Annotated in this window: 51 protein-coding genes (1 of these 51 running past the window's edge); 21 read left to right on the forward strand and 30 right to left on the reverse strand. The window is 37.1% G+C overall.

The window, feature by feature from the left end:
• The coding region (locus tag JML65_RS21015) for a TAT-variant-translocated molybdopterin oxidoreductase (RefSeq protein ID WP_202272017.1) at positions 1–1,622 on the reverse strand (1,622 nt) is incomplete at its 3' end.
• A 23-nt stretch (positions 1,623–1,645) separates the two neighbouring features.
• Positions 1,646–3,004: a c-type cytochrome gene (locus JML65_RS21020; protein ID WP_202272019.1), complete on the reverse strand. Its 1,359-nt coding sequence runs from the start codon at positions 3,002–3,004 to the stop codon at positions 1,646–1,648.
• A gap of 182 nt (positions 3,005–3,186) precedes the next feature.
• Here JML65_RS21020 and JML65_RS21025 point away from each other — a divergent pair, with 182 nt between their 5' ends.
• A complete protein-coding gene (locus JML65_RS21025; RefSeq protein WP_115916765.1) occupies positions 3,187–3,744 on the forward strand; it encodes an SPOR domain-containing protein in 558 nt (185 codons plus the stop codon).
• 53 nt (positions 3,745–3,797) lie between these two features.
• Here the strand turns inward: JML65_RS21025 and JML65_RS21030 are convergent, their stop codons facing one another.
• The 6 genes from JML65_RS21030 to JML65_RS21055 all read right to left on the reverse strand — a co-directional run bounded on the left by JML65_RS21030 (position 3,798) and on the right by JML65_RS21055 (position 11,945).
• Positions 3,798–5,069: a DUF6080 domain-containing protein gene (locus tag JML65_RS21030; protein ID WP_237390959.1), complete on the reverse strand. Its 1,272-nt coding sequence runs from the start codon at positions 5,067–5,069 to the stop codon at positions 3,798–3,800.
• 86 nt (positions 5,070–5,155) lie between these two features.
• Entirely contained in the window at positions 5,156–6,010 is an 855-nt protein-coding gene (locus tag JML65_RS21035) for a T9SS type A sorting domain-containing protein (protein ID WP_115916763.1), read from the reverse strand.
• Positions 6,011–6,094: 84 nt separating this feature from the next.
• Positions 6,095–7,636: a protein adenylyltransferase SelO gene (locus JML65_RS21040; RefSeq protein ID WP_202272021.1), complete on the reverse strand. Its 1,542-nt coding sequence runs from the start codon at positions 7,634–7,636 to the stop codon at positions 6,095–6,097.
• Between the two features lie 75 nt (positions 7,637–7,711).
• A complete protein-coding gene (locus JML65_RS21045; RefSeq protein WP_047484651.1) occupies positions 7,712–10,090 on the reverse strand; it encodes a transglycosylase domain-containing protein in 2,379 nt (792 codons plus the stop codon).
• Positions 10,091–10,096: 6 nt separating this feature from the next.
• Complete coding sequence (locus tag JML65_RS21050) at positions 10,097–10,561, reverse strand: gliding motility lipoprotein GldH (protein WP_084086403.1); 465 nt, start codon at positions 10,559–10,561, stop codon at positions 10,097–10,099.
• Entirely contained in the window at positions 10,554–11,945 is a 1,392-nt protein-coding gene (locus JML65_RS21055; RefSeq protein WP_115916759.1) for a stage 0 sporulation family protein, read from the reverse strand. Before JML65_RS21055 ends, JML65_RS21050 begins: the two co-directional genes overlap by 8 nt.
• A 278-nt stretch (positions 11,946–12,223) precedes the next feature.
• On the opposite strand from JML65_RS21055, the gene JML65_RS21060 reads away from it, so the two are divergent.
• From JML65_RS21060 to JML65_RS21080, 5 genes are all read left to right on the forward strand, one after another.
• Positions 12,224–13,465 (forward strand): OmpP1/FadL family transporter, encoded by a 1,242-nt coding sequence (locus tag JML65_RS21060; protein ID WP_202272023.1) that lies wholly within the window; start codon positions 12,224–12,226, stop codon positions 13,463–13,465.
• Between the two features lie 10 nt (positions 13,466–13,475).
• Positions 13,476–15,038: a G-D-S-L family lipolytic protein gene (locus JML65_RS21065; RefSeq protein ID WP_084086405.1), complete on the forward strand. Its 1,563-nt coding sequence runs from the start codon at positions 13,476–13,478 to the stop codon at positions 15,036–15,038.
• Positions 15,039–15,123: 85 nt separating this feature from the next.
• Positions 15,124–16,062 (forward strand): ribose-phosphate pyrophosphokinase, encoded by a 939-nt coding sequence (locus JML65_RS21070; protein WP_047484660.1) that lies wholly within the window; start codon positions 15,124–15,126, stop codon positions 16,060–16,062.
• 56 nt (positions 16,063–16,118) lie between these two features.
• The gene (locus JML65_RS21075; protein WP_047484662.1) at positions 16,119–16,772 is read left to right on the forward strand and encodes a 50S ribosomal protein L25/general stress protein Ctc; all 654 of its coding nucleotides are present in this window, start codon (positions 16,119–16,121) and stop codon (positions 16,770–16,772) included.
• A gap of 244 nt (positions 16,773–17,016) precedes the next feature.
• Positions 17,017–18,237 carry a cysteine desulfurase gene (locus JML65_RS21080; protein WP_202272025.1) on the forward strand — a complete coding sequence of 407 codons (1,221 nt, stop codon included), beginning with the start codon at positions 17,017–17,019 and terminating at the stop codon, positions 18,235–18,237.
• Positions 18,238–18,319: 82 nt separating this feature from the next.
• Here the strand turns inward: JML65_RS21080 and hemE are convergent, their stop codons facing one another.
• From hemE to hemA, 5 genes are all read right to left on the reverse strand, one after another.
• Positions 18,320–19,351: a uroporphyrinogen decarboxylase gene (gene hemE / locus JML65_RS21085; protein WP_047484666.1), complete on the reverse strand. Its 1,032-nt coding sequence runs from the start codon at positions 19,349–19,351 to the stop codon at positions 18,320–18,322.
• Positions 19,348–19,794, reverse strand: a complete 447-nt coding sequence (locus JML65_RS21090; RefSeq protein ID WP_084086407.1) for a hypothetical protein — start codon at positions 19,792–19,794, stop codon at positions 19,348–19,350. Before JML65_RS21090 ends, hemE begins: the two co-directional genes overlap by 4 nt.
• Positions 19,791–20,477: a uroporphyrinogen-III synthase gene (locus tag JML65_RS21095; RefSeq protein ID WP_084086408.1), complete on the reverse strand. Its 687-nt coding sequence runs from the start codon at positions 20,475–20,477 to the stop codon at positions 19,791–19,793. The genes JML65_RS21090 and JML65_RS21095 overlap by 4 nt, the downstream gene beginning before the upstream one ends.
• Before the next feature lie 71 nt (positions 20,478–20,548).
• Complete coding sequence (gene hemC / locus JML65_RS21100) at positions 20,549–21,457, reverse strand: hydroxymethylbilane synthase (RefSeq protein ID WP_047484672.1); 909 nt, start codon at positions 21,455–21,457, stop codon at positions 20,549–20,551.
• The gene (gene hemA, locus JML65_RS21105) at positions 21,444–22,718 is read right to left on the reverse strand and encodes a glutamyl-tRNA reductase (protein ID WP_202272027.1); all 1,275 of its coding nucleotides are present in this window, start codon (positions 22,716–22,718) and stop codon (positions 21,444–21,446) included. Before hemA ends, hemC begins: the two co-directional genes overlap by 14 nt.
• A 319-nt stretch (positions 22,719–23,037) precedes the next feature.
• On the opposite strand from hemA, the gene JML65_RS21110 reads away from it, so the two are divergent.
• The 6 genes from JML65_RS21110 (at position 23,038) to JML65_RS21135 (ending at position 29,376) form a co-directional block, all read left to right on the forward strand.
• Positions 23,038–24,063, forward strand: a complete 1,026-nt coding sequence (locus JML65_RS21110; protein ID WP_045491741.1) for a rod shape-determining protein — start codon at positions 23,038–23,040, stop codon at positions 24,061–24,063.
• Positions 24,064–24,091: 28 nt separating this feature from the next.
• Entirely contained in the window at positions 24,092–24,946 is an 855-nt protein-coding gene (mreC, locus tag JML65_RS21115) for a rod shape-determining protein MreC (RefSeq protein ID WP_047484676.1), read from the forward strand.
• A complete protein-coding gene (locus JML65_RS21120) occupies positions 24,939–25,445 on the forward strand; it encodes a hypothetical protein (protein ID WP_047484678.1) in 507 nt (168 codons plus the stop codon). Before mreC ends, JML65_RS21120 begins: the two co-directional genes overlap by 8 nt.
• The gene (locus JML65_RS21125) at positions 25,442–27,475 is read left to right on the forward strand and encodes a peptidoglycan D,D-transpeptidase FtsI family protein (protein WP_202272029.1); all 2,034 of its coding nucleotides are present in this window, start codon (positions 25,442–25,444) and stop codon (positions 27,473–27,475) included. Before JML65_RS21120 ends, JML65_RS21125 begins: the two co-directional genes overlap by 4 nt.
• Positions 27,472–28,701, forward strand: coding sequence for a rod shape-determining protein RodA (gene rodA / locus JML65_RS21130; protein ID WP_047484682.1), 1,230 nt, complete (start codon positions 27,472–27,474; stop codon positions 28,699–28,701). The genes JML65_RS21125 and rodA overlap by 4 nt, the downstream gene beginning before the upstream one ends.
• Before the next feature lie 93 nt (positions 28,702–28,794).
• On the forward strand, positions 28,795–29,376 hold the full coding sequence (locus JML65_RS21135) for a pentapeptide repeat-containing protein (protein ID WP_202272031.1): 582 nt from the start codon (positions 28,795–28,797) through the stop codon (positions 29,374–29,376).
• Positions 29,377–29,588: 212 nt separating this feature from the next.
• Here the strand turns inward: JML65_RS21135 and JML65_RS21140 are convergent, their stop codons facing one another.
• A complete protein-coding gene (locus JML65_RS21140) occupies positions 29,589–30,299 on the reverse strand; it encodes a C40 family peptidase (protein ID WP_084086412.1) in 711 nt (236 codons plus the stop codon).
• Positions 30,300–30,636: 337 nt separating this feature from the next.
• Positions 30,637–32,832 carry a glutamine synthetase III gene (locus tag JML65_RS21145; RefSeq protein ID WP_084086413.1) on the reverse strand — a complete coding sequence of 732 codons (2,196 nt, stop codon included), beginning with the start codon at positions 32,830–32,832 and terminating at the stop codon, positions 30,637–30,639.
• A gap of 310 nt (positions 32,833–33,142) precedes the next feature.
• On the opposite strand from JML65_RS21145, the gene JML65_RS21150 reads away from it, so the two are divergent.
• The 5 genes from JML65_RS21150 to JML65_RS21170 all read left to right on the forward strand — a co-directional run bounded on the left by JML65_RS21150 (position 33,143) and on the right by JML65_RS21170 (position 38,920).
• A complete protein-coding gene (locus JML65_RS21150) occupies positions 33,143–34,834 on the forward strand; it encodes a DUF6909 family protein (protein WP_047484690.1) in 1,692 nt (563 codons plus the stop codon).
• 178 nt (positions 34,835–35,012) lie between these two features.
• Complete coding sequence (locus tag JML65_RS21155) at positions 35,013–35,483, forward strand: DinB family protein (protein WP_084086415.1); 471 nt, start codon at positions 35,013–35,015, stop codon at positions 35,481–35,483.
• Positions 35,484–35,623: 140 nt separating this feature from the next.
• Entirely contained in the window at positions 35,624–37,462 is a 1,839-nt protein-coding gene (locus JML65_RS21160) for a M1 family metallopeptidase (RefSeq protein ID WP_202272033.1), read from the forward strand.
• 106 nt (positions 37,463–37,568) lie between these two features.
• A complete protein-coding gene (locus JML65_RS21165; protein WP_047484697.1) occupies positions 37,569–38,327 on the forward strand; it encodes a type III pantothenate kinase in 759 nt (252 codons plus the stop codon).
• Positions 38,328–38,386: 59 nt separating this feature from the next.
• Complete coding sequence (locus tag JML65_RS21170) at positions 38,387–38,920, forward strand: GNAT family N-acetyltransferase (RefSeq protein ID WP_084086417.1); 534 nt, start codon at positions 38,387–38,389, stop codon at positions 38,918–38,920.
• A 74-nt stretch (positions 38,921–38,994) separates the two neighbouring features.
• Here the strand turns inward: JML65_RS21170 and JML65_RS21175 are convergent, their stop codons facing one another.
• The 9 genes from JML65_RS21175 to JML65_RS21215 form a co-directional block, all read right to left on the reverse strand.
• The gene (locus JML65_RS21175) at positions 38,995–39,426 is read right to left on the reverse strand and encodes a nucleoside deaminase (RefSeq protein ID WP_047484702.1); all 432 of its coding nucleotides are present in this window, start codon (positions 39,424–39,426) and stop codon (positions 38,995–38,997) included.
• Positions 39,427–39,429: 3 nt separating this feature from the next.
• Positions 39,430–40,053, reverse strand: coding sequence for a hypothetical protein (locus JML65_RS21180; protein ID WP_228450304.1), 624 nt, complete (start codon positions 40,051–40,053; stop codon positions 39,430–39,432).
• Positions 40,054–40,108: 55 nt separating this feature from the next.
• Positions 40,109–41,029, reverse strand: coding sequence for a helix-turn-helix transcriptional regulator (locus JML65_RS21185; RefSeq protein ID WP_047484704.1), 921 nt, complete (start codon positions 41,027–41,029; stop codon positions 40,109–40,111).
• Between the two features lie 446 nt (positions 41,030–41,475).
• The gene (locus JML65_RS21190) at positions 41,476–41,646 is read right to left on the reverse strand and encodes a hypothetical protein (RefSeq protein ID WP_156125996.1); all 171 of its coding nucleotides are present in this window, start codon (positions 41,644–41,646) and stop codon (positions 41,476–41,478) included.
• Positions 41,647–41,847: 201 nt separating this feature from the next.
• Positions 41,848–42,402 carry a hypothetical protein gene (locus JML65_RS21195; protein ID WP_202272035.1) on the reverse strand — a complete coding sequence of 185 codons (555 nt, stop codon included), beginning with the start codon at positions 42,400–42,402 and terminating at the stop codon, positions 41,848–41,850.
• A 4-nt stretch (positions 42,403–42,406) separates the two neighbouring features.
• Positions 42,407–43,090: a hypothetical protein gene (locus tag JML65_RS21200; protein WP_202272037.1), complete on the reverse strand. Its 684-nt coding sequence runs from the start codon at positions 43,088–43,090 to the stop codon at positions 42,407–42,409.
• A gap of 69 nt (positions 43,091–43,159) precedes the next feature.
• Positions 43,160–43,750 (reverse strand): DUF2589 domain-containing protein, encoded by a 591-nt coding sequence (locus JML65_RS21205; protein WP_047484710.1) that lies wholly within the window; start codon positions 43,748–43,750, stop codon positions 43,160–43,162.
• Between the two features lie 358 nt (positions 43,751–44,108).
• Positions 44,109–45,146, reverse strand: a complete 1,038-nt coding sequence (locus JML65_RS21210) for a patatin-like phospholipase family protein (RefSeq protein ID WP_084086421.1) — start codon at positions 45,144–45,146, stop codon at positions 44,109–44,111.
• Positions 45,147–45,336: 190 nt separating this feature from the next.
• On the reverse strand, positions 45,337–45,837 hold the full coding sequence (locus JML65_RS21215) for a M15 family metallopeptidase (RefSeq protein ID WP_202272039.1): 501 nt from the start codon (positions 45,835–45,837) through the stop codon (positions 45,337–45,339).
• Positions 45,838–46,094: 257 nt separating this feature from the next.
• Between JML65_RS21215 and JML65_RS21220 the strand changes: the two genes are divergently transcribed.
• Positions 46,095–47,678 carry a Na+/H+ antiporter gene (locus JML65_RS21220; protein WP_115916840.1) on the forward strand — a complete coding sequence of 528 codons (1,584 nt, stop codon included), beginning with the start codon at positions 46,095–46,097 and terminating at the stop codon, positions 47,676–47,678.
• Between the two features lie 160 nt (positions 47,679–47,838).
• Complete coding sequence (locus JML65_RS21225; RefSeq protein WP_237390960.1) at positions 47,839–49,134, forward strand: Y-family DNA polymerase; 1,296 nt, start codon at positions 47,839–47,841, stop codon at positions 49,132–49,134.
• Positions 49,135–49,156: 22 nt separating this feature from the next.
• Here JML65_RS21225 and JML65_RS21230 read toward each other — a convergent pair whose 3' ends face one another.
• The 4 genes from JML65_RS21230 to JML65_RS21245 all read right to left on the reverse strand — a co-directional run bounded on the left by JML65_RS21230 (position 49,157) and on the right by JML65_RS21245 (position 53,524).
• Positions 49,157–49,768: a YdeI/OmpD-associated family protein gene (locus tag JML65_RS21230; protein WP_202272041.1), complete on the reverse strand. Its 612-nt coding sequence runs from the start codon at positions 49,766–49,768 to the stop codon at positions 49,157–49,159.
• A 6-nt stretch (positions 49,769–49,774) separates the two neighbouring features.
• On the reverse strand, positions 49,775–50,908 hold the full coding sequence (locus JML65_RS21235; RefSeq protein ID WP_202272043.1) for a serine hydrolase domain-containing protein: 1,134 nt from the start codon (positions 50,906–50,908) through the stop codon (positions 49,775–49,777).
• 128 nt (positions 50,909–51,036) lie between these two features.
• Positions 51,037–51,873: a hypothetical protein gene (locus JML65_RS21240; protein WP_202272045.1), complete on the reverse strand. Its 837-nt coding sequence runs from the start codon at positions 51,871–51,873 to the stop codon at positions 51,037–51,039.
• A gap of 109 nt (positions 51,874–51,982) precedes the next feature.
• Positions 51,983–53,524, reverse strand: a complete 1,542-nt coding sequence (locus JML65_RS21245) for a glycine--tRNA ligase (RefSeq protein ID WP_047484722.1) — start codon at positions 53,522–53,524, stop codon at positions 51,983–51,985.
• Between the two features lie 205 nt (positions 53,525–53,729).
• On the opposite strand from JML65_RS21245, the gene JML65_RS21250 reads away from it, so the two are divergent.
• Positions 53,730–54,425 carry a pseudouridine synthase gene (locus tag JML65_RS21250; RefSeq protein ID WP_202272047.1) on the forward strand — a complete coding sequence of 232 codons (696 nt, stop codon included), beginning with the start codon at positions 53,730–53,732 and terminating at the stop codon, positions 54,423–54,425.
• 338 nt (positions 54,426–54,763) lie between these two features.
• Entirely contained in the window at positions 54,764–55,801 is a 1,038-nt protein-coding gene (locus JML65_RS21255; protein WP_202272049.1) for a quinone-dependent dihydroorotate dehydrogenase, read from the forward strand.
• A 47-nt stretch (positions 55,802–55,848) separates the two neighbouring features.
• On the opposite strand, the gene JML65_RS21260 is transcribed toward JML65_RS21255, so the two are convergent.
• Both JML65_RS21260 and JML65_RS21265 read right to left on the reverse strand, forming a co-directional pair.
• On the reverse strand, positions 55,849–56,685 hold the full coding sequence (locus JML65_RS21260) for a hypothetical protein (RefSeq protein ID WP_202272051.1): 837 nt from the start codon (positions 56,683–56,685) through the stop codon (positions 55,849–55,851).
• A 76-nt stretch (positions 56,686–56,761) separates the two neighbouring features.
• A protein-coding gene (locus JML65_RS21265; RefSeq protein ID WP_115916722.1) for a DUF445 domain-containing protein crosses the window boundary here: on the reverse strand, positions 56,762–57,671 show its 3' portion. 335 nt of this gene lie beyond the right edge of the window; the window shows 910 of its 1,245 coding nt (coding positions 336–1,245); its start codon lies off the right edge, out of view — the gene reads right to left on this strand; the stop codon is at positions 56,762–56,764.

A 57,671-nucleotide genomic window follows, 5' to 3' on the forward strand; every position in this document is an offset into this window, starting at 1 on the left:
TTTCCTAATTCAGCAACCGCCTGTGCAGCGTTTCCACCTGCATAAGATAGTGTTGTTGTATTGTTAGAAGTAACGATACCGTTATATAAAGCCTTATTGAAAGAAGTAGCACCTAAGATAGAAGCTGAGCTAGCTTTTAAATAATCGTAGTAGTTATTAGCAGCATTGTTTTTTCCATTCTTCCAAACCAATAAAGATTCTTCAATCTGTCTTGATTTATAGATTTTCTGGATCGTAGGCTGCATTAATGAATATACGCCTGTCTGAGGTTCAATATCACCCCAAGATTCTAGCCAGTTAGCTACAGGAATTACAGCTTTTGCTGCTTTGTACATTTCATTTTTCTTATCAGCAACAGCTACTACACAAGCAACTTTTGATAAAGATTTTTTGAAATCTTCTCCTTTTGGATGAGAGTAGATAGGGTCTACATTGTTTGCGATCAATACGCCAACCTGACCTGCATTTACCCATCCTAAGAATTCCTGATATCTTGCTTTATCAAATTCTTTCAGGAAGTTCGCTTTACCAGTGAAAGCTACTGAACCTAATTTTTGGTTGATTAAGTGTGCTAAAACCTGTGCTCCTTTGGAACTGTCAGCTAAAACAACAGCTTTGCTGCCTTTTGCTTTAAGTTCGTTAGCAATTTCAGTAGCCGTCTTATCAGAAGTACCACCACCTACGATTGCATTGTAAACTTCAACTAAAGTTTTGTTTACAGCACTTGGCTTTAATCTGTATCTTGAGTCAGCATTAGCACCTGTCAATGACATGTTGGATTCCACCTGAATGTGTCTCAACATGTTTGGACCTGGTTTTCTTGCTGCTGCGTAAGAAGTTTCTAAGCTTGAAGCATTATAGTCTCCTAAGAAATCAGCCTGGAAAGAAACTACCAATTCAGAACCTTTAAGGTCATATACTGGTAATGCTCTCTGTCCGAATACTTCCTGAGCTGCATCCAGAGACGCAGAGTAAGGGAAAGCATCATAGGTTACTAATTCTGCTGTAGGATATTTTGCTTTGAATTCAGCAAATAGCTTTTTGAAAGTTGGTGAAGCAAAAGAGTGTGACAAAAGCACAATCTTTTTACCTGCAGCTTTCGCATCTTCCAATCCTTTAAGAACAAAGCTGTCTACTTTATCGAAAGTTTCGTCCTTACCATCCAGTTTAGGCTGCTTTACTTTATCATTATCATAAAGAGAAAGTACACTTGCCTGAGCTCTTGCGTTAGTTTTACCTAAATCACCAGCTGCTGGGTTTGGATCAATTTTGATAGGTCTACCTTCACGAGTCTTTACTAAAACACTGGCAAAGTCGAAACCATCAAAATAAGTGGAAGCGTAATAATTGGGTACTCCCGGAATAATATCATGTGGCTTTACCACATAAGGAATTGTTTTGATTACCGGAGCTTCGCAGGCAGCTAATGTAACTGCTGCTGTAGAGAATCCTAAAAGCTTTAGGAAATCTCTTCTTGAAGTACTTGATCCGTTGTTCTCAGCATCTCCAAGGAAATCTTCTACCGGAATTTCTTCCTGAAACTCTTTCTGAGCCAGCTTATTATTTAAAGCTGGATCTTTAAGTTCATGAATACTTCTGAATTGTATTTTGTTTGAAGCCATTTATACTTCTAATTTTTTAGTTATTAATAATGACATTTACCACACTCAAGACCTCCAATAGCATCTACAGTGATTTTACCTCCATCCTTAGGATATTGTTTTTTCAACTTGTCATGTAGATTCTTGAAGTACTCTTTATTATAACCGTTGTTCATATCAACTTCAGTAGTTCTGTGGCACTCAATACACCATCCCATAGTAAAGTCGTTAGCCATTTGAACAACATTCATTGTATCAATTTTTCCGTGACAAGCTTTACATACAACATCAATTTTGTTGTCTGGATTCTTTTTGTTGAAAGAATTGATGATTGCTTGCTCACCAGCTACTACGTGTTGAGAGTGGTTGAAGTACACAAAGTCTGGCATGTTGTGGATTCTTGTCCATTCAACCGGCTGTGTTTTTCCTGTGTACTGTTGTTTTGCAGGATCCCAACCTGTTGCAGCATAGATCTTCTGGATCTCTCCGTCATAGAATGCCTTGTCTTTTCCTGGCTCCATGTAGTGATCTGCGTTGTATTCAGAAATTGTTCTGTGACAGTTCATACAAACGTTCATAGAAGGAATTTCAGATACTTTCCCGTATTTAGCACTAGAGTGACATAACTGACAGTCAATTTTCTGTTCTCCAGCGTGAATTTTGTGAGAGAAGTAGATAGGTTGTTCTGGTTTGTACCCTTTGTACACCCCGATCCACATTAACCAGTTCCATACTCCGTAAGCTGCAAGAATAGCCAGAATAGTTAAAGCTATCTTACCTACGTAGTGGAACTTCTCATACATTTCCTTGAACGAACGAACTCTTGTTTCATTAAGACCCGCTAATTCTTCAGACTGACCCAGTGTTACCAGTTGTCTTAGTTTTACCAAGATCCAAACTAATAAACCTGCAATCGCTAAAAGAGAAATGATGACAATGTTTGTAGTAGTTTTGTCTGCAGGTGCTGCCGCGGCTGCGCCAGTTGCAGAAGTTGCTTCCGGTTTTTTCTCTTCCGGAGCCGGAGGATTAGTAGTGAAAGCTAAAATGTCATCAATATCCTTCTCTGTAAGATTAGGAAACTGTAACATCTCAGTCTTATTATACTTTTCAAAAATCTCATTGGCGTATTTATCCCCAGAAGCTCTAAGAGCTTTGTTGTCTTTGATCCACTTGTGAAGCCAATCTTTGTCTACACCGCCCTCTGTCTTTACACGTTCTACAACCCCTTTTAATGGTGGTCCAATAACCTGTTTGTCCAGCGCGTGGCATGCAGTACAATTCGCTTTGAAAAGTTTCTCTCCGTTTTTAGGATCGCCGTCTTGCCCGTAAAATGAAGCACTGGTTGATAGCAATAAGCCTATTGCGATCAACGTTTTTTTATAATGCTTTCTCCAACTAATCATTTAAATTATCTTATGTTAGTAAAATTATTGAACATATCAATCCCGCAAAAATAATATTTTTAACACTAATTTAACGGCATATAAAAAGGGGAAAATGTCATTTAAGGTTAATTTGTATTGATTCTAAATAACCTGTTTGGTATAGTTTTTTAATTTGTATAAATTTGCGGAAACAAGTTTAAATGAGAAATCTGATCAAAATATTTTCAATATTATCATTATTAGGATTTTATAATATTGAAGCACAGCAAGTTGTTAAAAAGGACACGCTTTCGGGAACGGAGCTTGTCATGACAATGGATTCAAAAATTAATGCTGCCTTGGAAGGAATTGAAGGTAAATGTTCCAAAGTTGCGAACAATGTTCCAACTAAAGATTCTAATAATACCGATAATGGTATTTCTACCGGAGGAATTACGAAGCCACCTAAAATTTATGTTCCAAATCGAGAGCTTACCAATGCTGAAATTTGTAAAAAAAATCCTAGAATTTTAGGATTTAAAATTCAGATAACAACAGTGAAAAGCAATGAGGAAGCTAATGAGGTGAAGGCTTATTTCCGAAAAAGATTCCCCAATCTTAAGGTGGAAACGGATGCTTCTTTAAGACCAAATTATAAAATTTTAGCTGGAAGTTACTTTACAAAGCAAAGCGCTGCGGGTGACCTTTCAAGAATCAGAGAATATTTCAAATCTGCGGTTGCCGTACAGTACAGAATTTTCTGTGCAGAAGCAAAATAAGGGAGATTTGATTTCAAATACTAAAAAGGCTGAGAAACTATTCTCAGCCTTTTTTATTGGTAATAGGTTTCCAGAAACCAGAAAAACTCAGACATTCTATACCAGTTGTTGGTTAGTAGGTAAACAAAGAGCAGAGCAACGGTTAATGTTAAAAATGCTGATATTCTGGGTGATGATCTGTAAGCATAGAAAAGCCATCCTATCAGCAGTGGGTAGACAAAAACAAAGTGCCCTCCATAGATATAGGAGGTGTGAAGACCGAATCTCATAACACAGTGGATGATCATATCAACAAAAAATGAGATCATAATAATCTGGACCCATTTGTTTTTAAAATTCTTACAATAACTCCAACTTATCAGTGCCAGTAATATCCCTACGAAAATATATGAAAACATTGATGAATATGACTCCATATAAAGTGCTTTAAAGGAAAAGCCTTTCATATTGTGTTTATCAGAGATGATAAAACTTGGGAATAAAATATTACCGCCAAAAAAGAAAGAAAGGATCATATCCCAGGTCGGTATGGATTCTACATTAGAGAATTTTTCATACTGTTGGTTGGTTTTTGAAAAGATATTCTGATACTTAAAATCAATTCGGTTCAGGTAGAGTAGTGCGTAGCAAATAATGGCGATAGCTCCCCTTAGTACTGCATTACCTACTTTTCTCCAATCCCTGAAAAGACCTTTTTCAAAAAATACCGGAATAAAAACCTTGACAAGATTGGTTATAGTAAGGCCTCCAATGCCAATGACTGCCAGTGATAACGCTGCTGTGGGTGTTTTTTCCTGTTTTCTTAGTTTGATGGCCGCATAGTGGTTGTATAGGCTAAGTAAGAATAGAGTGTAAGTGAAGTTTTCAGGAGTGAACGACAGGATGATATTCGTTGAAAAAACACCAAAAAACAGGATGATGAGTACATTAAGTGATAAAGGAATTCTGATAATATTTTTTAAGTATTTAAAAACCTGAACAATATTCAATGTGATGATGATGTTGCTGAACCATGCCAGTGTAAGCCTGAAATTAGCATCCATTTTACCTCCTGAAATAAAAAGTGAAAATTCTCTGACCCAATTGAAAAAATAATAGGACAGGGGGTGTCTCTCGAAGCTTCCTCCGGTCATAAGGATGGATTTGTTATCAAAACTAAAGTACGCATCCCATGGAATTCTGCTGTCAAATATTATTCTGTAGTTGAGGGCTATGTAAGATCCGAGGATTCCATAGCAGGTGATAAAAAATAAAAAAACGGCCACTTCTGTATAAGTGGAAGGAAATACCAGCTTTAAAAAATGAATAAGTTTTGTTTTGATCAAAGACACGGGTCAGATTTTTTGCAAAAGTAGAAATAAAAAGCTCACCATATTAGGTGAGCTTCTAAGATTATATAAATTTAAATCGCTTAGTTTTTTACTACTTTTCTTGTAGAAGTACTTCCGTCCGTAAATACCACCTTTACTAAGTATGTCCCTTTTGGGAATGAAGATATATTTGGATTTTCGGAATTTGTCTGTAGTAATGATTTTCCTGTCATATCAAAAACCGAAGTAGCTTTTATTTTTTTATCAGTTTTGATATTGATTTCTCCTTTAGTAGGATTAGGATAGATGTCTAAAGATGCTTTTTTTGAAACGGCTTCATGAGTGGCTAATGTACCGCTGGTAAGAACCTGAACGTCATCTAAAGAAACTGCATCAGCATCTGTTGCTGTGTATTGGAATCTTATTTGAACATTTGCCTGTCCAGCATAAGCAGATAAATCTTTTTGAACTTGTACAGTGTTGTATAAATCTGTAGCTTCGTTTCCATCTCCATCATCTGTGAAACCTGCTTCTGTATCTTCATCCCAAAGAGTTGTCCATGTGGTTCCACCATTTGTTGATATCTGTGCAATGAGGTTTCCGTTGTCTAAATCGATCATATAAGACCATCCTACTACCACTTTAAATTTTAATGCAGGATTTGTTGTTCCTACCAAGCTGAAAGATGGGCTTATCAGGTTGGCAACATTGTTTGATGCTGAATAGTCTATTGCAGCAGAAGTTGTTCCATTAATGGAATAGGTTGTTACTGCTGCTGCTCCACTTGATGGGAAAGTACTAGCTACATTAGACGGTCCCCATGGTCTTGAGGCTAAAGTTGCTGATCTTGTCCATCCTGTAGGGGGGAAGGTTCCTTCAAAACTTTCAGACAGTACTGTCTGCGCGCTGCTATAAAAGCTTGCTAATAATGCAAAAGATAATAGAGTTCTTTTCATGAGAATATTTTTTTCTAAAATTAGGAAAAATATTTTAATAGCATAATGAATATTCAACAAATAAAGAAAAATATTAGCTTTTCACTAAGAACTACAGGAAAGTGTAGAACATCCGGTAATGTCATCATAGCTGTTTGGGCGTTTGGCTGAAAACTCCGGATGCCTTTCCTCATAAGGGTTTTCTAGTGCATCTGTTAGTTTTTCAAGCATGCTTGTTTTCCCAATACTGATCTCTTCAATACATTCATAGAGAAGATAGTTTCTTAATGTGAATTTAGGGTTTGTTTTTTTCATTATAGCTAAAGATTGTTCCCTTGAAACAGTGTTTAGGCTTAGCCTTGAGTTGTATGTACTAAGAAAATCCTCCAGTTTTTTCAGTTTTTCATCATTTACAAGACTGTAGGAAACGCGGTTAAAGAAGTCTTTTACATCAGCAGTTGAAGTTGATTTTTCTAGATAATTGAAAAATAAAGTGTAATCCATCTGTAATTCCTGCATCAAACCCTGCCAGTTGGTGAAAAAATCTTCATCATCTTTAAGCAATTCATCAAAACCGAATTTTGCACAAAGCATTGTATCGTGGCTTTCCCAGAAATGGGTGCCAAAATGATTTAAGGTATCTTCTAAAAATTTCTCATCTTTAATTAAAGGATGAAGAGCATTGGCAAGCTGCCAAAGATTCCATTGGGCAATCTGACCTTGTTTTCCAAAAGCATATCTTCTTCCCGGAAGATCCGTTGTATTGGGCGTAAAATTCAAATCGTATTCATCCATCATCGAATAAGGTCCGTAATCTATGGTTAGTCCTAAGATAGACATATTGTCTGTATTCATTACTCCGTGCACAAAGCCTACTCTGAACCATTCAACGGCTAAATTGGCAGTTCTTGTACAGACGTTTTCAAAAAAATCTTTATATCTCTGTGTGCCTGACGAAGTCACTTCAGGAAAATAATTCTCAATGGTAAAATCTACCAGTTCCTGTAAGGTTTTATATTCCCCTTGGGCAGACATGAGCTCAAAATGTCCAAAACGGAGAAAGCTTTCAGCGGTTCGTATGACCACGGCTCCTTTTTCCAGTTGAGGATTTCCGTTATACATCATATCACGAACCACGTCTTCTCCTGTAAAAGCAAGACTTAAGGCTCTTGTAGTAGGAACTCCCAGATGATACATTGCTTCACTCATCAGATATTCCCGTACAGAAGATCTTAATACGGCTCTTCCGTCTGCATGTCGCGAGTAAGGGGTTGCACCAGCTCCTTTCCATTGCAGTTCTGTTTTTTTGCCTAAGTTATTTTCAATTTCTCCGGCTAGAATCGCTCTTCCGTCTCCAAGCTGTCCTGCCCAGTTTCCAAACTGATGGCCGGCATAAGCTGTGGCATAGGTTTGAATGTTTTCGGGAAGTCTGTTTCCAACCAGAAAATCCAGATCTTTTTCTTCAAAAGCTCCTAGTCCTATTTCTTCTGAAAGCGTTTTGTTGAAGGCTATTAATTTAGGCTGATCAAATCCTGCAGGGCTAATGGTAGCAAATAAAACCTTGGGAGTATTTCTCTGTATAAGGTTACCGGAAAAATCTCCTGGAAATTTCTTGATGAAAGGCTGTCTGATACGTTCGATATTCATACCTCAAAGGTATTAATTATAAAAGAAAAGACCTTTCAAATTATTGAAAGGTCTTGTGTATTTCTAAAAGAGAATTTATTTATTAAAATCTACCTCATCGTTAGAGTGAAGATTCTCATTGATGTTTTCCTCTTTCTTTTCTGTAGTTTTCTTAGGGGTAGGGTCTGCTGCTCTAGGGTTTTTAATTTCGTCGATGGTTTGAAGACTTCCATCGTCTCCATAACCTCCGCTTAAGCCCTTAAGGTTTGAGCAACCGTCTTTCCAGTCTGAAGGTTTAATGAACTTATCATCCGGTGATACTCCCAGGGTTTTATCTGCCCATACCTTTTTCATATAGATAGCCCAAATTGGTAATGCCATTCTAGCACCCTGTCCTTCACCGGTTCCAAAGAAGTGAGTTGCTCTGTCCTCCCATCCAACCCATGCTCCGGTTGCTAGCTTAGGAGTAATCCCCATAAACCATCCATCAGAGTTGTTCTGTGTGGTACCTGTTTTGGCTGCAATCTCTACACCTTTTGAAATCCCTCTTCTTCCCAGTTCTCCTGAAGCTGTTCCGTACTGTGCAACACCTTTCATCAATTCAATCATGGTGTAAGCGTATAATGGGTTCATGACTTCTTTTGGCTCAACATTTACTTCTTTGATTACTCTTCCGTTGGCATCTTCAATTCTCCAGATCATTTCCGGTTTGTTGTGATTTCCATAATTGGCAAAAGTACTGTAAGCACCTAGCATTTCATAGATGGTAATATCTGATGAACCAAGGGCAATTGTATTGTTTCTTGGGATGTCTTCCGTTACTCCAAGATCTCTAGCGGTCTGGATTACTGCGTCTACGCCCGTCATCTCAATAAGTCTTGCTGCAATCGGGTTTTGAGAGTGTGCTAAACCGTCTTTTAAAGTAAGCATTCCTCCTCTTCCCGGTACATGCCATCCATTGTGATCATAAGTTCCGTTGGAAACTGTTGAACAAGGGGTCATTCCAAGTTTCATGATCGCTGTAGCATATACGAAAGGCTTGAAGGTAGATCCTACCTGTCTCTTACCTTGTTTGATGTGGTCATATTGGAAGTGCTGCCAATCGATACCTCCTACCCAGGCTTTGATTTCTCCGGTTCCGGGAACCATAGACATTAGTCCAGCCTGTGCAATCTGCTTGTGGTATCTGATAGAATCCCAAGGTGACATTTCCACTTCTTCCTCTCCACTCCATGTAAATCGGGATGTTTTGATAGGTTTTTTAAACTCCATCATAATAGAATCTTCAGGCATACCATCAGCTTTTAACAGCTTATATCGGCCGGTTCTTTTCATGGCCTGAAGCATTACCTGGCTGATCTGTTTATCTGTAAGATAGTAGAATGGTCTGTTTTTTCTGCCTCTTTGTTCAGCGTCAAATCTCTTTTGAAGATCTGTTAAGTGTTCTTTGATTGATTCTTCGGCATACTTCTGCATTTTAGAATCAAGAGTAACATATATTTTTAAACCGTCTTTATAGAGGTTTAGTTTTTTGCCGGTTTCTTTTTCATATCCTGCCAGGTATTTGTCAATTTCCTTTCTCAGGTAAAACTTATAATACGCGGAATATCCGTCAGTGATGCTTTTAATAGGGTGGAAGTCTACTTCCACAGGAGTATTGATTGCTTTTTCATACGTAGCAGCATCAATATATCCGGTTTTCTGCATTTGATCCAATACAACATTCCTTCTTTCCTTTGCCTTTTCAGGGTATCGGTAAGGATTGTTTTTTCTTGGGTTTTCAAGCATGGCTACAAAAGTTGCCGCTTCAGGCAGTGTAAGCTCCGAGGTTTTTTTATTAAAATAGACCCTGGAAGCCATTTCAACACCGTTTGCATTGAAAAGGAAATCGAATTTGTTGAAATAAAGGGTGATGATTTCTTCCTTTGTATATCTCTTTTCAAGACTTACTGCCACTACCCATTCTTTAAGCTTTTGGAAAGCTCTTTCTACTTTGTTTTGAGAAGCTGTTCCCGTGAAAAGGAGCTTTGCCAGCTGTTGGGTAATGGTAGAACCTCCTCCTCGTCCCCCTCCGTATGCAACGGCTCTGGCAATAGAGTATAGGTCAATTCCTGAATGTTCTTTAAAACGTTCATCTTCTTTAGCTTGTAATGCATAAATAAGATAGGGAGGAAGATCTTTGTAAACAATAGGCTGCGTTTTTTCTTTTTCAAACTTACCCAGAGTAACGCCATCTGAAGAGATGATTTCAGAAGCGACAAAGATATCCGGATTTTCAAGTTCTTTTACATCCGGCATTTCTCCAAGGAAACCTTGAGAAACAGCGAAGAAAAGGCCTGAAATTCCTAATACTACTGCAATGAGCCCAATCCAAATAAATGAAACCCATTTTTTCCAAGAGGTATTTTTCTTTTGCTTGGGAGGCAGAGGGAAAGTTTTCCCTTTATTTCCTGTATTTTTTCTGTTTTCTTCCATTTATGATTACGGTTTAGCCGTTTCTAATTTTACCCCAATATCTTCAATTCCCGGAAGGTTGTCGTTCCTCATAGCCTGAGTCAGCCCGATTTCATATTTTCCTTTTCCTGGAAATTTATAATTCAATTTATACTGAAACAACGTTTCCTTTGTATCACCAAAGCCTGTACCAAGCCATTCCCCATTGGGTTTTGCCAAAACATAATTCAAGGTGTCGGTTTCCTTTTTTTTGTTCTGGAGATTGGTGAAATTGACAATGAACCTTATATTGCTGTAAGGATAATCGTTATTATTCCTTACAACAAATATAATATTTTTAGGATTCTGCGGATCTGAAATTTCAAGATTAAATTTTTGCTCACTTTTCTTATTCCATTTGTTATCAACGGAATTCATCATGACATCTTCTCCTGAAGAAGAAGTACAGCTAAAGAAAAGGATAAGGGAAAATAATCCTAAAATGTTACGCATCTTTATCTTTTTTTGGAGGATATTTCTTTTTAAATTTCTTCTTATTAGGGTTGGTTTGTGGCTTATTCTCAGAGTCAGCGCTATTTTCTGTCTTTTCCACAGGACGTTTTTGTTGTGGATTAGGCTTTTGTTGTTTAGGCTGCTGATTTCCAGATTGAGCATTTGGATTTTCAGGCTTTTCAGATCTTTCCGGTCTGTCCTGTCTTTCCGGTCTGTTTCTCTTCTGTCCTTGTCCTTGTCCCTGCTGAGGGTTGTTTGGCTTATTCTGGTTATTTCTGTTTCTGTTTCCTCTGTTTTTCTTTTCGAAACGGTCTACATTGTTTTCCTGAATAAGGTCAATGCTTTGAAGAGGAGAGTCAGGTTGTTTTAAATCTTCCAGAGGAAGCGTTCTTTCGCCTCTTTTGTTCTTTGAAATTAATTTTTTTACAAGATCAATATCAAAATCATACCAGGCAATAGAACTGTCTACATAGGCAAACCACATTTTCTTTTTGAAGACATCTATTTTAATACAGAATGCTCTTCCTTTTTCTGTTTCCAAAACGGTTGAAGAAGATGGGAAATTGCTTAATGCATCCAGATAACTGTCCAGTTCGTAGTTCAGGCAGCATTTAAGCTTTCCGCATTGTCCAGCTAGCTTTTGAGGGTTGATACTCAGCTGCTGATATCTTGCTACATTGGTGTTTACAGATCTGAAGTCGGTTAGCCAGGTTGAACAGCAAAGCTCACGCCCACAAGAACCTATACCTCCTACTTTTGCCGCTTCCTGTCTGAAACCGATCTGTTTCATGTCGATCTTTGTTCTGAAAGAGCCGGCGTATTCTTTTATCAACTGTCTGAAATCCACTCGGGTATCAGCGGTATAATAAAATGTAATTTTTGAAGAATCACCTTGATATTCCACATCCGTGACTTTCATTTCAAGTCCTAATCTGTGGGCAATTTTTCTTGCTTCAAGTTTTACTGCATCTTCTTTTTTTCTTGCTTCCTGCCATACCTCAAGATCTTTTTGGTTGGCTTGTCTGTATATTTTTAGTGCTGATTCTTCAGATGATTTTTTCTTTTTCATCTGAATTTTCACTAATTCTCCGGTAAGGCTTACAACACCTACATCGTGTCCCGGGCTTGATTCTACTGTAACTACGCTACCAATATGTAAAGGGATATTATTTACATTTTTATAAAAAGATTTCCTGTCATTTTTAAACCTAACTTCTACAAAATCACACCTGTTAGGTGCTGGATTGTTGATGTTAGAAAGCCAGTCAAAAACACTTAATTTATAACTATTCCCGCAGGTATTTACATTTTCACAACCACTCGCAGTCTTCTTGGGACCGCAAGAATGTGCAGAATCGCCGGATGTTTTGCATCCACAACTCATATTACTATTATTTATAATCTTGCAAATTTATGTATTTTTATCTTTATGCAATTCTAAAATATTTAAATATTCAATAACCTTGTTGTTTAATGTTAAACAAAATAAATGAATGTGTTTTTATATGCTCTTAAGTGTTTAAAAACAATGATTTTATAGTTTATTTTATTCAAAGTGTTATTTTAAACATAATTTTCTTTAGGTATATTGTTTAAAATATTGGGAAATATTAACAGACGTATTCAAAATAACTTTATATTTGGGTTATATAATAATAGTCTATGAAAAAAATATTAGTATCAACTGCTTTATTGGCGGGGGTTTTATCTTACGCAGGGGGCTTCAGAGTTTCTTTGCAGGGGGTGAAACAGTTGGCAATGGCGCATACTAGTGCTCATGCCGAAGACGCGAGTGTGACATTCTTTAACCCGGCGGGTATGTCATTTATCCCTTCCAAACTGAGTGTAGTGGCTGGAGGGTTTGGTGCAAGTAATAAAGTTACTTTTCAAAACTTAAATACTTTACAAAGCACAGAAACAGATAATCCTCTGGGAACACCTATCTACGCAGCGATTACTTATAGACCCATAGAAAATCTATCCGTAGGTTTCAGTTTTTCCACACCTTTTGGAAGTACTGTTCAATGGCCGGAAAATTGGGAAGGAAAAGAATTGGTACAGAAAATGGAACTGAAGAGTTTTTATTTTCAGCCTATGGTTTCTGTGAAGCTGGCTCCTTGGTTGTCTTTTGGTGCTAGTTATATTTATGCAAGAGGAAAGGTAGACTGGGATAAAGCTGTAACACAATTTAATGGACAGGTTAACATCAATGATGAAAAAGCCAGTGGACACGGATATGGATTCGGTTTCTATTTCAGACCTGACCCTAAGTTGGATGTAAGTATTGCATACCGTTCAGCAATAGACATGAAGGCTAAAAACGGAACAGCTACATTCAAGTTCCCTACACAATCTCCTTACTCGCTGTTAAAATTAAATGGAGCAGGACAAGACGGATTTTCAGCAACTCTTCCATTGGTTGAAGAATATACCATTGGTTTAACTTATAAGGTTACTCCGAAATGGCAGGTTTCTGCAGACTTTAACTACCATGGATGGGAAAGATATAGTAAACTGGTATTGGATTTCGACAATGCACCTCTTGCAACAAACAATCCATCAGATCCGACAGTTCTTGTAAATCCTAAGAATTTCAGAAACTCCAAGACATTCAGATTAGGTACTCAATATGCATTCACGAATATGATTTACGGACGTTTGGGGGCTTATTATGATGAATCTCCTTATTCCAATGAAAACTTTATTCCTGAAACGCCTTCATTTAATACTTATGTAGTGACTGGTGGGGTTGGATTCAAATTGAAAGAATTTGGGATTGATATTGCTGGAGGATATGCAATGCCTCAGGCTAGGGATGTAAATAACTCTGCTCTTGGGCTTTACGGACAGGCGAAAGCTAAAGCGTTCTACTTCGGTCTAGGCTTATCTTATAATCCTTTTTAATTAAATGACTATGAAAAAAATTATAATATCAACAATTGCTGTCTCTGCACTTCTTTTCACTGTAACGAGCTGTAATACAGATTTCGATGCAGATGTGAAAGATATTCCTGTAACGAAAGGAGACGCAGATTTTTCAAAATATATTTCTTTAGGAAACTCTCTTACTTCCGGATATCGTGACGGTGCTTTATACAGTAGTGGGCAGAATGAGTCCTATCCGAGTATGATTGCCGGACAGATGAGACTTGCGGGTGGAGGAGATTTCAAACAGCCTCTAATGCCTAATGATGTAGGAGGATTTAACAACCTTCCTGGTTTTCCTGGGAAATTAAACCTTCAGATTGTTAATGGATCCCCGGCTCCGGTACCAAGTGCTCCGGCAGCGGCATTGGATCTTTTGCCTGCTGGCAGTTCTTATAATAATATGGGGGTGCCGGGTGCGAAGTCATTCCATCTGGTTGCACCTGGATATGGTAGCCAGGCGGGTCTTCCACTTGGAACTGCTAACCCTTATTTTGTAAGATTTGCTTCTTCTGCCACAACAAGTGTTTTGGCTGATGCTATGGCTCAGAAAGCAACATTCTTCTCTCTTTGGATAGGAAATAATGATGTGTTATCCTATGCTACCAATGGAGGAACAAACTCTCAGACTGCAGGTGGAGTTACAACATATACTACTGCTACAGTTCAGACAGGAAATACTAACCCGGCTACATACAGATCAAATGATATTTCTGATCCGGCAGTAGTGGCGGGTTCTATTAAAGGAGTTTTGGACGGTCTTAAAAGTGTAGGGACCACTAAGGGGGTTATTGCAAACATTCCTTATGTTACTACTGTGCCTTTCTTTACGACAGTTCCTTACAATCCTTTGACACCGGCTGCTTTAGGGGCTAACCTGGCAACTCTTAATGCGAGTTTATATGGTCCTTTAAAGCAAGCGCTTACGGCTTTTGGTGCGGGAGATAGAATTAATCTTCTTTCTACTACTGCTTCCAATCCTGTTTTAATTAAAGATGTAGCCCTTGCGGATTTATCAGCTCAGCTTACAGCAGCTTTAACTCCTTCTTTAGGACCGGTGATGGCTGGTGCTTTCGGACAAATCTTTGGACAGGCAAGACAAGCTACTCCAAATGATTATATCCTGCTTACTACAAGTTCTGTGATTAATACTACCGCACCTGGTGTGCCAGCTCCGGTAAATGTGTATGGAATTTCTTATCCTTTACAGAACCAACATGTATTGACAAAAACAGAGGCTGGTTATGTAAAAACGGCAACAGATGCTTATAATGCTTCGATTAAATCACTGGCTGACTCTTATGGATTGGCTTTTGTAGATGCAAATGCTAAAATGACTGAATTGAACGGTCAATCGGGAATTTCATTTGACGGAGTGAAATATACAGCGAAGTTTGTGACAGGAGGGGCTTTCTCTCTTGATGGTGTTCACCTTACAGGACGAGGATATGGTGTCATTGCCAACGAGTTTATTAAATCTATAAATGCAAAATACAGATCTACATTACCACAGGTAGATCCAAACAAATATTCTGGTGTTAAATTCCCATAATAATTGATAAAATAAAAACTTAGAGACCACAGGAGTAATTCTTGTGGTTTTTTTTTAAATTTGCAAAATCTTTTAAAAAGTAAAAATGGCCGATCAGTTAAGTTATCTATTTTGTACAAGAACCAGCAGGGACTTGGCAGAGAAAATTGCCCAGCATTATGGGAAAGAATTAGGGAAAATCAACTTTCAGGAGTTTAGCGACGGGGAATTTGAGCCTGTTTTAGACGAATCTGTAAGAGGAGGAAGAGTTTTCTTAATAGGATCTACGTTTCCACCTGCAGACAATCTTTTGGAACTTCTCCTGATGATTGATGCAGCAAAAAGAGCTTCTGCAAAGAGCATTACTGTTGTAATTCCTTATTTCGGACTTGCGAGACAGGACAGAAAAGACAAACCAAGAGCGCCGATCGGTGCTAAGTTAGTTGCTAACCTTCTTACTGCAGCAGGAGCAACAAGAGTGATGACAATGGATCTTCACGCAGATCAGATTCAGGGATTCTTCGAGATTCCGGTGGATCACCTTTATGCTTCTACTATTTTCGTAGATTATATCAGGTCTTTAAATCTTGATAATCTTACCATCGCTTCTCCGGATATGGGAGGTGCGAAAAGAGCTAAAAACTACGCGGGTCACCTAGGGGCAGAAGTAGTAATCGCTTATAAGGAAAGAAAGAAAGCAAACGTTATTGAAGAAATGTTCCTTATCGGAGATGTGACCGGTAAAAACGTAATCCTTATTGATGATATGATTGATACTGCGGGAACGCTTTGTAAAGCTGCAGACATCTTGATTGAAAAAGGAGCAAAAACGGTAAGAGCGATGGCTACTCACGGAGTGCTTTCAGGTAAGGCTTACGAGAATATTGAGAATTCTAAAATAATGGAAGTTATTGTAACTGACTCAATTCCTGTTAAAAATAATTTGTCAACTAAAATAAAAGTGCTATCTTGCGCCCCGTTATTTGCAGACGTTATGACGATGGTTCATGAGCATAGATCAATTAGCAGCAAATTTGTTATTTAATTGATTTTTAGCAAATTACAAATTAAAACTAAAATAATTTTTTAAATTTTTTATAAATGAAATCTATTACAATTCAAGGTACAAAAAGAGAAAGCGTGGGCAAAAAGTCTACAAAAGCTTTACGTGATGCTGAATTAGTTCCTTGTGTTGTTTATGGAGGTGGTGCACCTTTGAACTTCTCTGCTGAAGAGAGAGCTTTCAAAGGATTAGTATACACTCCTGAAGCACACACGGTATCTATTGAAGTTGATGGTCAAACAATTCCAGCAGTTCTTCAAGATATTCAGTTTCACCCAATTACAGACAAAATTCTTCACGCAGACTTCTATCAATTAGCTGACGATAAGCCAGTTGTTATGGAGGTTCCTGTAAGAATTACTGGACGTTCAAAAGGTGTTGTTGCTGGTGGTGTTTTACGTCAGTCTTTCAGAAAATTGAAAGTAAAAGCTATTCCTGCTAACTTGCCAGACGAAGTAGTTGTAGATGTTACTCCATTAAGAATTGGTAACAAACTTTACATCGGAGGTATCAAAGCTGAAGGATATACTTTCATGCACCCGGACAATGCAGTTGTAGTAGCTGTTAAGATGTCTAGAAATGCAATGAAAGGAGGTGCAGCAGCAGAAGATGATGAAGATGAAGAAGAAGCTGCAGAAGTGGCTACTCAATCTCCTGATGTTCCAACAACAGAAGAGAAATCTGCAGAATAAGAATTGCTTATTTAAACAATATAAGAACCTGTCAATGTATTTGGCAGGTTTTTTATTTGGGGTAAGGATTCAGGAAAGACAATAGGTCAATGAATCTGGCTGCTAGTTCCGGTTTCAATCTTATCCATTGAATATTTCTATTAACTGACAAGAATCAGGCTTCAATCCAATGTATCCTTTCGGAAAAAAAGCCGTAAATTTGAAGTGTTCTAAATAAGGACGTTTTAATTTAAAATGTAAATAAATGTTTGACATTCAGGAAATAAGAGACCAGTTTTCTATATTGGGCAGGGAAGTGAACGGTAAACCATTGGTTTATTTGGATAATGCAGCTACATCTCAAAAACCAAATTCGGTGTTGGAAGTCTGTCATGCATATTATACAGAACTTAATGCTAATGTTCACAGAGGAATTCACACATTAAGCCAGCTAGCTACAGAAGAAATGGAGCTTTCAAGAAGAAAGATTCAGAAATTCATTAATGCTGAACATGATTTTGAAGTTATTTTCACAAAAGGAACTACAGAAGGGTTAAACCTCATCGCTTATATTTTAACTCAAAAATTAAAAAAAGATGATGAGATTATTATTTCCTATCTGGAGCACCATTCCAATATTGTTCCTTGGCAAATGCTTTGTGAAAGAACCGGAGCAAAACTTCGTGTTATTCCGATTGATGAAAACGGGATTCTTCAGATGGATCAATTTGATCAATTCCTAAGTGAAAAAACTAAAGTGGTTTCTGTAAACCAGGTTTCCAATGCGTTGGGAATTGTCAATCCTATTGAAGAAATCATATCAAAAACGAGAAAAAATACGGATGCCTATGTTGTTATTGACGGGGCTCAGTCTGCTCCCCACTTCAATATAGATGTTCAGAAAATGGATTGCGATTTCTTTGTGTTTTCCGGCCACAAAATGTATGCTCCGATGGGAACAGGTGTTTTATACGGAAAACGTGAAATATTGGAAGCTTTGCCGCCATTTCATGGAGGAGGAGAGATGATTGCTACTTGTTCTTTTGAAGGAACTACCTATGCAGGTCTTCCGTTTAAATACGAGGCAGGAACGCCAAATGTAGGAGGAAATATTGCTTTAGGAGCTGCGGTGGATTTTATGAACAAAGTAGGGCATGAAAACATTCAGAATCATGAAAATGCATTATTGGAATATGCTCAGAGACAGCTTTTAGAAATTGGAGGCATTAAAATTTATGGTGAAAAGGCTAAGAGAACAGGTGTTGTTTCTTTTAACCTGGAAGGAGTAGGGATTTCTTCCGATGTGGGAATGATCCTGGATAAAATGGGAATTGCTGTAAGAACAGGACACCATTGTACACAGCCTATTATGAACTTCTTTAATATTGCAGGAACTGTAAGAGCCAGTTTCGCTGTGTATAATACTTTTGAAGAAATTGATATTTTGGTAGAAGGAGTAAAGAAAGCACAACGAATGTTGAGTTAAATGAATCAATACGATATACATAAAAAGCCCTGTCACTAAATGACAGGGCTTTTATTATATTCTATACGGATATTAATCCGGATTAAAGCGTAGGTTTCCAGTCTACTACCGCTCTGATGAATGCTTCTGCATTTTCTACAGGAACGTTAGGTAAAATTCCATGTCCTAGATTAGCAATATACCTGTCTTTTCCAAAACGGTTGATCATCTCGGTTACCATTTTTTTGATGGTTTCAGGAGTTGAGTGAAGCCTTGCAGGATCAAAGTTCCCCTGTAGTGTCATCGTATGATTGGTAAGTGTTCTTGCAAATTCCGGCTTAATAGTCCAGTCAACACCAAGAGCAGAAGCTTTAGACATGGTCATGTCTTCCAGTGCAAACCAGCATCCCTTTCCAAATACAACCACATGGGTAAGTGGACTTAATGCCTCAACGATCTGATTGATGTATTGCCATGAGAATTCCTGATAATCAGTAGGAGAAAGCATTCCTCCCCATGAATCAAATATCTGTACCGCAGAAACTCCTTTTTCTACTTTTCTTTTCAGATAAGCAATCGTAGTATCTGTAATTTTCTGAAGTAATAGATGAGCTGCTTCAGGCTGCTGGAAGCAGAATGATTTTGCAATATCAAATGCCTTACTGCCTTTTCCTTCTACACAATAACAAAGAATGGTCCATGGAGAACCCGCAAAACCAATCAATGGAATTGCATTGTCTAATTTCTGAAGGGTAAGTTCAATAGCATCAAAAACATAACCTAATGTATCATTCACATCCGGAGTCTCAATATTCTGAACCTGTTCCATTGTTCTGATCGGAGTATCCAACCATGGTCCAACAGATTCTTTCATCTTGAAATCAATTCCCATTGCCTGAGGAACTACCAGAATATCCGAAAACAGGATCGCGGCATCCAAAGGAAATCGACGGATAGGCTGTAATGTAATTTCAGCAGCAAGTTCAGGGGTCTGACATCTTGTAAAGAAATCATATTGGTCTCTCAGAGCAATGAATTCCGGCAGATATCTTCCAGCCTGCCTCATCATCCAGACAGGAGGTCTTTCAACGGTTTCTCCGCGAAGTGCTTTTAAATATAGGTCGTTTTTAATCATAGTTTATTTGAAATGATATTGCCATCATATTGCTTGCTGACAATAAGTATTTTAGTAGGTAATATTGTATAAGAGTTTTCTGTACCCTCTTCTTTTATAGCGTAAGAAAGTATAATATCGTCTTTCTCTCTAACCAGATTTTTAATTAAAAAGTCAGTCGGTTTATTGGTTTCAACTCCGATTAGTGCAATGACATAATTCTTAGAAAAATCAATGCTGGTTGGCTTACCATCCTTTCCCATAGTTGTTGCCATTCCGAAAATGTCATCAAATTCCTGTTGAGAGGTGATTTTTTTGGAGGTCACAGCATTCGTTTTGTAAGTGTTTTTTACAAAATAATTTTTTGCTTCAGTGTAGGGAACTTTAGCGGTTTGATTTGCTTTTTGCTGTGTACAGGAAAAAGTAATAAATAACGCGGTCAATAAAATTACTAAATTTTTCATATTTGTTTGTTTTTATAAAATTTCACTATCATATCCAAAACTGATACCAGATCATTACTTTCAGAGGTGAAGATCTTTCCCTGGGTATAGTTTCTCAGTTCTCCGGAAGTGGTTTCTCCAATCGAAAAAAGATTCATATTCTCCAGAGAATTTTGCTTTGCAAAACTACGAACTCCGCTCGGACTAAAAAATACTGCAGCATGATATTTTTCAGTTATTAAAGGATTGATTTCCTCTGTGTTATATACGGTGACCTTTTTATACTTAATGTTTTGAAGCGGTAGATCCTTATCCAAAACATTAATAGCAAGATTGCCACAGAAGTGAAGGAATTGTTCGTGCTGGCATTTTCCAATGATAAATCCGGAAAGGACTTCTGCATTTCTAAGTACTTTAAAAGTTCCGAAGCCATGTTTTCTTAGTTCTTTCTTTGTTTTTTCACCCACACAGTAGATCTTATTGTAATTTTTCGCAGTAAAATCTTCGTTTGGTTTAAAGCCGTTTTCGAAAAATGAAGATACTCCATTGACGCTGGTGAAGATCAATGAATAATTTTTCAGATCAAAAGGTGAGACTTTTAGAGGCTGTGTCTTAATGACCTCAATACAATCAACCGAGATATCCTCTCCTAATTTCTTGGATATAATCGCTTGGTCTATATTTTTGGTAAATAAGATTTTCATGTCTTTACGTTTGAAACTGAAAAAGGAGGGGAGGTAAAATATAAATCTACAATTTATACTTTGAAATAATCTTAGATCTGGCTTTTGATTTCTGCCATCAATTCTTTTCCACCGTTTTCAAGAACTACTTTCGCATACTTTTCTCCGAAATTTTCTGTGGTGTTGTATTCGAAATTTTCATCAACAGCAATACAGTTTTTACCATCCAGAGAACAAAGTGCAGCTTTGAAACGGATCTGATCACCGATGATTTCTGCAAAAGCACCAATTGGTGCAGTACAGCCTCCTTCCAAAGTGCTTAAGAAATTTCTTTCAATTTCTACACAGATTTGAGTGGGTGCATGATTGATCTGTTTTAATATTTCGTTGATCTCAGGTTTGTCAGAATGTCCGGCTACAGCAATAACACCTTGTGATGGTGCTGGAATCATTAATGGAAGCATTTCATAATCAATTTCCATTTTCATTCTTTTGATCCCTGCCAGAGATAGTAGGGTAGCATCAAAATTTCCATCTTCAAGTTTTTGAAGACGCGTCTGGATGTTTCCACGGATATCCGAAAACTCAGTCTCAGGATAATGCTTTAGCCAGAATGCTCTTCTTCTTAAGCTGCTTGTAGCCAGTTTAAGCTCATGGAATTCTTTGTTTCTGGAAGATTCCTTTCTGATCAGGATGTCCTGAGGATAATCCCTTTCCAGATAGCTAATCATCTCAATATTTTGAGGTAACTGGGTAGGAACATCTTTTAAAGAATGTACGGCAATATCAATTTCGTCATTCAGTAAGGCAATGTCGAGATCTCTTGTGAAAACTCCTGTAATTCCTAAAGAATATAGTGGTTGATTAAGATTCTTATCGCCTGAAGAGACAATAGGAACAATTTCTGTTAAATAATTGAGGTTCTGAAGGTGCCTCGCAACCTCTCTAGCCTGCCAAAGTGCAAGTGCGGAATTTCTGGTTCCAATTCTAATGCTTTTCATTGAATTCGTTGTTTGGTTGTTCAACTAATATTTCGTGCATTAATTTACTAATTTCTTCGGCTTTTAAAGGGTTATCGATGATATATTTTGCAAAACGGTTGGTAATTTTCTGGATCATTTTATCAGAAAGTTCCATGTCCGTGATGTTTATGTATTTATTCTTTTTATAAAAATTATGCATCTCATTGCGTTCCATATTCTTTAAAACGGCTTTGAAATGATGAATATTGGGAGCCAGCTTTCTCTTTTTCTCCCATTCAATGAAGTCTTTCATCAGCTCCTTGATAATCTTTTCTGCTTTTGGAATCTCTTTTTCCCGTTGCTGAATAGTTTCCTGGATTTGTTTTGAAAGCTCATCAACGTCTATTAATGTTACATTTTTATTTTCAGTCACATTTTTTTCAACGTTATGCGGAATAGAAAGATCGATTACCAATGTTTCCTTTCCGTTCGGAAAATGAGACTGGTTGATAATAGGATGCTTTGCTCCGGTTGCCACAATGAGAATATCCGTTTCCTTTAATTCCTTGTCCACATCAGAATAATCAACATGGGGAATATTATATTTCTCAGAAATCTTTTCAGCTTTTTCCTGAGTTCGGTTGGCTATTTTTATTTTAGGCTGGTAAACGTGTTTTACTAAATTCTCAACAGTATTCTGCCCAATTTCACCCACCCCTAAAAGAAGAATGTTTTTTTCATTGATCCTCTTTTGGTTGTTTAAAATATAGTGAACGGCAGCATAAGATACAGAAGCCGCTCCGTTGGAGATTCCTGTTTCATTTTTTATTCTTTTCGAAATCTGAATAGCAGCATTGATTGCTCTTTCCAGATAAGGATTGGAATTCTGTCTTTCTTTTTTAAAACGGGTATACGCTTTTTTGATCTGACCGATAATTTCAAAATCTCCAATAATCTGACTCTCAAGTCCGGCGGCAACTCTGAAAAGGTGTATTAAAGCCTCTTCCTTTGTAAGAATATTGGCAAACTGAAGGAAATCCGTAAGATGTACTCCAATTGTTTTGCAGTATTCTTCAGCCACTAAAAGATAATTGGATGAAGTGGTATAAATCTCAGTCCTGTTACATGTAGAAACCACAAAAGCATCACCAAGATCTTCCTGATGGACCTGGGAAACGAAGTTTTTGATGTTCTCATCAAAGAATGCAAACTTTCCTCTCGTTTCTACATCGGCCTTTTCGTAGCTTATGGAAAGCACGGCAAAATTCGATGTTTGATGGATGTTGGAATACTGTAACATAAGCAGTCGCAAATTTACGCTTTTTTTAATTAACCAGCCTCTGATAGTGTATATGATAATTATCGTAAAAAACTATAGAGACCATCCGGAATTTATTGTAATGGGCAAATTTAGCGATTTTCAAACCGGCTTTTTACTCATTTTTCACCCATAATTTCCCCTGTTAATTTTAGTTTAACTCAAAGTCTGTAAACATCTAAAGTAAAAGTTAATAAAGAATTATAAATTTTAATAAAATTTTAACCAAATTATGTTGGTGTGAAATTTCTTTAGTAGTGTTAAATTTATATCTTTGTAAACTTAAAATCAGAAGAAATATATGAGTTTATTTGATATGTTTACGCAAGAAATTGCGATAGACCTGGGAACAGCTAATACCCTTATCATCCATAATAATAAGATTGTTATAGATCAGCCGTCAATTGTAGCAATTGAACGTTCTACGGGTAAACCCATTGCTGTTGGTGAACAGGCTAAACATATGCAGGGTAAAACTCATGAGGATATCAAAACAATTCGTCCTTTGAAGGATGGGGTTATTGCTGATTTCCACGCTTCTGAACATATGATCAAGGAGTTTATCAAAAAAATTCCTGGAATCAAGGGTAAATTCATACAGCCTGCATTAAGAATTGTAATCTGTATTCCTTCTGGTATTACTGAAGTTGAAAAGAGAGCGGTAAGAGATTCTGCTCAAAAAGTAAACGCAAAAGAAGTAAGGTTGATCTATGAGCCAATGGCAGCAGCAATTGGGGTGGGGATCGACGTACAAAAACCTGAGGGGAACATGATCATTGATATAGGTGGAGGTACTACAGAAATTGCAGTAGTAGCTTTAGGAGGTATCGTATGTGATAAATCTGTGAAGATTGCAGGTGACGTATTTACCAATGATATTGCATATTACTTAAGAACTCACCATAACCTTTACATTGGAGAAAGAACTGCTGAGAGAATTAAAATTGAAGTAGGATCTGCAGTAGAGGATCTTGATGTAGACATTGAAGATATCCCGGTACAGGGTAGAGACCTTATTACAGGAAAACCTAAAGAAATTATGGTTGGATATAAGGAAATTGCACGTGCATTAGACAAGTCTATTATCAGAATTGAAGATGCTGTAATGGAAACCCTTTCTCTTACTCCACCGGAATTGGCTGCTGATATTTACAAAACAGGTATTTATCTTGCTGGAGGAGGAGCGTTACTAAGAGGTCTTGCGGATAGAATTCACAAAAAAACAGGTCTTCCTGTATTTGTTGCTGAAGATCCGTTAAGAGCTGTTGTTCGCGGAACTGGTATTGCCCTTAAGAATATGGATAAGTTCAATTTCTTAATTAAATAATTTTAACTTTTTACGACTATATATCTGAATGGGATTTTTGCTGAGATTATTTTCGAAGAACACTCTTTTCGTCTTCTTTATATTCCTGCAAATTATTGCTCTGGTTTTGATATTCTCTAGAAATGCCATGCAGAGATCCTGGATAGCGGGCCAGACGGCTGCGCTGAATTCGTGGGTTTCCGGATATATTGATGAAGGAGTTACTTATCTGAAACTTAAACAGATCAACGAAGATCTTGTGATTCAGAATAAAGCCCTTATGACTGAACTTTACGGAAAAGAAGGAGGTAAAAATCCTGTTTTCAAAAAAGTTCATGATACCATAGGAGGGGGTCAAATCTATACTTTTGTTGATGGTGAAATTGTTTTCAACAGCATCAACCGAAGAAATAATTACTTTACAATCAACCGCGGCCGCAGAGACGGTGTTTTCCCACAAATGGGGGTAATGGCACCAAGAGGTATTGCGGGAATCGTTATCAATTCTACTGATAGCTATGCATTGGTTCAGTCTGTACTAAGTGTAAACAGGATCAGAATCAATGCGGCACTTAAAAATTCCGGATATTTTGGAACGTTAACATGGAATGGGGATAATTCACGAGTGATGCATCTTGCCGATATTCCAAAATACGTTGCTTTAAAAGTAGGTGATACCGTAGTAACAGACGGAAAATCTGCCATCTTCCCTAAAGGGGTTATGATCGGTACTATTGCCGGTTATTCGGTAGATAATAAAACAGGCTTCTGGGATATCTCAGTTGAGCTGAGTGAAAAAATGGGAGCGTTAAATAAAGTGTTTGTAGTAAAGAATCTTAAAAAGGCCGAAGTGCAGAAGATTCAGGATACTATGCAGGCTGTAATAAAAAAAGAAAATGATTAGCAGAACTTTATTTACAGACATATTGATCATGATCTTCCTGGTTGCATTACAGATATTTGTATTGAACAGGATTACGTTGTTCGGAAAATATACTCCGGTACTGTATCCCGTATTTGTCATGTTCTATCCTTTTTTCAGAAATAAATTTCAGTTCCTGGCACTAAGCTTTTTAATTGGGTTGGCTATAGATGGATTCCACTATTCCTGGGGAATCAATGCATTTGCTACCACCCTGATAGCTTATTATAGAACATTGATATTCAGGACTTCCACGGATACTTCCACAGACTTTTTCTCTTTTCAGTCCTTACAATGGGCGCAGTTTTTGCTGTTTTTATTTTCAAGTATTTTCCTGCATCAGCTTTTCGTACAGTATATAGAGTTCTTTAAGTTTAGCAGGTTTTTTGAAATATTGTTTAATGTGTTGGTGACTAGTGTAATTTCATTTATATTTATAGTTATTTACGCATTAATATTTAAAATCAAACAAAAAGTTTGAACACACGTTATTTAAAAATCTTTTCCATCCTTGTTGTTATCGCTCTTATTTTTATAGCGAGGCTGGCTTATTTGCAGTTGTTTACAGACCGCTACGCACTGAATGCGGCCAATACATCCATTAAAATTGAATACGTTATTCCGCAGCGTGGGGTGATTTTTGATAGAAATGGGAAAATCATGGTAGGAAATCAGCCTGCTTATGAGATTTCTTTTACCCAGGGATTAATGAAACCTGATTTTGATACATTAGGCTTCTGCAGCTTGATGAAGATCAGCAAAAAAGATTTCATCAACAAAGTCAATATCATTAAAAAAGAAAAATATTATTCCAAGCTGACTCCAATGACGTTCATAAAGGACCTCAGCAGAGAAGATATTGCAAGAGTGCAGGAGATTATTTTTAAGTATCCCGCATTTACTATTGTACAGCGACCTCAGCGTCAGTACGAAGTTTCTACATCCGGAAATCTTTTGGGATATACCAGTGAGGTAAACGAAAGAGACATTAAAAAAGATTCTATTTATTACTTACCGGGAGACTTTATCGGAAAAACAGGGGTTGAAAAATCTTACGAAAAAGAACTCAGAGGAGTAAAAGGGATGAAATATATCCAAAAAGACATCAGACTCCGAAATATTGGTTCTTATAAAAACGGATCTCTGGATAAAGATGTTATTACCGGGAAAGATATTACCTTAACTATTGATTATGATCTTCAGAGAACTGCTGAAGAAATGCTCGTTAACAAACATGGAGCTATTGTAGCTATTGATCCTAATAATGGGGAAGTATTGGTAGCTGCAACAGGACCGGATATTGATCCTAATCTTTTCACCGGACCTAATAAATCAAAAAATTTATACGCTTTATCAAAAGATACACTTTACGAAAATAAACCTACATTCGATCGTTCCTTACAGGCAGGTTATCCTCCGGGATCTACTTTCAAATTATTAACTGCTTTGGCTGCAATGCAGATGGGAGTAATGGATGAAAAGACCGTTTTCCCTTGTGGCGGTGGGTTTTTCTATAAAGGTAAAAGAATTAAGGGGCATGGTGGGGCCGATCCGTTGATTCCTTCTATTCAGGTTTCCAGTAACTGTTTTTTCACCTATGCATTTATTGCCATCATCAAAAAATATCCGGGAAACCCTTCCAAAGGTGTTGACGAATGGAAGAAGATAATGAGCAGCTTTGGAGTAGGAGAGTTTTTAAATAATGATTTTGCCGTGGGGGCAAAAGGGAGAATTCCTTCCGGAGATTTTTATGAGAAGCGATTTAAAGCCATCATGAAAGCGAGCGGTTCTAAGAGAACTGATTTTAAAAACTGGGATGAGATGTCTACTGGAGCCATTTATAACGGAATGGGGCAGGGAGATGTATTGGTAACCCCTATTCAGTTGGCCAATTATGTAGCTGCTATTGCCAACAAAGGATGGTATTATACTCCGCATATTGTAAAAGCAATTGATGGGAAAGCCAATCCTGATAAAAGATTCAAGGTTAAACATCAAACCCTTGTAGATCCTAAGCATTTTGAACCTGTTTTAAAAGGTATGGAAGCGGTGGTTCTAAGAGGAACGGCAAGAAGCTTAAAATCAAATGATTTTACCCAGCTAGCCAAAACAGGTACCGCACAGGTGCCACAGGGAAAAGATAACTCAATCTTTGTACTTATTGCTCCTGCTGATAAACCTAAAATTGTAGTAGTAGCCGTAATGGAACATGCTGGGTTCGGGGCAACCTGGGCAGGACCGGCGTGTACTGTAATTGCTGAGAAATATATTACCGGTGATCTGAAGAGAGATAATCTCTATAAAAAAATGATCGGGGCAAGCTTTATGCCTGAGTATAAAAGGCAATGGGTAGCAGACCTTAAACGTAAAGGCTGGTATGTAGATCCTAAGCCAGACTCTATTAAGCGCAAAAGAATGCAGGACAGCCTGGAGCTTGTAAAGCAACAGAAAGCGAAACTACAAAAAAAGATAGACGAAGAAACTAAAAAAACCAAATCTGCGAAGCCATGAAGTGGACAGAAGGAATAGATAAACTTGGACTTGGACTGTATTTTCTGCTATGCATTTTTGCCATTGCCAATATTTACAGTGTAGACCAAAAATTGGGCGAAAAACAGTTGGTTTTTTTCTGTATTTCTGTATTTGTGGGGCTTATGATATTCTTTAGCAGAAGCAAATTCTTTGAGAATATGGCCGGTATTATTTATATTGGTGGGGTTCTCCTGCTGATAGGGCTTTTTCCTTTTGGTAAAGAAATTCTAGGGCAGAAGAACTGGTATAAATTTGGGAGTTTTACCATGCAGCCTGTAGAGTTTGCTAAGATAGGAACAGCATTGATGCTTGCCAACTATGTTTCCGGACCCGATTTTAATCTGAAAAACAGAAAATCTCTATGGACTACTCTGGCTATCATAGGGATTCCTGCGGCCGTAGTACTCGCTATTCCGGATGTAGGATCTATGCTGGTGTTCATTGCGTTTTTCATTGCTTTATACCGAGAAGGGTTAAGCGGACTTTTATTCGGGATAGGATTTATGTTTGCCGGGGTGTTCTTAGTTTCATTAGCTATCCCGCCGGTGTATGTGGCGGCTACCATTGTGTTGATTGCCGGGGTATTGATTGCGATGAATTATCATAGGATGTCCTGGGATGTGATCTCCATTTCCGGAATATCAGGATCTATCCTTTTGTTGTGTGGATTAGCTTTCGGGTCTCCTTACATCTTAGAGAAACTTCCAAAGCACCAGAGAGAAAGAATTGAGGTTCTTTATAAAGGGGAAAAAGCTTTTAGAGATACTTCAGGGTATAACTTATTATACTCCAAGACAGCTATCGGATCCGGAGGGCTTTTAGGAAAAGGATACCGCGAAGGATCTGTTACGCAAGGTAAGTTTGTACCTGAACAGGAAACCGATTATATTTTCTGTACCGTAGGTGAAGAATGGGGTTTTGTAGGAAGTGCGGTGCTGATTTTGTGTTATATGGTTTATATAGGGCGGATCTATTATCTTGCAGAACAGCAGAAGTCCACTTTTAACCGCGTGTTTGGGTATTGCTTTGCTTCCATCCTTCTGATGCACTTTTCAATCAATTTAGGAATGGTTATGGGGCTTTTCCCAACGGTAGGGATTCCTCTTCCGTACTTTAGTTATGGAGGAAGTTCTTTGCTTGCCTTCTCCATGATGACTTTTATTTTCTTTAAACTTAATTATTCAGATAAGAACAGTTTGGTGTAAACGGAAGATTAAAAATGTTCTGTTTCCTTTTCTTTTTAATATCCATGAAAAAAACGTGGATGGAATGTTCATTCCCCAAAATTATTAGAACGTATGAAAGAGGTTTATATTTTAGATCAGAATTTTGAGAATACAGACTTTACACAGTTTCCTTTAGATAAAGGGGAATATGAGAACTGTATATTCAGGAACTGCAATTTTGAATATGCAGGGCTGTCGGAATTTAATTTTACTGACTGTGAATTTATAGGATGCAACCTGAGTATGGCAAAACTTATTAAAACGGCTTTCCGTGAAGTTATTTTTAAAGAATGTAAGATGTTTGGGCTCCAGTTTAATGACTGTAATGAATTTGGGCTATCTTTTACCTTTGACGGCTGCTCCCTGAACAATTCCGTATTTTATCAGACATCGGTTAAGAAAACCGTTTTTAAAAATTCGAAACTGATTGAAGTAGATTTTGCAGAATGTGATCTGTCTAATGCTGTTTTCAGTCATTGCGATTTTTCGGGCGCTGTTTTCGATAATACTAACCTTGAAAAAGCGAATTTCAGAACATCAGTTAACTATTCTATAGATCCCGCCTTAAACAAGCTTAAAAAGGCCAAATTTTCACTGTCTGAAGTCTATGGGCTGTTGTATAAGCTGGATATAGAAATTGATAAAAACAGCTAGGCTTTAGAAGTAATAGATTTGAGGTTGGAGGCTATCGTAAGCATTCGATCTTTTTTAATCATAATAAAATTCAATAGAGGTGGGCTTTAGCCTGCCTTTTCTTATTCATATGCCTTCTGTTCGCTTTACCAAAACTTAATAGAGGAAATAGAATAAATAAAAAAGCCATCAGAGTCTGATGGCTTCATTATTTAAATCAATTATTTATAAAATTAAAAATTTGCTGGTGTAGCTGGAGTAACAGCGGCTAAATTATTATAAGCTTCTCCTTCTTCGTTGATCACTCTTTTTGCGAATCTAAATTTAGGACCCCAATAAGAATCATTCAGTGAAGAAATCATTACTCCTTTTGATGTTGCTGCATGGATAAATTTAATTTCACCCTCTTCAGAAACACTTTCTACAATACCTACGTGAGAGATTCTTCTTCCATGAGAAAAGAAAATAAGATCTCCTTTCTGTAAGTTTCCTTTTTCAATTCTTTCTCCTTCCTGAGCCTGAGAAGCTGCTACTCTAGGTAAACTAAGACCTGCTGCTGCTCCGAAAACGGAAAGTACGAAAGCTGAACAATCAATACCGTTTCTTGTTGTTCCTCCATATCTGTAAGGAGTTCCCAAGTATGTTTCTGCCTCTTCAAGGATACCGTCAATTGTTTTGTTGTACTTCACAACTTTGGCAATCTCAGAATTCTTAATAGCTTTTTTAGCATTAGCTAAAGTAGCAGCCTTTTCAGAAAGAAAAGAATCGATAAGTTTTTGCTTATCCTGCTCCATTTTTTTGCTATCTATAGAGGCTAGTTTGGCATCTGTTTTGTATTCTTTAGTGTAAGTAGCTGGTTTTGAAACTACATAATTAGTAGCACATGATTGCATTGATACAGTAGTAACTAAAGCAACTAAATAAAACAAAACTCTTTTCTTCATATATATTTGATTATCCGTGTTAAAAAGGAATATTTATTTTCAAAAGCATTACAAAAGTAGAGATTCCGAATAAAAGACCCCTGATATGATAATTGTCAGGATCTTATTTTAACACTATTTAACATATTGTTTACATATGTTAAAGAAAAATAAACCGCAACTGCCTATTTTTGGTAAGTGTGCGGTTTTTTTTATTATGATTCTTTAACAAATCATATCGATTTTCTTCTATAGGTCGGGTTTTGTAATTTAAAACTCTAATTTTCCTGTTGTTAATAAAACCAAAAAATTCCCCGGAAAACCGAGGAATTTAAACTAATATGGAACTTTACAGATGTTATTTTGTAAACAACATTTCTCTGTATTTTGTCATTGGCCAAAGCTCATCGTCTACCATCATTTCAAGATCATCAGAAGCTTCTCTGATAACATCAAATAAAGGAATTACTTTAGTACAGTAAGATTCTGCCTGCTTTTGGCTATTTGATACAGCTTTTGCTGTTTCTCTTGCTTTAATAAGGTCTTCAACACCAAGTTTAATCTTGGAAACATTTTCAGAGATATCCGTGATTAAGCTCATTTGCTCTTTCGCTAATGTTTTGAATTCTTTATCTCCAAAGATGTCTTTAAGACCTTTTACGTTTTCAATTAATCTGTTCTGATACTTTAAAGCAGAAGGAATGATGTGGTTTCTTGCGATATCACTTAATACTCTTGCTTCAATATCAATGACCGTAGAATATTTTTCTAATTTGATTTCGTTTCTTGCCTCAACCTCTCTGTGAGTAAATACTCCGATTTCTTCGTAAAGGGCAACGAATTTTTTATCCATCTCCTGTTTAAGAGCTTCAGGAGTAGTCTTTAAGTTGTTTAAGCCTCTCTTTTTAGCTTCTTTCGCCCAGTCATCAGAATATCCGTCACCTTCAAACATAATGCTCTTACACTGCTTGATGTATTCTCTCAATACATTGAAGATCGCTTCGTCTTTTTTAAGACCTGTTTCAATAAGGGCATCCACTTCTTTTTTGAAATCGATTAATTGTTTTGCAGCGATGGTATTCATTACCGTCATAGACTCTGCACAGTTAGCAGAAGATCCTACTGCTCTGATCTCAAATTTATTTCCTGTAAATGCAAACGGAGAAGTTCTGTTTCTGTCTGTATTGTCTAATAGAATTTCAGGAATTTTTCCAACTACATTTAATTTAAGGTCTGTTTTTTCGTCCGGAGAAAGCTTTCCTTCTGTTACTTTTTCAAGTTCTTCCAGTACTCTGAACAGCTGACTTCCGATGAATACGGAAATAATTGCTGGGGGAGCTTCGTTGGCACCTAATCTGTGGTCGTTACTTGCAGAAGCAATACTTGCTCTTAAAAGGTCAGCGTATTCATAAACTGCTTTGATAGTATTAACGAAGAATGTTAGGAACTGTAAGTTTTTCTTAGGATTTTTTCCCGGGCTTAGAAGGTTTTCTCCTGTATCAGTGGCTAAAGACCAGTTGTTGTGCTTACCGCTTCCGTTTACTCCGGCAAATGGTTTTTCGTGGAATAAAATATGGAAATGGTGCTTGTGAGCAATTCTCGCCATGATGTCCATCAATAAAGAGTTGTGGTCTACGGCAACGTTTACTTCTTCAAACATTGGAGCCAGCTCAAATTGGTTAGGAGCTACCTCGTTGTGTCTTGTCGTTACAGGAATACCCAGTTTCATACATTCAATTTCCAACTCTTTCATGAAATTCATTACTCTTGTTGGGATAGAACCGAAATAGTGGTCATCCAATTGTTGTCCTTTGGCTGGAGAATGTCCCAGTAATGTTTTACCTGTCAATACAAGGTCCGGACGTGACTGATATAAAGCTGAATCTACAAGGAAGTACTCCTGTTCCCAACCCAGGGTAGGAGTTACCTTTGTAACATTCTTGTCAAAATACTGCATTACATTGGTTGCTGCTTCATCCACAGCATTCAAAGCTCTCAAAAGAGGGGCTTTATAATCTAAGGTTTCTCCTGTATAAGAAATGAAGATGGATGGAATACATAAAGTAGTTCCCATGATGAAAGCAGGAGAAGTAGGATCCCAGGCTGTATAGCCTCTTGCTTCAAAAGTATTTCTGATTCCTCCGTTAGGGAATGAAGATGCATCTGGCTCCTGTTGGATCAATAAGTTTCCGCTGAATCTTTCGATTGCTCTCCCTCCTTCGATAGGTGTGAAGAAAGAGTCGTGTTTTTCAGCAGTGGTTCCTGTTAAAGGTTGAAACCAGTGTGTGTAATGGGTTACCCCTTTGCTCATAGCCCAGTCTTTCATTGCTACAGCTACCTGGTCAGCAATATGTCTCTGGATTTTAGTTCCTTTTTTTACAGCATCCATAATAGAATTGAATGCTTCTTTTGTTAAATATTCTCTCATTGTCTCTTCCGAGAAAACATTGGTGCAGAATAATTCTGACAGTTTTGCAGGAACCTCAACAGAATTATCTTTTCTGAAGTCCTTAAATGGTAGGGTTTCTAGTGCTTTGAATCTTAAGGTTGACATATTGGGTGATTTTTACAGGGCAAATTTACAAAAAAAATGAAATGAAATCATTTTAACCCTAAAAAAATTAGGGGTGTTTTGAAAAATTATATAATTTAAACAATAGTTTAACGTTTTTGTAAGGGGTTAAAAGATATTCAATGTTTAAAATTTAATGTGTAAAACTCTTTTTTGAGGCTCAGATACTCTAAAAACACATGATTTGAGGAATGTCTTATAAGATACGAGATTATATGGATTAAAAGACTTGTTAAAAGATAGTTAAAATAAAATGGACAAAGATTTTGTATATTTGTGTGAAATTTATTTTATGACAAATTCTAGAGCAAGAGAGACAACAGAGGCTATCGAAAGATTATATATTTCTATGAGACACTTATTTTATAGAGGATTTTTCAAGCCAGGAGGAGTTTCAGGAGAGAGCATTAGAAGCTTGTTGAAAACAATCAATCCAGAGATTTATGGTACCATGAATATTCCAAATAAATTGGAGCTTGATGGTTTGATGTATGTTTTAGACAGGCTTCCTGAAGGGATTGAGGAATGTGCTTTTATTCATCTTACATCTGATGAAGGGTTTGATAAAGGAAGTTTCGAACCTATTGTTCCTAAGAAAAGAAGAAGAAACTGTTATAGAATAGACGAACACCAGATGAATATTGAGGTTCTTTTGGGCCGTTCCGAAATTTATGACATTCTTACCCACCTTACCTTCTTATTTATAGAAGCTGATAAAATCCGTAATCTGGCTTTCATCCAGGATGAAAACTGGAAGCCGACACGTGCCTTTAAAATTATTGAAGAGGTAGTGAAAGGAGAAAAGAAATTCAGCAGAAGAGAGAAAGAGGTGGCTCTTATTCATCTATCCTCTTTAATAGGAAGAACATTTGATGAGACATTGAGAGCTTACAATACCTTTGGAGATGATCATAATCCTGACCGTTTATTCAAAATCATTTACAACTTAGGGAAAGTAAGTCTTGAAGATGCAAAGCAGACCAGAGAAAGAGAAATTCATTTCAGTGCTATATTAAAGGAAAGAGTAGGACATCACTACTTTGGAGAGAAATGGGCTAATAAAGTGAAGGAGGTTTTATTTGAAAATAACCTTCATATGCGTCCGTTACATATTATTTCTGCCAATATGCATTCGGTGAAAAATATGCTGTACGGTAATGAAGCTCTTAAGAAGAAGCACCATCATGATGTGGACTATAAAATGTATGAAGAGATTTCAAACAAAAAAGAACTTCGTGATAAAGTATCAAAGTATGCTTTAGATGAGGGGATGATTCATATTGCTGATAAAAGTGGAAGTAATATCGATGTTCAGATCATTGACCTTAGCAAAACAAATTTAAAGAATACTCCTTTTGGAGATATCAAGTTTGGAGGTGATGATGTAGTCATGGTATTTGACTATGCTTTCGGAGAGCAGGCTTTTGAGGTGATGGACGAGCTGCTGAGACCTTTCGAACATAAAGGAGAAGTCTATATGATGCATGTAAGGTCAGTTTCCATTATGGGGAAAGCCGGAATTCTTACAGGAGAAAAAGGGGATATTATGATTCCTACCTCTCATATCTTTGAAGGAACGGCAGATAATTATCCTTTTGAAAATGCACTAAAGCTGGACGACTTCCATGATGAAGAGCTAAAAGCATTTGAAGGACCTATGATTACTGTTTTAGGAACTTCACTTCAAAACAGAGATATCCTTTCTTATTTTATGAATACTTCATGGAAGGCCATTGGTCTTGAAATGGAAGGGGCACACTATCAGAAGGCTATCCAGGTAGCTTCGAAGATCAGACATCATATTGCACCGGATCTGTTTGTATGTTACGCGTATTATGCTTCAGATAATCCTTTGGAAACAGGAAGTACATTATCATCAGGAGGATTGGGGCTTACAGGAGTAAAACCTACTTATCTGATTACATTAAGAATCCTTGAAAAGATTTTAAAAAGTGGAAAAAAAGAAGTTGCAGCTAAGAAATAGCTTTTGATTTCCTATTATAATACAAGCCTCAGATGTCAACACATCTGAGGCTTTTTATTTTCTGCAACACAAATGATTGTATTCTTTATGTGGGTGGAATCTCCTGGAAAATCAGTAAGCGCTTAAAAAACAATTCTTTAATTACTTATCTTTAAAGGAATATAAAAATAACCGATCAATGAGCTCTGCAGTACAATTATCAAAAAGATTCCGGGAGGTTTTGCTTGACGGTCTCTGGATTGCCAATACCAATTTTAAAGATCAGCTTTCCGGGGTAAGCTGGGAACAGGCTGTTACCAAAGTGAGCTCCCTGAATACCATCGCAATGCTTACTTTCCATATACATTATTATATAGCAGGAATTATTAACGTGTTTGAAGGGGGAGCCCTTGAAATAAAAGACCAGTACAGTTTTGATCTTCCTGTCATTGAATCTCAGGCTCAATGGGAAGAATTGCTAAGTCAGTTATGGGCTGATGCAGAAAAGTTTGCCGGGTTGGTTGAGCGGATTCCTGATGATCAGCTTGATGAGGTTTTTGCAGATGAAAAATATGGAACCTACAGAAGAAATATAGATGGAATGATTGAGCATAGCTATTATCATTTGGGCCAGATCACTTTAATCAAAAAATTGTTGACGAGCCAGTAAACTTATGTTTGTTAAAAGATTTTTAACAAAGTGAATTAAATTCAATCTAAACCCATACTAAACATAATAAAACCTCGGTATAACTCCTATTTGAGGTTCTTATTTAAATTACATACCTTTAGAAAAAAATAAAATTTTAAATGAGAAAATCGGCTGCAATCATTTTTGCGTTTATCATTTCACAATTTCATGCTCAGCAAGGAGCTTATTATCAGCAGGCTGCAAAGTACAAGATGGATATTGATGTTAATGCTGAAAAATTTACTTATCAGGGAAAACAGACTTTAGAATACACCAACAATTCTCCGGACGAGTTGAATGTAGTTTATTTTCATCTCTACTGGAATGCTTTTAAGCCTAATTCCATGATGGATCAAAGAATAACTTCCCAGGGAAAAAATGGTGACTCAAGGTTGCAGAAAGATGGGATCTCAAGATTGGCATCTATTCCGAAAGATCAGGAGGGATCTCAAAATATCCACTGGATCAGACAGAATGGAAAGGACTTGAAATTTGAAATCCAGGAAACTATTATGAAAGTGTACCTGGCAGAGCCTATCAAGCCTAATTCCTCTACAACTTTTACCATGGATTGGGATGCTGTGATTCCACAGCAGATCAGAAGAAGTGGAAGAAACAACAGAGAAGGTGTAGATATGACAATGACTCAATGGTATCCGAAAATTGCTGAGTATGATTATGATGGCTGGGCAACTTTTGATTATATGGGAAGAGAATTTCATGCACCGTTCTCAGATTTTGATGTTAGTATTAAAATCAACAAAGATTATGTAATAGGAGCAGGAGGGATTCTTGAAAACCCAACTGAGGTAAAAGGATATGATACCAACGCAAAAATTAAAGCGGAAAAAGATAAAAAAGTAACCTGGAAATGGACGGCTAAAAATATTCTTGACTTTGCATGGAGTGCAGACAGAGATTATGTAGTCAATGGTTTTGATGTTCCAAATGGTCCGAAAGTATATCTGGTTTACCAGAAAAATGAGAAAACAAAAGTTTGGGGAGAAGCACAATCTTATGTGATGAAGTATTTCGAGATTATGAATGCCCATTTCGGAAAATATGTATATCCTACTTATGCTTTTATCCAGGGTGGTGACGGTGGAATGGAATACGGAATGTGTACCATGATTCTTGGAGAAGCTAAAGACATTAAAGGGCTGATGGGATTAATGGCTCATGAAGGATCTCACTCATGGTATCAGCAAATGCTGGCCACCAATGAATCTGTACGTCCCTGGATGGATGAAGGTTTTACAAGCTATGCAGAAGGGTACACCATGCACCAGTTATTTCCGGAAGACCTTCCGAACCCTTTTGTAAAAACATTAGATGCTTACAGAAATTTTGTTAAAAAAGGTATTGAAGAACCGGCTGTATGGTTGGGAGATCACCATGATAACGGAACTTCCTATACTTATTCTTCTTATGTGAAGGGGGAATTGTATCTGGTACAATTGGGATACATTATGGGTGAGCAGAATCTTGCCGAAACACTAAGACAGTATTATGCCCAGTGGAGTATGAAACATCCTTCAGACAGGGATTTCCTTCATATTGCCCAAAAAGTTTCTGGGATGGACCTGAAGTGGTTTCACCATTACTGGATCAACACAACAAAAACTATTGATTATGGGATTAAGGATGTGAAATATGATGCAAAATCCACCACAATTACCCTGGTAAATAACGGACAGGTTCCTATGCCTGTTGATTTCAGCGTAATGACCATGGAGAAAAAAAATGTAACCTATCAGATTCCTTTAAACATGACTCATACATGGAAAGAAAATGATATCTATGGTAATTTCAAAACAATGCCTTATTGGCCTTGGACTCAGAAAGAATATACCTTTACCATTCCTTATCCGAAGTCTCAGCTATCAGTACTTGGTATCGACTTCAGCCAGAGAATTGCTGATGTTAATATGGCGGATAATTTTGTAGAAGTAAAATAAGAAAAGATAAACATATAGAATAATAAGGAGTATTTGAGAATACTCCTTTTATTTTTTTATAAATTTGGGAGCAGAATTTAAAATCTTAGCCTGTTAAAAAAAATCAATGAATTCAATTGTAATAAACGTAGGGAACAGCAATATCAGATTCGGCCTTTTTAATGGAGATAACTGTGATATTTCATGGGTCATCAATACTAAACCTTACAGAACCGCAGACGAGCTATATGTACAAATGCTGATGCTCTATCAGACCTATAAAATTGAACCAACAGAAATAAATAAGGTAATCATTGGATCTGTAGTTCCCCAGCTTACCAAAGTGATGAGCTCAGGAATAAAGAAAATCCATGGGATTACCCCTGTAATTGTGGACCGAAACACCCCATCAGCAGTTCAGGCCAAATCTAAGCAGATGGGAACGGATATTTATGCCAACCTGGTTGCGGCCCATAACCTGTATCCAAACAGGAAAAAAATTGTCATTGACTTTGGAACCGCACTTACTGCCAGCTGTGTTGCAGAAACAGGAGAAACTTTAGGCGTGATTATCGCTCCGGGAATTGTGACTTCTTTGAATTCGCTGATCAACCAGACAGCGCAGCTTCCTGATATTGAGCTGAAAAAACCGAAATCAGTGCTGGGGTTGGATACGGTAACCTGTATGCAGAGCGGAATGGTATATGGTTTTCTGGGAATGGTAGAAGGATTTGTGACCCGTATTAATGATGAGGTAAATGACGACTGTTTTGTAGTGGCAACGGGAGGAGTGTCTCATGTTTATAAGCCTCTGACAGATAAAATCCATGTAATGGACAGGCTTCATACTTTAAAAGGGCTTTATTTTCTTGGCAAAGATTTATAAGCCTGAAGTTGAGTTGAATTGAATAATTTGCCTCATCTTTACCGTAAATTCTTAATATAATGAACGAATTTCCAATAATAGAAACCGAAAGACTTATTCTCTCCCAATTGGAAGAGAAGGATATTCCTTTCATTACAGAGTATCTACAGCATAGAATCTATTCAGATCTCACATCTAATATTCCTTATCCGTATACCGAAAATGATGCTCAACTTTGGATTACCATGTCAAAAGAAGCCTTTGAGGATCATACAGGATATACTTTTGGAATTCGTAATAAAGAAGGGCATATTATCGGAGCTATAGGTCTTCATGACCGTGATGATGATAAGGCTGAATTAGGATATTGGATTGCAATGCCTTACTGGAACAAAGGCTATGTGACAGAGGCTGCCAAAGCTATTGTACATTTTGGTTTTAAAAAATTAAATTTCAATAAAATTTTTGCCACTCATCTTCTTCACAATCCTGCTTCCGGAAAAATTATGGAAAAGATTGGAATGGAAAAAGAGGCTGTTTTGAAACAGGAGACTAAGAAAGATGGAGCGTATTTTGATCTCGTGATGTATTCAATTTTTAATGATATAAAATAAGAGGCTAAAGGGTATAGTAATGTGCTGATTTTTAGCTTACAAATATAAAGAAGGAACAATTACTCATTGTTCCTTTATCTTTTACTTTTAAAAAATTCTTTAACGATCATGGAACACTCATTTTCCATTATTCCTGTTACGATTTCCGTTTTTGGATGCAGGGAAAGATGCTTGTTGATAAAACCTCTCTGCTCGTCTCTTGCGCCTATCACTACTTTTGAAATCTGTGACCACGAAAGCGCTCCTGAACACATCACACAGGGTTCTAATGTGACATAAAGTGTACAGTTTTTAAGATATTTACCGCCAAGGAAATTAGCGGCAGAAGTTATGGCCTGCATTTCTGCATGAGCAGTAACATCGTTTAAGGTTTCGGTGAGATTGTGGGCTCTCGCAATAACACGGTTATTGGAAACAACCACACATCCGATAGGCACTTCATCTTTTTCAAGGGCAGCTTCTGCTTCCTGCAGAGCCATTTTCATATAATATTCGTCAGTAAACATTGATTATTCCATCGTTAATGTTAAAGGAAGTCTGAACTGGAATCTTGCAGGATCGCCTTTAGCGACAGCCGGGTGAAATCTTTCAGAAAGTGAGTATAAAGCAATTTCAGCCTGTCTGTTAAACGTGAAATTATCACCCTGAGCATGAACATTACTGATGCTTCCGTCATTTTCAACAATAAAAGTTACACTTGTCTTGACTATTTTTACTTCGGTATGCACACCATCTGTATAGATAAGACTGGCCACCTCCTTCCTTAATGTATTGAGCCCTCCGGGATAGTTGGGAGCTGTTTCCAAATCACGGAACCTGTCACTGATATTGATGGAAGTCGCTTTAGGTATTTTTATAGCTTCCAGATCTTCCTGGTTTCTTACCCGTAATAAGGCTCCTACCAATGCTGTATTTTCAATACTGTCCATTTTTTTCATAAAAAATAGAAAATCTCCTTTTATCGCAGCCTTTTTAAAGGTGTTGGATTCTGCATCAAATTTTTTCCTGAACTCTTTATTCAGCATGGTTCTATGCTGGTCGTAATAGTTTCTCACGGCCCTGAATTCTTCCTTCTGCTGGGAAAGAAAAAACGAAGAAATAAAGCAGCTGATGCCAATAAATAAAGCTCTCAATACAGGTATATTTATGTAAATATAATTAAAAAATATGAGATAAAACCATTCCCGGTTAGCTTTCCAGGTAACGGTTCAGAGACTCCTGAAGATGGTTGCGTATGTCGTCAACTAAACATTTAGGTTCTAAAACGGTTACCTCTTTTCCATACGATAGAATTTCCTGCATAAAGTCATAAGTGGGATGAAGGAAAAACTCAAAATAGATCTCTTCCGGAGTTTCTTTGGTTTCTTTCTGTGACTGGTGAAGCGGAAAGCTTCTGATATATTCCCCTTGATGACGGCTGCATTTCAATACAATATTTTGTGGTTTTTGTTCTGCAAGATTCATCACTCCAAATGCATTTTTAAAGTGCTCTCTGAAATTATAATTATACTTCTCACGGAATTTATTTTTCCCCACATCCAGATAATTGATTCTGTCTAATCCGAATGATTTTAGGACTTTATCTTTTGTGTCTATAGCAATAAGGTACCATCTGTCTTTAGATTCCTTCAAAGCAAGTGGATGTACTTTTCGGGAGGTCATCAGTTTGTTTTTATAATTGTAATGTTCAAAACTAACCACCCTTTTATTACGGATTGCAAAGAACAGATCATAAAAATGCTCCACACCGGTTGGTTTTCTGCTTTCAAAAAAAATGAAATCTGAAAAATCAGGATGAAGATTCAGGGCATTGCTTACCTGAAAAGATTCCAGTAATTTTTGGTTGTACTCATCCACTTCCATGATAGGGCGGCTTTCAATATAATACCGGTTGTCTCCCTTTTTCTTATTGTGAATAGAAAGGTTGAAAAGATCTGAAATCTCACGGATATCTCTTTGCAGTGTTCGGATAGAATAGCTCTTGATTCCGGCATCCTGAAATTCAAAAGAGTTTAAAAGGTATTCTTCCAGCTGAGTATAGGTGGCCGGGGAGCTTTCTAATCTTTTAATGATTAAGGCATATCTCGTCAAATAAAAATCTTTCTTCATGGTAAAATTTTGTACCACAAATATATGGGCTTAATGCGACAAAACGTGTCGTGTTATATTTTTTTGTGAAATTTTTCGAAAGAAAAAGCAGCCTTAGAACGATAAATATTCTGCTATAGAAGGTTAGCGTTTACTGAGCATCGCTATTATTTTTAATAGCGTGAGGAAGGTTGATAATTTTTGTCTATGGATCAGATAAAAGAGAAACCAGCTACTTCCTGTTATGGATCAGGTAAGCTGCTGGTTTCATAAAATGTCAGGCTAATGATATGAAAAAATTGCTTTAGGTAAAGCTATTCTTTAAATGATTGGGTGTATTTATAACACAGTTCTGGCTGCCCACTCTTTTGTGATGGTGAATTCAAAGGTGTTTTGAAAATGGCGAGATTGCAATGGATGCATAAGTATGGTGGACAGCTTCAGAACGTATAGTGTTTATGGTATATTTATAGTGTATCTTCTTCAAGTACATCGTTTTCAAAATCTTGTCTGAAGAAGTTTTCAATGTCATTGAGATAGTTTTCATAATCCATCTCTGCATTTTCGATGTCACTCCATTCTATAGTATAGAGATCTTCATCGAAGATAATATCTGTGTGGTGATTGGGTGTCTCCATGTTTTGTGTTTTAAGGTGTTGGTTAATTTTTGAACATATTTCGGGCTGTTCAGCATAGATCAATGTTGAATTCAAAGGCTTTTTAAAGTTTTTTATTAATTGTTTTTGTGCTCTTGTTTATATTTCAAAAATAATCGAGGGAGGCGTCAAAACTTGACGCATAAAAAAAATAACTCAAAAAAATTTTGAGCTATTTTAGTTTTAAGAAAAATCTTTGATATCTATTTCATCAGCAATAAGCATAATAATGTCCATTTCAGAAAGCATAGACTTGAGCTTTACTCCACCTAATTTTAAATCATCATCCGAAATAATATGCCACCAGACTTTCTGAACGAAATCCTCAAATGCTATTTCTGATGTACAAAGGCGGGTTGTTTTTTGTGCTGCTAACGCTAATATTTGTTTGGTGATATCTCTGCACTCATTCATTTTGGTTTCATGAGGCAGTAATACATTCAGGACACAGCTTTGTGCATCGTGAAGAAGGTTTGCTGTAATTCTGAGCTGGTTTTTTTTAGCATTAAAGCTTCTCTCATCGCTGATTTTACCTGCCAGAATCTTACTTCTGAATCCTGCTATTTCTGAAACTTCACTGATGCTGTTTGTAGAAAGAATGTTTTCTACAGACTTCAGCCATGAAAGCATTCTCTCAACAAAAAAAGGATCTTTTTTCTCCAGAGAAGAAACAATACCTGGAAACTCCAGCAGCTGATCCTTTAACTGGGAAACTAAAATAAACTGTGACTTTTTCATTCTATTATTCAGGGATAAGTGTTTCTATAATATTTCCATTGATATCCTCATATCTTGACCATTCCATACCTGCTTCACTCACACTCATTTTAGCAAAAATCAGACATTTGGCATCCAGCTGCATCAGCTTACTTGCCTCCACAATAATCTCACGGTCATCTGTTTTTTCAATAACTCTTCTGGCCTCCAAAACAATTCTGTCGAAAAGGCGGTCTGATAAAAACTGAGGATCTGTATTATTCCATGTAAAATTGGAAAGTGACCGGCAGTATTCCACGGTATATTTTGAAATAGGTTCAAAATACTGTATCTGAGTATCGGTGAGAGTAGGTTTGTTTTCGGCCTTGATTTTCTTTATATAATCATTATAACTAAGCTCCTGATTGGCTAAAAAATTCTTTAAATTCTGATCATTTTTTATATCAGAAGTATTATAATCCGCCTGAGCTACTTTGGTAATTTCGTCATAAGAAAAGTCTCTGAAAGGCAGGATAGGAGAACTTCCGGCTGCAGCAAAAGGAATGGTAAGATCCACTGTTCCCACTTTCATTCTTGGAATGGAAAAATGTTTCAATAAATCATCTTTAGCATATTCTTTTGCTATTTGTACAGTCTGTAAATCGGTCATTTTTCTGGCTGCAGCAATCTCAGAGACAATACCTCCTAAATATTCATTCAATTTTGGCATGATAATTTTTTTTTAATTGATAAAGATTTTTTAAAAGGATGGCTGCCGGAACAGCCATCCTGAAAATTATTAAGAAGGATTAGTTACCGGTGTTGCGGAAGCAACAATAGCATCTTCTAACATATCCATAATTTTTGAAAGTCCTGCAGGTAATTCATCATTTACAGCTTTTACATGTACTCCCAACGTATATGTTTTTTCCGTGGTTGAAGTACTTGAGTTGGTTTTCTTATAAGAAGCTGAAGCGTTGAATTTAACTTTCCAGAATTTAGCGCTGATAGAAGCGCTTCCCTGGAATTCACTAGCAATACTCTGAGTTTCTACTGAATTAAGTTTTGCATTGAAATCAATAGTCATTTCATCAATTCTTAAAGCCGGAATTGTCAGCATAGAAAGCAATGGAACACTTAATTTTACTTCTGATTTTACTACGCTATCACTATTTTCAGTGGTGCTGGGAACTGATTTTGTATAGGTAAAATCTACATACTTAAGTTTTTTGGCTCCTCCTTCTGCAACACCCTCTTCAAAGCCAACCTCTTTAATAAAGTTGACCTGTGACATCGATGCATCATGCTGTGCTTTGATAGCCGCCTGCATAGGCCCCCCGATGTAAACGCTGAAATCTAAACTGTTTAATTCTTGTACTAAATTTGCCATAATTCTAAAATTGTTAAGGTTATTAATTGGTTAATAATATATAGTAGTGCTAGCAGACTAATATTCAATATTGAGCAATAATTATCCTGTTCAGTATTTGATCTACTGAAGATGATTATTAAAAATAATGGGGATATGTTAAGTTTGGAATAAGCTTATTTAGCTTTGGTTTCCTTGGTTATTTTGTTTATTCAAAGATAGTTGACTCAAGCGTCAAAACTTGTCGTGTTATAATTTATTTTCACTTTTATTTCGTTTTTTATGTATATTATAAACTGACCAGGTCAACTGTTTCATTCGATGAGAATTAATAATATAAGCTTTTAAGCTTATTTGGGTTCATTATAAGCTTAAAAGCTTATATTTTGTTTCTGATGAGTTTTTGTACAATCTGATTTAAAACTTCCCGGTTGTCATCAATATAACTCAGACCGGCCTGGATCAGGTTTTCAATATTGGAGCGCCTTACATTATCCATAGCTGGTGAAGCGTTTTTCAGAGATGGGTTCAGCCGGTAATAATTTTTCTGATTTCTTAAACCTAATGTCTGAAACATTTGAGAAAGCTGATAATCTACCGTTTCTGCATTGGCAGACATCAGAATATCAATGATTGGATTTACCCATCCTATTTTTCCTGCTTTTTCTAATCTTTTAAACGGATAAGGACGGGATTCTACTCCGGTGCCTATAGAAATGATGATCATATCATTAACACCGGGATGATTGGCTTTCTGATGGTTTTTTAAAACTTCGGCAAAAGGAATTTTCCTGGCTTCTGCATAAGCACAAAGAGCAGGGTTATTCGCAAACATTCCCCCATCAATCAGGCTGAAGATCTGTCCGTACATAGATTTGATCTGTACAGGACTGAAATAAGTAGGGGCTGCTGCAGTAGCTCTGCAAATATCTTTTACATAAAAATTATCAGTACTGAGATTGGCTTCCCAGGAATTGAAAAGCTTGGCTCTTCTGTTTTCTATATCATAACTTGTAATTAAACACGGTTTTATTAATTCTTTTAATTCTAAATTTCCAAAAAAGTCATTCAGATTTTTTTCAAGTGCTTCCTGGGAAATTCTTTCATTCAGTAATCCAAATGGATTAACCAGTTTTTCCCAAAAAGATACCTGAAAGATGTCTCCACCCTTTTCAGCATATAATTCTAACCCTTTCTGGATAGAATATTTTGCCTTTCGGGTTTCGTCGGGGCATAAGATAATAGAAGCAATCAGACCTCCTGTACTGCTGCCTGCTACCAGATCAAAATAATCTCCGAGCCTTGCTGTGGGCTTATCATAGTACTGGAGCTGTTCTTCTATGTAACGTAGAATAATACAGGTAATAATTCCCCTTATTCCACCCCCGTCCAAAGAAAGAATGGTTGTCTTTTTCATGTGATGTTTTAATTGTTTGTTAAAGGGACACATGCAATCTTAAATCTCTAGAACCTTTTATTTTACTGGGAAAAATTAGGATTCTATATCGAGATTTCATTGCTTTTTTAGTGGTTTTCTTGTCAGGTAAAGGTAGGCTGGGAAAGCGACAGAACGTGTCGTATTATAATTAATTTCAGGTAAAAAAGAATTAAAATAGGATATAATTCTGTTGATCTCTGGGCATTTTTAAAAGGGTTCTCCAATTGACTTTAATAAGATCTTCTCCCTGGGAGATATTCTTTTTTTCAAAGTGGGGAAGGTCTTTGAATGTTTTCCAGTTTCCACCCCAATCCCAGCCATGTCTGGCAAAGATTTTTACACATTCATACCAATCGGCAACCCGGTCATTATCCCAGTCTTTTGCGGTACCCCAGCTCGCCATTTTTCCGTCAATAATCAGACAGATATCTACAGCAAAACCATAATTATGAATGCTTTGTCCGGCTTTGGCATTGGTTACTTTTTTTCCTGAAGTAAGTCTTCCAATGGCATAAAGTCTTTCCTGTTCTTCAAAAGATCTCAGACCTTGGGTGATCCTTATTTTTGCTCTTCCGGTAAGTGCTTTGTCACATTCTTTTATGATCTGCTTTACTTCATCCCTGACCAGTGGGTGAAGTAACTGGATTCTTTCTGATGTTACTTTGTCCATATTTTTTTACTATTATAGAGCAAAGGTATAGGGAGGAAGCGACGAAACTTGACGTGTTTTAATTGATTTTTTACTATTTTAAATTTTCTTCTGATGAGCAGGGATCATGTTGGGTATTATTATACAGTTTCTATTTAAGTTTTGATAAGATTGAAAAAATGGGTACGAAAATACAGATTGATTGTATATTTGTAATAGATGTCGTCTTCAGACAGGTCATGAGGATAACGGATAAAAAATTAAAAAACACAATATCAATGCACACCATATTACCTTTTTTTTTGGCAATGATAGCCGCTATTGTATTATTAAATATGTGGGCTGTTAAATTAAAAATCGCTTATCCGATTTTGCTGGTTGTATTTGGCCTTCTTGTCAGTTTTATACCCGGTTTGCCTGTGGTAAAGATCAATCCCGATCTTATCTTTTTCATATTCTTACCGCCGCTTTTATTTGAAGCTGCCTGGTCCATTTCCTTTAAAGAAATGAAGAGATGGTGGCGTATCATTGGAAGCTTTGCTTTCCTTGTGGTGTTTTTTACGGCATTTTCAGTGGCCATTGCTGCCAATTATTTTATTCCGGGATTTACCATTGCCCTGGGATTTTTATTGGGTGGCATAGTGTCTCCGCCAGATGCTGTAAGTACGGGTGCCATTATGAAATTTGTGAAAATTCCCAATACGACTGCAGCTGTTTTGGAAGGAGAAAGTTTACTCAATGATGCTTCTTCGCTTATTATTTTTCGTTTTGCCTTAATCGCTGTAGGAACCGGGCAGTTTGTATGGCAGGACGCTTCTTTGGATTTCTTATGGATGATGATCGGAGGATCAGGAATTGGATTATTATTGGCCTGGATTTTTGTACAAGCGCATAAACACCTCCCTACAGAGGCTTCTTCAGATATTGCACTGACTTTAATTGAACCTTACTTAATGTATTGGGTGGCAGAACAGTTTCACAGCTCCGGAGTATTGGCTGTGGTATGTGGTGGATTATATATGTCGGGAAAACGATTGATATTTTTAAACAGCACCAGCCGTATTAGAGGATATAGTGTCTGGGAAAGTTTTGTATTTATTCTGAATGGGATTGTATTTCTAATTATCGGATTGGAGCTTCCTGAAATCGTAGGAGGGCTGCGCTCTGAAGGAATAGCTTTAAAAACGGCAATTAATTATGGAATATTAGTGACCGTTATTCTTATTGTAGCCAGAATAATAAGCTCCTATGCTGCAATGATTGCCACCATTATTTTTCGTCCTTCTGTAGCTCCCAGGGCATCTTCCATGGGACGCCGCCTGATGATGCCTATTTTACTTGGATGGACGGGAATGAGGGGAGTGGTATCTCTGGCAGCTGCACTGGCTATTCCTATAACTCTTGAAAATGGAACTCCTTTTCCAAACAGGAACCTTATATTATTCATCACCTTTGTCGTAATACTGCTTACTCTTTTGGTACAAGGGCTTACATTGCCTTATTTTATAAAATATGGAAAAGTATTTGATGACTTTATAGATGAAGAAAAAGAAGAACTGGCCCGGAAGGAAATCAAACAGAAATTAAGAGAACACGTTTATCATTTTCTTAAAAATAAACATGAAAGCGAACTTAACAGCCATGCAGGAATAGAACGGTTGTTAAGACATTGGGAAGAAAAGAATAAAGCTAATGATGCCGACTGGATGAACGAAAATATCAAAGCTGTTTTTATCGAAATGCTTGAAAGCCAGAGGCAGTTTCTCACGGAACTTAATAAGGATATTTCGATTGATGAAGAGATCATTCGGCATCAGCTTTTCCAGCTTGATTTGGAAGAAGAGCGCCTGAAAATGATTTAAGGCATATTGATCAACAGATACCGGTTTTTGAAGACAAAGTTAAAGCGCTGATGCGACAGAACATGTCGTATTATAAAAATTTAATGATGTATAATACAGTGTGTTAAAAGTGGTGTTAATTTTTAACTGAAACTGATTTTATACTTTAAAAGTTCTAATTTTGTGTACATATTCATCCTTCATTATGTATGCTCTGGTAGATTGCAATAACTTTTTTGTTTCCTGTGAACGGACTTTAGATCCTTCTCTTGAAAACAAACCCGTTGTGGTGCTTTCCAACAACGATGGATGTGTGGTGTCCCGAAGTAAGGAAGCAAAAGATTTGGGAATTCCTATGGCAGCCCCCGCTTTTAAATATAAAGAGCTCTTCCAGAAGCATGATGTAAAAAGTTTTTCTGCCAAATTTGAACTGTACAATTACAAAAGCCAGCAGGTGATCAATATTGCTAAATCGTATGTTATTGAGTACGAAGTATACAGTATTGATGAGCTTTTCCTAGATCTTACAGGCTTTAAGTATATTGACATCCACGGATACTGTGATAAAATCAGGAAGGAAATTGAAGAAAAGGAAAACATTCCTGTAAGTATAGGAATTGCCCCTACCAAAACGTTGTGTAAAGTGGCCAATAGAATTGTGAAAGACTTTCCTGATCAATTTGATGGGGTATATATCCTGGATACCCCCGAAAAAATTGAGAAAGCTTTGAAATGGCTCAATATAGGAGATGTATGGGGAATAGGAAGAAAACTGGCTGTAAAAATGAACGACAGTGGAGTTTATAAAGCCTGGGATCTTCTTCAGAAGCCTGAAATGTGGATCCGAAAGATCATGGGAATTCATGGGATAAGAATGCTGAATGAGCTGAAAGGAATCCGCCAGCTGGAACTGGATTCACCATCCCCTAAAAAATCTATAGCCGTAACCCGAAGCTTTATGGAGATGCTGACTCAGAAAGAGGAGGTACGGGAAAGGGTAGAGACTTTTGGGATGTACTGCTCTGAAAGACTGCGAAAACAGAGTACATGCTGTACAATGATCACGGTTTTTGTGCAGACCAACCGCTTTCGAAAAGATCTTCCCGAATATAAAAATGCCGTCACCAGAATCCTTTCCAATCCTACCAATTCCTCTATAATTATTGGAAGAGTGGTGAATGAACTTTTTGAATCGATTTATAAAGATGGTTTCCATTATAAAAGAGCCGGCGTTATAGTCAATGATTTTGTTCCCGAAGATCAAAGGCAGATTGGTCTTTTTGAAGAGGACACCCAAAACCAGCACCTTCCGGTAATGAAGGCCATGGATGCTATGAACCGCAAGTTCGGGAAAGATAAAGTCCGCCTTGGAAGTATGAGCGGTGAAAATACCTTTGGCCGGGCACAGCTGTCTCCTGAATATGAAGCTTTCTTAAAGAATAATACACTGCCTGAAGCTAATTTTAGGTTTCATTAGTGTTTCTTCTTGCCAGATATCTCTACTTCCTCTCATATTTCCAATTCCTCCCTTTGCCCTCTGCAATCCATTCCAAAGCCTGTTCCATCCTTTTATTCCGGGTAGCTTCAGTTTTAGCTTCAGTGATCCAGGTGATATATTCTTTTCTGAACGAGGGTGAAGCTTTCTCAAAGACGTCCCATGCTTTTCCATTAGCAAGCAAAGCATCCTGAAAATATTCCGGAACTTCCATTTCTGTTTTGGAAGGAGCTGCTTTTTTCATGGTAACTCCCATATCCGTAAGTTCCATAGCTTCTTGAATGGCCTTCTTAAGTTGAGGTTTTGATGGAAGATCTTCTACCTTAGTGATTTTTCCCAGACTGAACATAGAATTCTTTTCTATATCCTGTGTCATTTGCTGCATGGTTTTCATCTCTTTTTCCAACCAGAATCCAAAGGTGCAGTGTTGCTTGAATGAAGCCATCGCACAAAGATTTTTTCCTTTGTACAAAAAATGGGGAAAACTCCACTTTATGGCTTCTTCCGCATCCGGACAGCATTCATGAACAGTCTCACGGATATAATGTAAAATCGGTTTGGCAAAATCCTGGGATTTTTCGATATAAGCATCTATTTTAGGGCTGTATTCCTCCATTGTTTTTTATTGAAATAATTGAACGGTTTCATTCACCAGAAACTTTACCTGATCCGGCCTTCCTCTGTCATTTTTAGGACTGTTGGAGTAGCTTCCCGTTCGTACAATGACTATATTATGCTCGGGGACCATAATAATATACTGACCCTGTAGCCCAAGGAAATAATAATGTTTAATCGGATTATCATGATTGATCCAAAGTCCCTGACCATAGATTCCTGCAGATTTCTCTGTTGGGGTTCTCATGTCTTCAATAAAGCCGGAATTAAGAACCTGCTGATCTCCAACTTTGCCGTCATTCAGAAACAGCTGTCCCAGTTTTGCGAAGTCCCTCGCATTGGAATGAATACAACAATATGTTTTCTCCATTCCGTAGTTGTCTGTGCTCCATTTGGCATTTTGTTCCATACCCAGCGGAATCCAGAACTTCTCAGAAAGATAGCTTGCCAACGGTTTTCCTAATGCTTTTCTTATTGCGAAACCCAGGAGCTGTGTAGATCCACTTTGGTATTCAAATTTTGTTCCCGGTTCTTCTTTAAAATTTCTTGTGAATACGGCTTTTACAAGATTTTTCCCGTAATAGGCTTTGGCGTTGGGGAGGAAAGGATTATTGTAATTCTCATCCCAGTCAAGTCCGGCTTCCATCTGAGCCAGATTTTTAAGTGTGACCGTATTTCCGAACACCTTTTCTTTGAGTTCAGGATAAAATTCTGAAATTTTTTCATCAATACTTCCTATAATTCCTTCCTCCAGAGCCTTACCCAAAAGCATTACCGTAACGGCTTTTGCCATAGAGAAAGAATTGGTCTGTGAAAGCTGATTATAACCGGCCCAATACTGTTCGTGAAGAATTTTACCATTTCGGATCACTACAAAAGCAGCTGTTTTAGACTCTTTTAGGTTATCAACTAAATGTTTAGGTAATTCTTTTTTGTTGTAGTCAAAATCTTCTTCCCAGAGCTCGGGTGCTTCAGTAGCAATAGGATTGCTGGGAAAAAGATTTCCGTCATCAATATAGGCGCTTGATTTTCCTTTAAAATAGGTTTTGGAAATACCACTAAACAAATAATCATATCCCAGGAAATAAGCTGCCACAGCACCCGCTGCAGCTCCACCTATCATATACTTTAATATTCTCATATTCACGTGAATCGGTCTCTAACAAATTTAGAATAATTTAGGTAAAAAACTGAAAAAGAATCAGTAAATCATTGAAATAAAAAAGCCTTGAAGTTATTCAAGGCTAAGTATGTTAATAAAGTAAATAATTACTTATTATACTCATAAAGATAGGTGCGAACTACTGTTCCGGTAACAGAACTTGTCTCCTTCATTACTGATTTGGTAGGATAATCAGCATTGTTTAGAGTATGAACTCCGGTGGTTTGATTGGTGTCATTTACAATTCCTGAATAGGCTCCGTTTAAGTAGATGAGGTTATTGTAACCTACTTCACCATCTCCACCACCATCTCCAAGGGAAAACATATCTATTTTTATAAGGCCTTTTACATTTTTCATAGGATTGTTATTGCCGTCATAAGCAAATGTAACATTACGGGAAATTCCATTGTATGAATAGCTCATAGAAGCCAGATTTCCGGCATTGTTGATGTACACATCTTTCTGGGTATATTTTATATCTGAGAATGTTGCAGTTGCTGGGTTATAGGTAGCGGAGTGATAATCGTTATACTTCACGTGGTTATCGCTCAGATACTGGTAATTTTCAGTATATACCAAAGTTCCCGCCTGTTCTTTATTAGTCACTTTTTCAGAAGCGAGTCTTCCGTTAGAATAGGTAAATTCTCTCATGATTTTCATAACTCCATTCCTGAATAGTTCAGTCTTTACAATATTGTCCCCGTCATATGTGTATAATGTCTTTTCGTTATCTGTAACGTCAAGGGCCTCAGTTATTTTGGTTCCGTCGTACTTATATTCTACAACGTAAGACTGTCCGTCTGGAGCAACCTCTGTTAATTTTTTTACAAGATAAGGGGTGTTATTATTGCTGCCATTATTATTGTCTTCCGGATTATCGTTGGATGAGCTACAGCTTACGATCACTGCCATAGCCAGTGATGAAATAATTAATTTCTTCATAGTTATTATTTTTTTAGTTTTTAAAGTCCGTCAAAAATAATAATATTCCGTAATATATTCATCTATTGTGTGTAAAAATAAAAAGCCCTGAAAAATCAGGGCTCTTAAATTATATTTTAGAAAGTAAATTTCTGAAGTTGGTCTTTTCATCAATGATCCTTCTCAGTTCAGAAACAGGAACTCTTTCCTGCTTCATCGTGTCTCTGTCTCTTATTGTTACGGTGTGATCCGTTAGAGAGTCATGATCAATGGTGATACAGTAAGGCGTACCAATGGCATCCTGTCTTCTGTATCGTTTTCCGATTGCATCTTTCTCTTCGTAGAATAAGTTGAAATCATATTTCAGGTCGTTGAAGATATTTTCTGCATACTCTGCTAAACCATCTTTCTTCATCAATGGAAGAATAGCTGCTTTTACAGGAGCTAAAGCTGGTGGAAGAGATAAAACCGTTCTTTCAGATCCATCTTCCAATACTTCATCCTTAAGGCAGTGTGAGAAAATAGAAAGGAATAATCTGTCTAAACCTACCGAAGTTTCTACTACATAAGGAACATAGTTTTCATTTCTTTCAGGATCGAAGAACTGAAGCTTTCTACCTGAATGTTTCTCATGAGCTTTTAAATCGAAATCCGTTCTTGAGTGAATACCCTCTAATTCTTTAAATCCAAATGGGAAGTTGAACTCAATGTCAGCGGCAGCATTGGCATAGTGAGCCAGTTTTTCATGGTCATGGAATCTGTAATTGTCATTCCCTAGTCCTAACGCTAAGTGCCAGTTCAGACGTTTTTGTTTCCATTGTTCGTAGAAATCTAATTCAGTTCCGGGAGCAACGAAGAACTGCATCTCCATCTGTTCAAACTCACGCATTCTGAAGATAAACTGTCTTGCAACAATCTCATTTCTGAAAGCTTTACCAATCTGTGCAATACCGAAAGGAAGTTTATGACGTGAAGTTTTCTGAACATTCAGGAAGTTCACAAAAATACCCTGAGCCGTTTCCGGTCTCAGATAAAGATCCATAGCGCTGTCTGCGGAAGCACCTAGCTTAGTTCCAAACATTAAGTTGAACTGTCTTACTTCCGTCCAGTTTTTAGAACCCGTATCCGGATCAGCAATTTCAAGCTCTTCAATCAAAGATTTTACATCAGCAAGGTCTTCGTTTTCCAAAGATTTTGCCAGCCTTGAAAGAATAGCCTCTCTTTTTGCTCTGTATTCCAGGATTTTTGGATTGGTCGCTTCAAACTGAGCCTTATCGAAAGAATCACCGAATCTTTTCGCTGCCTTTTCGATCTCTTTATTTTCTTTATCTTCAATTTTAGCGCAGTAATCTTCTACCAAAACATCTGCTCTGAAACGCTTCTTAGAATCTTTATTATCAATCAATGGATCATTGAAAGCGTCTACGTGGCCCGATGCCTTCCATGTAGTAGGGTGCATAAGGATTGCCGAATCAATACCCACAATATTTTCGTTAAGCTGTACCATAGCTTTCCACCAATACTGTTTGATATTATTTTTAAGTTCAGCCCCGTTCTGTCCATAATCATAAACAGCGGATAAACCATCATAGATCTCACTCGATGGGAAAATAAAACCATATTCTTTAGCGTGAGAAATCACTTTCTTGAAAACATCTTCTTGCTTTGCCATAATTTTTTTAACGTCTGATGTGCAAAAATATGAATTTGAATTCCAATTCCATGAAATTCAACAAAAAAAGCGGTAAATAAAAGTTCAAAAATTTACATTTTAATTTCCAGGAGCCGGGAACCTGCTTTCCACTATATCTTTTGCTTTGCAAAAGGATGCCGCTTCAATCAGGGCTAGATCGGTTGAAAATTTCTATTTTTGCCCCATGTTAGAAATTCTTTATCGCGACGAACATATTATTGCCATCAACAAACCCAGCGGATTGCTGGTTCATAAATCCTTCTATGCGGGAGAAGCTGATACTTACGCTATTCAGGAGTTGAAGAAACAGATTGGACAAAAAGTGTTTCCTGTACATCGGTTAGACCGAAAAACTTCGGGTGTTCTGCTGTTTACTTTAGATAAAGATACCCTTAGAATCATGAGCGAGCAGTTTGCCTCACGCGAAGTGGAGAAGAAATACCTGGCAATTCTTCGTGGCTGGACAAAAGAAGAAGAAACCATTGATTATGATTTAATTAATGAAAATGAAGTCAAGCAAAATGCAGTGACCTACTACCGTCGTTTGCAGACTTCAGAAATAGATTTACCCTTTTTAAAACATCAGACTTCGAGATATTCTTTGGTAGAAGCCATTCCTGAAACGGGAAGATTTCACCAGTTAAGAAAACATTTTAAGCATATTCTGCATCCTATTTTAGGCTGCCGTAAACATGGCTGCAATAAACAAAATAAGTTGTGGCTTCAAACATTTGAGATCAGTAAAATGACGCTTCATGCCCATCAATTGATTTTTAATCATCCTATTTCTAATGAAAGAATTACGGTAAATGCTACTATAGATGATGAGTTTGAAAGAGTAGGGAAGATTCTGAACTTTGATTTGAGCGCATATTCTTAATGTAAACCAAATATTTTAAACATTTTATAAATAAATCTCCAAAATAGAGCCTTGCCAAGGTTAAAAACCTTGGCAAGGCTCCGCTACCACATCACCACAAAGTTTAATCTATTGAATAAAAGACTGCAACCTTAGCCCCGATTGTAATGAAAATCCTTTTTTGCAAAAAAAGATTGTAATGAAAAGCGGGAAATAGCTTCCACTAAAAAATTTTTATACCATTATATCTTGCAGATGTTCCTGCTTTATAGATACTGTTTATCAGACATTTTGATAAAAGGTCATAGGTTAATCCACGATTAATTTTAAAATGAGTAATTTTGTAAAACTTTTTTTCAATGTACAAATCGCTCATTCGTCCGATTCTTTTCAAATTTGATCCTGAAGAAGTACATCACTTTACTTTTTCAATGCTCAAGAATTTTGGATTTCTCACCAAATTATTTCTCCCAAAACCTATCGAAGACAAACGTCTGGAAAGAGAAGTTTTCGGATTAAAATTTAAAAATTCTGTAGGACTGGCTGCCGGTTTTGATAAAAATGCTGTTTTATTCAATGAATTGGGAGACTTAGGTTTCGGGTTTGTAGAAATAGGAACCGTGACACCAAGAGCTCAGGCAGGAAATCCTAAGAAAAGATTATTCCGTCTTATTGAAGATGGCGGAATCATCAACAGAATGGGCTTCAACAATGATGGGCTTGAGGCAGCAATCGAAAAATTAAAATCCAACAAAGGAAAAATAATCATCGGTGGAAACATCGGAAAAAATACCGATACAAAAGCTGAGAACTATACACAGGATTATCTGGATTGTTTTGAAGGTCTTCATCCTCATGTGGATTATTTTGTACTGAATGTAAGCTGCCCGAATGTGGGAAGTCATGCTAAACTTGAAGATGTAGAATACCTTCGTGAGTTGATTACAGAAGTAAAGAAAATCAATCAGTCAAAATCTGTACAAAAACCTATATTACTGAAAATTGCTCCGGATCTCAATAATACTCAGCTGGATGAAATTGTTGGGCTGATTGCAGAAACAAAAATAGATGGAGTAATCGTTTCCAATACCTCTGTCAACAGAGAAGGTCTTAAAACCTCTCCTGAAGTTTTGGAACAAATAGGAAATGGTGGTTTAAGCGGAAAACCAATTCGTGAGAGAAGTACAAAAATGATCAGATACCTCTCAGAAAAAAGCAACAGGTCTTTCCCGATCATTGGAGTAGGAGGTATACATTCTGCAAAAGATGCCATCGAAAAGCTGGATGCCGGGGCGAGCTTGATACAGCTATATACCGGATTTATCTATGAAGGTCCACAACTGATCAATGATATCAATCAGGAACTGCTGAAAAGAGCAAGCCGATTGCCAAGGTAAATACAAAAGAGAGCTTTCAAGCTCTCTTTTTTTGTTTTATATTTCCATTACTTTGATTTGGAAACCGAAGCATTTTTTACATCCACGGTCAGAATATAAGGAGCAGAAGCATATGATTTTTTCACATTATACTGGAGTATATTGGGATCTTTGGTCTTTATCTTTTGGGTTTCAGATATTCCTTCCAGGCAACTTTCAGTAAGGAATTCTTCATAGTTTTTATAATTCCAGTTCTTGGTAAAATACAAAACCCGGTATCCTTTTTCGCCATCACTGGCTCCGCACATTCCGCAAAAATTAAAATTGGACAGATTTTCAAAATAAAGCAGTACCCTGTTTCCCGTACTGTAAGCGGATGTTGATACCAGTGTATTTCCCCCCAGCCGGTTCATAAAATCAAAAGTATTGAGTTTCTTATTATCCGGAAGAAGCAAATAATTATTATACCGGTAGATCGTTGGATTGCTGGTGTATAATATAGCGGGTTGGGATTGCTTTCCCATATAGAACGTTCCGGATACCTCCTGTTTCGTATTGTTTCTTTCAAAGACTAATGCTTCTTTGGGTTTTAAAGTACGGGCAATGCTGTCTGTTTTTTCTACTTTACGTGGAGAAGTGATCACTTTCCTTAATTCCTTCGCATACAGTGTATGTTTATTTCCAAAATTATAGAGATAAAGAACTCCCAGATCATAAATTCCTGTGAGTGGAATTTTCTTTTGATATTTATCGTAATAGTACCATCCTTCTACAAAATGCTGATACTGATGACAGTCCACAACCCCGGTATAATTAAGCTGCATCGTAACAGGAACTCCCGAAATTGCTCCTTTAAAAACCTGGGAAGAGTCTGTTACAGTTTTTAATTCTACTTTTTGACTCATACAAAAGATAAAAAGGGGTAGGAGTAGTGCTAGGCCTATTTTTTTCATAGCTGGAAGATGGTGGTTTTAGTTTTTTTTAAATGAAAAAGTTGGCTACGGTATAGATAATCAGCCCTACCAGGCCGCCCACTAAAGTTCCGTTTACCCTGATAAACTGCAGATCTTTTCCTACTTCAAGTTCCATTTTTTCACTCAGCTCTTTTCCCTGCCAGTTTCCTACGGTTGTACTGATGAGGTTTCCGAACTGGTGTGTGTTTTTAAGAATATATTTATAGGCGGTTACACGGACCCAATGATCGATTTTATTCTGAAGGTTTTCATCAGTCTTTAGATTTTGTGAAAATTCATCCAGGTTTTTATAGAGATAATTTTTCAGTGCAGACTGCTCTTCCTGAAGTTCTTTCATGAGTGTTTTCTTGATAGAAACCCAGATGTCATTAGAATACTCATCCAGTTTGTCATTTTTCAGAAGTCCGTTTTTGATCGTTTTAAATTCATCTTCCCATTTCGGGTCTTCTTTAAGATCAACCGAAAATTCATAGATTTTTTGTGTGATTAATGCCCTGACTTCATGTTGGGGATTTTCTTCAATTTCTCTGAAAAAATCGGAAAGCCCGTCTGCAATCTTATCTGCAATCTTATTATCCACAAAAGAAGGAACAAACGAATAGCTTCCTTGCTTTACCCGCTCTTTGATCATTTCATCATTTTCAATAATGTAGTCTTTGATCTGTTTAGAAAGATTGGTAATGATTCTCTGATGGTCATTCTTTTCCAGAATATAATGAATTCCGTTTCCTACGACTTTATTCAGCTTGATATCATCAGTCATGTCGGATACCTTCTTGCTGATGAATTGACTTACCGTAGAATCATCAAGCTTATTAAGAATATCCAGTACAATATCTGAAATATTTCTGATCAGGATATTCTGGTTTTTTTCTTTACCCAGCCATTCACCCACAAAGTTTGAAACCTTAATTTTT

This window comes from Chryseobacterium sp. KMC2, assembly GCF_016756935.1.
Taxonomy (GTDB): Bacteria; Bacteroidota; Bacteroidia; order Flavobacteriales; family Weeksellaceae; genus Chryseobacterium; species Chryseobacterium rhizosphaerae.

Bases quoted from the DNA above. Each gene is read 5' to 3' on its own strand.
- JML65_RS21020 (WP_202272019.1), bottom strand. From the start codon at position 3,004: ATGATTAGTTGGAGAAAGCATTATAAAAAAACGTTGATCGCAATAGGC.
- JML65_RS21025 (WP_115916765.1), top strand. From the start codon at position 3,187: ATGAGAAATCTGATCAAAATATTTTCAATATTATCATTATTAGGATTT.
- JML65_RS21035 (WP_115916763.1), bottom strand. From the start codon at position 6,010: ATGAAAAGAACTCTATTATCTTTTGCATTATTAGCAAGCTTTTATAGC.
- JML65_RS21040 (WP_202272021.1), bottom strand. From the start codon at position 7,636: ATGAATATCGAACGTATCAGACAGCCTTTCATCAAGAAATTTCCAGGA.
- JML65_RS21045 (WP_047484651.1), bottom strand. From the start codon at position 10,090: ATGGAAGAAAACAGAAAAAATACAGGAAATAAAGGGAAAACTTTCCCT.
- JML65_RS21050 (WP_084086403.1), bottom strand. From the start codon at position 10,561: ATGCGTAACATTTTAGGATTATTTTCCCTTATCCTTTTCTTTAGCTGT.
- JML65_RS21055 (WP_115916759.1), bottom strand. From the start codon at position 11,945: ATGAGTTGTGGATGCAAAACATCCGGCGATTCTGCACATTCTTGCGGT.
- JML65_RS21060 (WP_202272023.1), top strand. From the start codon at position 12,224: ATGAAAAAAATATTAGTATCAACTGCTTTATTGGCGGGGGTTTTATCT.
- JML65_RS21065 (WP_084086405.1), top strand. From the start codon at position 13,476: ATGAAAAAAATTATAATATCAACAATTGCTGTCTCTGCACTTCTTTTC.
- JML65_RS21070 (WP_047484660.1), top strand. From the start codon at position 15,124: ATGGCCGATCAGTTAAGTTATCTATTTTGTACAAGAACCAGCAGGGAC.
- JML65_RS21075 (WP_047484662.1), top strand. From the start codon at position 16,119: ATGAAATCTATTACAATTCAAGGTACAAAAAGAGAAAGCGTGGGCAAA.
- JML65_RS21080 (WP_202272025.1), top strand. From the start codon at position 17,017: ATGTTTGACATTCAGGAAATAAGAGACCAGTTTTCTATATTGGGCAGG.
- hemE (WP_047484666.1), bottom strand. From the start codon at position 19,351: ATGATTAAAAACGACCTATATTTAAAAGCACTTCGCGGAGAAACCGTT.
- JML65_RS21090 (WP_084086407.1), bottom strand. From the start codon at position 19,794: ATGAAAAATTTAGTAATTTTATTGACCGCGTTATTTATTACTTTTTCC.
- JML65_RS21095 (WP_084086408.1), bottom strand. From the start codon at position 20,477: ATGAAAATCTTATTTACCAAAAATATAGACCAAGCGATTATATCCAAG.
- hemC (WP_047484672.1), bottom strand. From the start codon at position 21,457: ATGAAAAGCATTAGAATTGGAACCAGAAATTCCGCACTTGCACTTTGG.
- hemA (WP_202272027.1), bottom strand. From the start codon at position 22,718: ATGTTACAGTATTCCAACATCCATCAAACATCGAATTTTGCCGTGCTT.
- JML65_RS21110 (WP_045491741.1), top strand. From the start codon at position 23,038: ATGAGTTTATTTGATATGTTTACGCAAGAAATTGCGATAGACCTGGGA.
- mreC (WP_047484676.1), top strand. From the start codon at position 24,092: ATGGGATTTTTGCTGAGATTATTTTCGAAGAACACTCTTTTCGTCTTC.
- JML65_RS21120 (WP_047484678.1), top strand. From the start codon at position 24,939: ATGATTAGCAGAACTTTATTTACAGACATATTGATCATGATCTTCCTG.
- rodA (WP_047484682.1), top strand. From the start codon at position 27,472: ATGAAGTGGACAGAAGGAATAGATAAACTTGGACTTGGACTGTATTTT.
- JML65_RS21135 (WP_202272031.1), top strand. From the start codon at position 28,795: ATGAAAGAGGTTTATATTTTAGATCAGAATTTTGAGAATACAGACTTT.
- JML65_RS21140 (WP_084086412.1), bottom strand. From the start codon at position 30,299: ATGAAGAAAAGAGTTTTGTTTTATTTAGTTGCTTTAGTTACTACTGTA.
- JML65_RS21145 (WP_084086413.1), bottom strand. From the start codon at position 32,832: ATGTCAACCTTAAGATTCAAAGCACTAGAAACCCTACCATTTAAGGAC.
- JML65_RS21150 (WP_047484690.1), top strand. From the start codon at position 33,143: ATGACAAATTCTAGAGCAAGAGAGACAACAGAGGCTATCGAAAGATTA.
- JML65_RS21155 (WP_084086415.1), top strand. From the start codon at position 35,013: ATGAGCTCTGCAGTACAATTATCAAAAAGATTCCGGGAGGTTTTGCTT.
- JML65_RS21160 (WP_202272033.1), top strand. From the start codon at position 35,624: ATGAGAAAATCGGCTGCAATCATTTTTGCGTTTATCATTTCACAATTT.
- JML65_RS21165 (WP_047484697.1), top strand. From the start codon at position 37,569: ATGAATTCAATTGTAATAAACGTAGGGAACAGCAATATCAGATTCGGC.
- JML65_RS21170 (WP_084086417.1), top strand. From the start codon at position 38,387: ATGAACGAATTTCCAATAATAGAAACCGAAAGACTTATTCTCTCCCAA.
- JML65_RS21175 (WP_047484702.1), bottom strand. From the start codon at position 39,426: ATGTTTACTGACGAATATTATATGAAAATGGCTCTGCAGGAAGCAGAA.
- JML65_RS21185 (WP_047484704.1), bottom strand. From the start codon at position 41,029: ATGAAGAAAGATTTTTATTTGACGAGATATGCCTTAATCATTAAAAGA.
- JML65_RS21190 (WP_156125996.1), bottom strand. From the start codon at position 41,646: ATGGAGACACCCAATCACCACACAGATATTATCTTCGATGAAGATCTC.
- JML65_RS21195 (WP_202272035.1), bottom strand. From the start codon at position 42,402: ATGAAAAAGTCACAGTTTATTTTAGTTTCCCAGTTAAAGGATCAGCTG.
- JML65_RS21200 (WP_202272037.1), bottom strand. From the start codon at position 43,090: ATGCCAAAATTGAATGAATATTTAGGAGGTATTGTCTCTGAGATTGCT.
- JML65_RS21205 (WP_047484710.1), bottom strand. From the start codon at position 43,750: ATGGCAAATTTAGTACAAGAATTAAACAGTTTAGATTTCAGCGTTTAC.
- JML65_RS21210 (WP_084086421.1), bottom strand. From the start codon at position 45,146: ATGAAAAAGACAACCATTCTTTCTTTGGACGGGGGTGGAATAAGGGGA.
- JML65_RS21215 (WP_202272039.1), bottom strand. From the start codon at position 45,837: ATGGACAAAGTAACATCAGAAAGAATCCAGTTACTTCACCCACTGGTC.
- JML65_RS21220 (WP_115916840.1), top strand. From the start codon at position 46,095: ATGCACACCATATTACCTTTTTTTTTGGCAATGATAGCCGCTATTGTA.
- JML65_RS21230 (WP_202272041.1), bottom strand. From the start codon at position 49,768: ATGGAGGAATACAGCCCTAAAATAGATGCTTATATCGAAAAATCCCAG.
- JML65_RS21235 (WP_202272043.1), bottom strand. From the start codon at position 50,908: ATGAGAATATTAAAGTATATGATAGGTGGAGCTGCAGCGGGTGCTGTG.
- JML65_RS21240 (WP_202272045.1), bottom strand. From the start codon at position 51,873: ATGAAGAAATTAATTATTTCATCACTGGCTATGGCAGTGATCGTAAGC.
- JML65_RS21245 (WP_047484722.1), bottom strand. From the start codon at position 53,524: ATGGCAAAGCAAGAAGATGTTTTCAAGAAAGTGATTTCTCACGCTAAA.
- JML65_RS21250 (WP_202272047.1), top strand. From the start codon at position 53,730: ATGTTAGAAATTCTTTATCGCGACGAACATATTATTGCCATCAACAAA.
- JML65_RS21255 (WP_202272049.1), top strand. From the start codon at position 54,764: ATGTACAAATCGCTCATTCGTCCGATTCTTTTCAAATTTGATCCTGAA.
- JML65_RS21260 (WP_202272051.1), bottom strand. From the start codon at position 56,685: ATGAGTCAAAAAGTAGAATTAAAAACTGTAACAGACTCTTCCCAGGTT.